50 protein-coding genes and 2 tRNA genes (2 of these 52 only partly in view) are annotated in these 57201 nt (G+C 68.7%); 23 read left to right on the top strand and 29 right to left on the bottom strand.

Annotated features, from left to right (window positions below):
- Window positions 1-24: the final stretch of a DUF5324 family protein gene (locus ACZ8ZB_RS17035; protein ID WP_470738553.1), read on the top strand. It extends 678 nt beyond the left edge of the window; the window shows 24 of its 702 coding nt (coding positions 679-702); the start codon falls outside the window, past its left edge; the stop codon is at window positions 22-24.
- Window positions 25-149: 125 nt separating this feature from the next.
- On the opposite strand, the gene ACZ8ZB_RS17030 is transcribed toward ACZ8ZB_RS17035, so the two are convergent.
- Window positions 150-222: transfer RNA gene (locus tag ACZ8ZB_RS17030), tRNA-Ala, on the bottom strand.
- A 182-nt stretch (window positions 223-404) separates the two neighbouring features.
- Between ACZ8ZB_RS17030 and ACZ8ZB_RS17025 the strand changes: the two genes are divergently transcribed.
- Both ACZ8ZB_RS17025 and ACZ8ZB_RS17020 read left to right on the top strand, forming a co-directional pair.
- The gene (locus tag ACZ8ZB_RS17025; protein ID WP_470738552.1) at window positions 405-953 is read left to right on the top strand and encodes a helix-turn-helix domain-containing protein; all 549 of its coding nucleotides are present in this window, start codon (window positions 405-407) and stop codon (window positions 951-953) included.
- 85 nt (window positions 954-1038) lie between these two features.
- Window positions 1039-2613, top strand: a complete 1575-nt coding sequence (locus tag ACZ8ZB_RS17020; RefSeq protein ID WP_470738551.1) for a serine/threonine-protein kinase — start codon at window positions 1039-1041, stop codon at window positions 2611-2613.
- A 23-nt stretch (window positions 2614-2636) separates the two neighbouring features.
- On the opposite strand, the gene ACZ8ZB_RS17015 is transcribed toward ACZ8ZB_RS17020, so the two are convergent.
- Together ACZ8ZB_RS17015 and ACZ8ZB_RS17010 are read right to left on the bottom strand one after the other, a co-directional pair.
- Window positions 2637-4022: a hypothetical protein gene (locus ACZ8ZB_RS17015; protein ID WP_470738550.1), complete on the bottom strand. Its 1386-nt coding sequence runs from the start codon at window positions 4020-4022 to the stop codon at window positions 2637-2639.
- A 96-nt stretch (window positions 4023-4118) separates the two neighbouring features.
- Window positions 4119-4247 (bottom strand): DLW-39 family protein, encoded by a 129-nt coding sequence (locus tag ACZ8ZB_RS17010; RefSeq protein ID WP_003999697.1) that lies wholly within the window; start codon window positions 4245-4247, stop codon window positions 4119-4121.
- 339 nt (window positions 4248-4586) lie between these two features.
- Between ACZ8ZB_RS17010 and ACZ8ZB_RS17005 the strand changes: the two genes are divergently transcribed.
- Entirely contained in the window at window positions 4587-4955 is a 369-nt protein-coding gene (locus tag ACZ8ZB_RS17005; RefSeq protein WP_470738549.1) for a DUF6344 domain-containing protein, read from the top strand.
- Between the two features lie 960 nt (window positions 4956-5915).
- Here the strand turns inward: ACZ8ZB_RS17005 and ACZ8ZB_RS17000 are convergent.
- From ACZ8ZB_RS17000 to dnaA, 9 genes are all read right to left on the bottom strand, one after another.
- Window positions 5916-5992 (bottom strand) — tRNA-Ile (locus ACZ8ZB_RS17000).
- 121 nt (window positions 5993-6113) lie between these two features.
- On the bottom strand, window positions 6114-6860 hold the full coding sequence (locus ACZ8ZB_RS16995; protein WP_470738548.1) for a DUF3566 domain-containing protein: 747 nt from the start codon (window positions 6858-6860) through the stop codon (window positions 6114-6116).
- An 18-nt stretch (window positions 6861-6878) separates the two neighbouring features.
- A complete protein-coding gene (gyrA, locus tag ACZ8ZB_RS16990) occupies window positions 6879-9473 on the bottom strand; it encodes a DNA gyrase subunit A (RefSeq protein ID WP_470738547.1) in 2595 nt (864 codons plus the stop codon).
- Window positions 9474-9515: 42 nt separating this feature from the next.
- Window positions 9516-11576, bottom strand: coding sequence for a DNA topoisomerase (ATP-hydrolyzing) subunit B (gene gyrB, locus ACZ8ZB_RS16985; RefSeq protein ID WP_470738546.1), 2061 nt, complete (start codon window positions 11574-11576; stop codon window positions 9516-9518).
- A gap of 432 nt (window positions 11577-12008) precedes the next feature.
- Window positions 12009-12551: a DciA family protein gene (locus ACZ8ZB_RS16980; protein WP_470738545.1), complete on the bottom strand. Its 543-nt coding sequence runs from the start codon at window positions 12549-12551 to the stop codon at window positions 12009-12011.
- A complete protein-coding gene (recF, locus tag ACZ8ZB_RS16975) occupies window positions 12548-13669 on the bottom strand; it encodes a DNA replication/repair protein RecF (protein WP_470738544.1) in 1122 nt (373 codons plus the stop codon). Before recF ends, ACZ8ZB_RS16980 begins: the two co-directional genes overlap by 4 nt.
- 72 nt (window positions 13670-13741) lie before the next feature.
- Window positions 13742-14617, bottom strand: coding sequence for a phosphogluconate dehydrogenase (NAD(+)-dependent, decarboxylating) (gene gnd / locus ACZ8ZB_RS16970; protein WP_371238624.1), 876 nt, complete (start codon window positions 14615-14617; stop codon window positions 13742-13744).
- 223 nt (window positions 14618-14840) lie between these two features.
- On the bottom strand, window positions 14841-15971 hold the full coding sequence (gene dnaN, locus ACZ8ZB_RS16965; RefSeq protein ID WP_030820091.1) for a DNA polymerase III subunit beta: 1131 nt from the start codon (window positions 15969-15971) through the stop codon (window positions 14841-14843).
- Window positions 15972-16861: 890 nt separating this feature from the next.
- Complete coding sequence (gene dnaA / locus ACZ8ZB_RS16960) at window positions 16862-18790, bottom strand: chromosomal replication initiator protein DnaA (protein WP_470738543.1); 1929 nt, start codon at window positions 18788-18790, stop codon at window positions 16862-16864.
- Window positions 18791-19181: 391 nt separating this feature from the next.
- Here dnaA and rpmH point away from each other — a divergent pair, with 391 nt between their 5' ends.
- The 9 genes from rpmH to ACZ8ZB_RS16915 all read left to right on the top strand — a co-directional run bounded on the left by rpmH (window position 19182) and on the right by ACZ8ZB_RS16915 (window position 26115).
- On the top strand, window positions 19182-19319 hold the full coding sequence (gene rpmH / locus ACZ8ZB_RS16955; protein WP_003956500.1) for a 50S ribosomal protein L34: 138 nt from the start codon (window positions 19182-19184) through the stop codon (window positions 19317-19319).
- Between the two features lie 21 nt (window positions 19320-19340).
- A complete protein-coding gene (gene rnpA / locus ACZ8ZB_RS16950; RefSeq protein WP_470738542.1) occupies window positions 19341-19712 on the top strand; it encodes a ribonuclease P protein component in 372 nt (123 codons plus the stop codon).
- Complete coding sequence (gene yidD / locus ACZ8ZB_RS16945) at window positions 19709-20083, top strand: membrane protein insertion efficiency factor YidD (protein ID WP_470738541.1); 375 nt, start codon at window positions 19709-19711, stop codon at window positions 20081-20083. The genes rnpA and yidD overlap by 4 nt, the downstream gene beginning before the upstream one ends.
- A gap of 3 nt (window positions 20084-20086) precedes the next feature.
- Entirely contained in the window at window positions 20087-21349 is a 1263-nt protein-coding gene (gene yidC, locus ACZ8ZB_RS16940; protein WP_470738540.1) for a membrane protein insertase YidC, read from the top strand.
- Between the two features lie 15 nt (window positions 21350-21364).
- The gene (locus tag ACZ8ZB_RS16935; RefSeq protein WP_470738539.1) at window positions 21365-21877 is read left to right on the top strand and encodes a Jag family protein; all 513 of its coding nucleotides are present in this window, start codon (window positions 21365-21367) and stop codon (window positions 21875-21877) included.
- Window positions 21878-22000: 123 nt separating this feature from the next.
- Window positions 22001-22717: a 16S rRNA (guanine(527)-N(7))-methyltransferase RsmG gene (gene rsmG, locus ACZ8ZB_RS16930; RefSeq protein ID WP_470738538.1), complete on the top strand. Its 717-nt coding sequence runs from the start codon at window positions 22001-22003 to the stop codon at window positions 22715-22717.
- A gap of 291 nt (window positions 22718-23008) precedes the next feature.
- Window positions 23009-24085 (top strand): ParA family protein, encoded by a 1077-nt coding sequence (locus tag ACZ8ZB_RS16925; protein WP_470741509.1) that lies wholly within the window; start codon window positions 23009-23011, stop codon window positions 24083-24085.
- Window positions 24082-25170 (top strand): ParB/RepB/Spo0J family partition protein, encoded by a 1089-nt coding sequence (locus tag ACZ8ZB_RS16920; protein ID WP_470738537.1) that lies wholly within the window; start codon window positions 24082-24084, stop codon window positions 25168-25170. The genes ACZ8ZB_RS16925 and ACZ8ZB_RS16920 overlap by 4 nt, the downstream gene beginning before the upstream one ends.
- Window positions 25171-25497: 327 nt before the next feature.
- Complete coding sequence (locus tag ACZ8ZB_RS16915) at window positions 25498-26115, top strand: GNAT family N-acetyltransferase (protein WP_470738536.1); 618 nt, start codon at window positions 25498-25500, stop codon at window positions 26113-26115.
- An 87-nt stretch (window positions 26116-26202) separates the two neighbouring features.
- Here the strand turns inward: ACZ8ZB_RS16915 and trxA are convergent, their stop codons facing one another.
- From trxA to ACZ8ZB_RS16880, 7 genes are all read right to left on the bottom strand, one after another.
- Entirely contained in the window at window positions 26203-26535 is a 333-nt protein-coding gene (trxA, locus tag ACZ8ZB_RS16910; RefSeq protein WP_030820114.1) for a thioredoxin, read from the bottom strand.
- A gap of 41 nt (window positions 26536-26576) precedes the next feature.
- Window positions 26577-27545, bottom strand: a complete 969-nt coding sequence (gene trxB, locus ACZ8ZB_RS16905; protein ID WP_470738535.1) for a thioredoxin-disulfide reductase — start codon at window positions 27543-27545, stop codon at window positions 26577-26579.
- A gap of 193 nt (window positions 27546-27738) precedes the next feature.
- The gene (locus ACZ8ZB_RS16900) at window positions 27739-28656 is read right to left on the bottom strand and encodes an anti-sigma factor family protein (RefSeq protein WP_470738534.1); all 918 of its coding nucleotides are present in this window, start codon (window positions 28654-28656) and stop codon (window positions 27739-27741) included.
- Window positions 28653-29378, bottom strand: a complete 726-nt coding sequence (gene sigM, locus ACZ8ZB_RS16895; RefSeq protein ID WP_470738533.1) for an RNA polymerase sigma factor SigM — start codon at window positions 29376-29378, stop codon at window positions 28653-28655. Before sigM ends, ACZ8ZB_RS16900 begins: the two co-directional genes overlap by 4 nt.
- Before the next feature lie 34 nt (window positions 29379-29412).
- A complete protein-coding gene (locus tag ACZ8ZB_RS16890) occupies window positions 29413-31131 on the bottom strand; it encodes a protein kinase family protein (protein ID WP_470738532.1) in 1719 nt (572 codons plus the stop codon).
- A 141-nt stretch (window positions 31132-31272) separates the two neighbouring features.
- The gene (gene murJ, locus ACZ8ZB_RS16885; protein ID WP_470738531.1) at window positions 31273-33585 is read right to left on the bottom strand and encodes a murein biosynthesis integral membrane protein MurJ; all 2313 of its coding nucleotides are present in this window, start codon (window positions 33583-33585) and stop codon (window positions 31273-31275) included.
- Between the two features lie 44 nt (window positions 33586-33629).
- The gene (locus ACZ8ZB_RS16880; RefSeq protein WP_470738530.1) at window positions 33630-36017 is read right to left on the bottom strand and encodes a DUF6049 family protein; all 2388 of its coding nucleotides are present in this window, start codon (window positions 36015-36017) and stop codon (window positions 33630-33632) included.
- Window positions 36018-36214: 197 nt separating this feature from the next.
- Between ACZ8ZB_RS16880 and ACZ8ZB_RS16875 the strand changes: the two genes are divergently transcribed.
- A complete protein-coding gene (locus tag ACZ8ZB_RS16875) occupies window positions 36215-37681 on the top strand; it encodes a CCA tRNA nucleotidyltransferase (RefSeq protein WP_470738529.1) in 1467 nt (488 codons plus the stop codon).
- 106 nt (window positions 37682-37787) lie between these two features.
- On the opposite strand, the gene ACZ8ZB_RS16870 is transcribed toward ACZ8ZB_RS16875, so the two are convergent.
- The 4 genes from ACZ8ZB_RS16870 to ACZ8ZB_RS16855 form a co-directional block, all read right to left on the bottom strand.
- Complete coding sequence (locus tag ACZ8ZB_RS16870) at window positions 37788-38261, bottom strand: LppU/SCO3897 family protein (protein WP_470738528.1); 474 nt, start codon at window positions 38259-38261, stop codon at window positions 37788-37790.
- A 123-nt stretch (window positions 38262-38384) separates the two neighbouring features.
- Window positions 38385-39647 (bottom strand): MFS transporter, encoded by a 1263-nt coding sequence (locus ACZ8ZB_RS16865; RefSeq protein ID WP_470738527.1) that lies wholly within the window; start codon window positions 39645-39647, stop codon window positions 38385-38387.
- 78 nt (window positions 39648-39725) lie between these two features.
- Window positions 39726-40808 (bottom strand): inositol-3-phosphate synthase, encoded by a 1083-nt coding sequence (locus ACZ8ZB_RS16860; protein ID WP_470738526.1) that lies wholly within the window; start codon window positions 40806-40808, stop codon window positions 39726-39728.
- Window positions 40809-40851: 43 nt separating this feature from the next.
- Complete coding sequence (locus ACZ8ZB_RS16855; protein WP_470738525.1) at window positions 40852-41535, bottom strand: PadR family transcriptional regulator; 684 nt, start codon at window positions 41533-41535, stop codon at window positions 40852-40854.
- A 396-nt stretch (window positions 41536-41931) separates the two neighbouring features.
- Between ACZ8ZB_RS16855 and ACZ8ZB_RS16850 the strand changes: the two genes are divergently transcribed.
- Together ACZ8ZB_RS16850 and ACZ8ZB_RS16845 are read left to right on the top strand one after the other, a co-directional pair.
- Window positions 41932-44577 (top strand): transglycosylase domain-containing protein, encoded by a 2646-nt coding sequence (locus ACZ8ZB_RS16850; protein WP_470738524.1) that lies wholly within the window; start codon window positions 41932-41934, stop codon window positions 44575-44577.
- Window positions 44578-44675: 98 nt separating this feature from the next.
- On the top strand, window positions 44676-46184 hold the full coding sequence (locus ACZ8ZB_RS16845; protein WP_470741508.1) for a glycosyltransferase family 87 protein: 1509 nt from the start codon (window positions 44676-44678) through the stop codon (window positions 46182-46184).
- 80 nt (window positions 46185-46264) lie between these two features.
- Here ACZ8ZB_RS16845 and ACZ8ZB_RS16840 read toward each other — a convergent pair whose 3' ends face one another.
- The 3 genes from ACZ8ZB_RS16840 to ACZ8ZB_RS16830 all read right to left on the bottom strand — a co-directional run bounded on the left by ACZ8ZB_RS16840 (window position 46265) and on the right by ACZ8ZB_RS16830 (window position 48983).
- Window positions 46265-47296 carry an alanine racemase gene (locus ACZ8ZB_RS16840; protein WP_381228304.1) on the bottom strand — a complete coding sequence of 344 codons (1032 nt, stop codon included), beginning with the start codon at window positions 47294-47296 and terminating at the stop codon, window positions 46265-46267.
- 83 nt (window positions 47297-47379) lie between these two features.
- Window positions 47380-48501, bottom strand: coding sequence for a peptidoglycan bridge formation glycyltransferase FemX (gene femX / locus ACZ8ZB_RS16835; protein ID WP_470738523.1), 1122 nt, complete (start codon window positions 48499-48501; stop codon window positions 47380-47382).
- A gap of 167 nt (window positions 48502-48668) precedes the next feature.
- Window positions 48669-48983: a hypothetical protein gene (locus ACZ8ZB_RS16830; protein WP_381228308.1), complete on the bottom strand. Its 315-nt coding sequence runs from the start codon at window positions 48981-48983 to the stop codon at window positions 48669-48671.
- Between the two features lie 317 nt (window positions 48984-49300).
- Between ACZ8ZB_RS16830 and rpsF the strand changes: the two genes are divergently transcribed.
- The 4 genes from rpsF to rplI all read left to right on the top strand — a co-directional run bounded on the left by rpsF (window position 49301) and on the right by rplI (window position 50994).
- The gene (gene rpsF / locus ACZ8ZB_RS16825; protein WP_004929252.1) at window positions 49301-49591 is read left to right on the top strand and encodes a 30S ribosomal protein S6; all 291 of its coding nucleotides are present in this window, start codon (window positions 49301-49303) and stop codon (window positions 49589-49591) included.
- A 76-nt stretch (window positions 49592-49667) separates the two neighbouring features.
- Window positions 49668-50249: a single-stranded DNA-binding protein gene (locus ACZ8ZB_RS16820; protein WP_470738522.1), complete on the top strand. Its 582-nt coding sequence runs from the start codon at window positions 49668-49670 to the stop codon at window positions 50247-50249.
- Between the two features lie 43 nt (window positions 50250-50292).
- The gene (rpsR, locus tag ACZ8ZB_RS16815; RefSeq protein WP_003949403.1) at window positions 50293-50529 is read left to right on the top strand and encodes a 30S ribosomal protein S18; all 237 of its coding nucleotides are present in this window, start codon (window positions 50293-50295) and stop codon (window positions 50527-50529) included.
- 18 nt (window positions 50530-50547) lie between these two features.
- Entirely contained in the window at window positions 50548-50994 is a 447-nt protein-coding gene (rplI, locus tag ACZ8ZB_RS16810; RefSeq protein ID WP_030820148.1) for a 50S ribosomal protein L9, read from the top strand.
- A gap of 82 nt (window positions 50995-51076) precedes the next feature.
- Here the strand turns inward: rplI and ACZ8ZB_RS16805 are convergent, their stop codons facing one another.
- Window positions 51077-52414: an MATE family efflux transporter gene (locus ACZ8ZB_RS16805; protein ID WP_470738521.1), complete on the bottom strand. Its 1338-nt coding sequence runs from the start codon at window positions 52412-52414 to the stop codon at window positions 51077-51079.
- Window positions 52415-52875: 461 nt separating this feature from the next.
- Between ACZ8ZB_RS16805 and dnaB the strand changes: the two genes are divergently transcribed.
- Window positions 52876-54354: a replicative DNA helicase gene (dnaB, locus tag ACZ8ZB_RS16800; RefSeq protein ID WP_470738520.1), complete on the top strand. Its 1479-nt coding sequence runs from the start codon at window positions 52876-52878 to the stop codon at window positions 54352-54354.
- 23 nt (window positions 54355-54377) lie between these two features.
- On the top strand, window positions 54378-55766 hold the full coding sequence (locus ACZ8ZB_RS16795) for a serine hydrolase domain-containing protein (protein ID WP_470738519.1): 1389 nt from the start codon (window positions 54378-54380) through the stop codon (window positions 55764-55766).
- A gap of 57 nt (window positions 55767-55823) precedes the next feature.
- Here the strand turns inward: ACZ8ZB_RS16795 and ACZ8ZB_RS16790 are convergent, their stop codons facing one another.
- Window positions 55824-56276: a GNAT family N-acetyltransferase gene (locus tag ACZ8ZB_RS16790; protein ID WP_470738518.1), complete on the bottom strand. Its 453-nt coding sequence runs from the start codon at window positions 56274-56276 to the stop codon at window positions 55824-55826.
- 9 nt (window positions 56277-56285) lie between these two features.
- Complete coding sequence (locus ACZ8ZB_RS16785) at window positions 56286-56750, bottom strand: MarR family winged helix-turn-helix transcriptional regulator (protein ID WP_470738517.1); 465 nt, start codon at window positions 56748-56750, stop codon at window positions 56286-56288.
- 140 nt (window positions 56751-56890) lie between these two features.
- Between ACZ8ZB_RS16785 and ACZ8ZB_RS16780 the strand changes: the two genes are divergently transcribed.
- On the top strand, window positions 56891-57201 hold the 5' portion of the coding sequence (locus ACZ8ZB_RS16780; protein WP_470738516.1) for an MFS transporter. Its footprint extends 868 nt past the window's final position; the window shows 311 of its 1179 coding nt (coding positions 1-311); it begins with the start codon at window positions 56891-56893; the stop codon falls past the right edge of the window.

The following is a 57201-nucleotide window of genomic DNA, read 5'->3' as shown; positions in this document are numbered from 1 at the left end:
GCCCGGCGCGACGACCAGGCCTGACGCGCGAGGACGCCAACGGCGCGGTGGGGCAGGAGACTTGGGTGTCTCCTGCCCCACCGCGCCGTTTCACGTGAAACAAGGGACCCCTCCCGCCGCGTTTCCGCAGGTGGAAAGGGGTCCGTATGTGGAGCCTAGGGGAGTCGAACCCCTGACATCTGCCATGCAAAGACAGCGCTCTACCAACTGAGCTAAGGCCCCGGAGGAAAGCGTCCACCTGCGAGAACCGCATTCCGGTGGGCGCCTGGGACCAGAGTACCGGGTCCCCCCGGGGATTCCGCAAAAGGATTGGGGGTCCCCGTGACCAACCACTCTCCGTAAGATGCTCGGACGTGGTTCGCTACAGCGAACCACGGTTCTTGGGGAAGCGATGGGGAGACGCAATGGACGCCGCACAGCAGGAAGCCACCGCAAGAGCGCGGGAACTGCAGCGGAACTGGTACGGAGAGCCGCTGGGGACGCTCTTCCGTAGGCTCATAGACGATCTGGGCCTCAACCAGGCTCGTCTCGCGGGGGTTCTGGGACTGTCCGCACCGATGCTGTCGCAGCTGATGAGCGGCCAGCGGGCGAAGATCGGGAATCCCGCCGTGGTGCAGCGGGTGCAGCTGCTGCAGGACCTGGCGGGGCAGGTCGCGGACGGCAGTGTGAGCGCGGCCGAGGCCACCGAGCGCATGGACGAGATCAAGAAGTCACAGGGGGGTTCGGTGCTCAGCAACACCACGCAGACCACGAGCAGTTCGGGGGCGCCCACGGTCAAGCGGGTGGTCCGTGAGATCCAGTCCCTGCTGCGCTCGGTCGCCGCCGCCGGCGACATCATCGAGGCCGCCGACACCCTCGCCCCCACCCACCCCGAACTGGCAGAGTTCCTCCGGGTCTACGGTGCGGGCCGCACCTCCGACGCGGTCACGCACTACCAGTCCCACCAGAACTGATTCCCCGCCCGGCGGCCGGAGGGGGCCGGCTGCCGGGGACGCGCGGACAACGGGGGACACCGCAGGGGAGGGGCGACGCACAGCGATGGGTGAGGTCTTCGCCGGCCGGTACGAACTGGTCGATCCGATCGGGCGCGGGGGTGTCGGCGCCGTCTGGCGCACCTGGGACCACCGCCGCCGCCGTTATGTGGCCGCCAAGGTCCTGCTGCAGAGCGACGCCCACTCCCTCCTCCGTTTCGTGCGTGAACAGGCGCTGCGGATCGACCACCCCCACGTCCTGGCGCCCACCAGCTGGGCCGCCGACGACGACAAGGTCCTGTTCACCATGGACCTGGTGGCCGGCGGTTCGCTGGTCCACCTGGTCGGCGATTACGGCCCGCTGCCGCCGGCCTTCGTCTGCACCCTGCTCGACCAGTTGCTGGCGGGGCTCGCCGCGGTGCACGCGGAGGACGTCGTGCACCGCGACATCAAGCCCGCCAACGTGCTCCTGGAGGCCACCGGCACGGGCAGGCCGCGGTTGCGGTTGTCGGACTTCGGCATCGCGATGCGGCTGGGCGAGCCCCGGCTGACCGAGACCAACCTGGTGGTGGGCACGCCGGGTTATCTCGCGCCGGAGCAGTTGATGGGTTCCGAACCGGACTTCCCCGCCGACCTGTTCGCCGTGGGCCTGGTGGCGCTGTATCTGCTGGAGGGCGCCAAACCGGACGCCAAGGCCCTCATCCAGTACTTCGCCGACCACGGGACACCCGGCGCGCCCCAGGGCATTCCCGAGCCGCTGTGGCAGGTGGTGGCCTCGCTGCTCCAGCCGGATCCGCAGGCGCGGTTCCGCACGGCCACGGGGGCGCGGAAGGCTCTCGCGGTTGCCGCGGAGCTCCTTCCGGATCCCGGACCCGACGACGAGCTGATCGAGATCTTCGACCAACTGGGTCCCCTGCCACCGGGGTTCGCTCCGGACGGTCCGCTGAAGCGGGTTTCGGGCGCGGAGCGTACGGCCTTGGAGGAGGAGCGGGACGCTCTGCCCGGTACCGGGCCCGGATCCGGCCGGGACACGGGCGGTACGGACGCTTCCGGCGGTACGGACGCTTCCGGCGGTACGGGCGGTCCCGGATCCGTCCGGGCGGCCCCGGCAGCGGGCTCCGGCACAGGCTCCGGAGCCGGATCGGGAGCGCTCGGTGCGGGCCCGGACGGGGGTGGAGGCGTCGTCCCCGCCGATCCGCGCCTGGGCACCGCGTCCGACGCCTCCCCGCAGTCTCCCGGCATGTCGGACACCGGAAGCTTCCTCCTGCCGCCGCCCCGGGCCACGATCACCTCCTCCCCCCTGCCCCTTCCGCCGCCGCCCGGACGGGCCCCCCGGGCGCCGGTGCAGCACCGGCCTGTCGTCCCCGTCCCCTCGGCCGCCCCCCACGACCCCACTCATCGGCTGCGCTCCCCCCTGTCACCGCCGACCGCGTACCCCGACGTCTCCACCGCGGAGTACACCGCCCAGGACTCGCAGGATCCGCCTCCGGGCGAGGCACTGCCCCGGAGCGGACCAGCCGCCCCCCGGTCCCACCGCCGGCGCAGCCGCCGCCCCGGCCCTCCGGCACAGGTGGCCGTTCCCCTGCTGCTCCTGGCCCTGGCCTGCTACGCCGTGGGGTTCTGGGCCCTCACGCGCATCTGACCGCCGCTGCCCGCGCCCACGGCTTACGGGGCGGTCCGCCGCCGAGCCGCCAGCGTCCACGCCCCGAGCCCCGCCAGCAGTGCGGTACCGGTGCCGATGCCGCCCACCGCGAGCGCCCGGAGGACCGCGTCGTCGTCCGCGTCCTCGCCCTCGGCCGCCGCCTCCCGGTCCTCCCCCGTGACCGTGAAGACGTCCGGCGGCACGGACTCCCCCGTGTACCCGGGTCCGTCCTGTGCCGCGCCGCTCAGCCGCACCCGTAGCGTCAGCGGAACGGGCCGATCGCCGAAGTCGTCCGCCACCGCGGCCGAGAGGTGCGCGACGAGGTAGTAGGAGCCGGCGAACCGCATCGCCCCGGTCTGACGGCCGGGGGCGTGCCGATTCACGTACGCGACCGGCGGGAGGGGTGCGAGGCTCCCCGCCTTCTGGACGCCGTCGTAGCCGACGCCCACGTCCACGACGCGCCCGCGTACGGGGTTGTAGAGGTCCAGGTCCAGCGCGGCGGCGGTGTAGCGGCCGCCGCCCGTGCTCGAACTGCCCAGTTCGGCGGTGGCGTAGAGCTGTTGACCCCAGTCCACGGGGACCTTGTAGAAGAGTGTCTGGCCGGGGCGGATGTCGTCCCGCCAGACTCCCTGGCCGACGGGGACGGCCCGGGTGAAGCCCGCGCCCCCGGAGCGCCGTTCGGGCTTTCCCGTGAGGGGCTGGGGCGGGGCGGAGTTCCACTCCTTCGGCGCGCTCGTCGCACCGGCCTTCGCGAGAGGTGGCTCCGACACCGTGGTGAGCTCCATCTCCCAGGGGCCGGGGGAGGAGGCCGCGCCGTCCGGGTCGACGCGTTCGACGCTCAGGTAGTACGTACCGGCCTCCTGGCAGAGGGACCTTCTGGGGGAGATCTCCCGCATGGCCCACGCGGCGACCGGATGCGGGCTGCCGGCGGCGCCGAAGCTCGCCGTGTCCACGTCGCAGGAGCGGCCCTCGCCGTCCTGCACGGCCACCTTGACCCCGTCGATGACGGAGGCGGTGCGGCCGGCCGGGGGCACGGCGGTGGCGGATGCGTAGGTGCTCGTGACGCCGTCGAGCTCCAGACGGTAGTAGACCGTGCCGCTCGCCGGGAGGGTGCTCCGGTAGGTGCGGCCGGGCTCCAGTCGTTCCACGGCGTCCGCGGTGCTCACGGCGCCGTCGATGCTCCGCGCGTCCTCGGCGAAGGCGTAGGCCGCGGCGTCCCCGGCGGCCTCGTCCGCGACGGCCGTCCGCCCCTGCGGCACACCGGACGGTGCCAGCACCAGCACGGACGCGAGCGTCACCGCGCCCGCGCGTCCGCCGGCCGAGGGACCGCTGCGCCCAGCCCGACCCGTACCCCGCCGTCCTCTCACGCGCCACCCCTCGTCGTCGCCCGGACGCCGCACCGCGCCCATCCTGCCCCGCGGACGAGGTTCGCCGACAAGTCCCCGCCCGCACAAAACCCCGGCCGCGCAGGCGGCCGGGGTCTGTTCAGCGTCGGATGTCGGTACTCACGAACCCGTGGGCACGGAGTCAGTCGCCTCCGTCCACAGATCCTGCTCGGCGCGATCCGCCTGGATCTGGCGGTACACGAGGAGCCCGCCGATGGCGGCCAGTGCGACCAGGAGAAGCTTCTTCACCGCGCGACCTCGTCTTTCCTTGACGTAGGGGACCTCTGCCGCCCGACTATACACACCGGTCGATACCGATCGGTGACCTGCGTCGCCCCCTCCAACTGCCCTGCGGTACGGCTCAGTAGGAGCGAAGCACGGCAATTCGACCGGAGTGTGACCACGCACGCACGGACGGTCACTTTCGCGGCTTCTCCGCTGCATCCTTATCTTTTCGCCGTTTATGCACCCATCCGTGTGGTGTTCATCTGAACATCCACGCGCCACGGGCGTCGGTCCCCCACTTCGCGAGCCTCATACACATGATGAGGAAAGTACGCAAATCGCCCAACCCGAAAGTGAGGGGCCATGGCCCGGAACAAGGTCATGAAGCTGTGGAACGCCATCGTCACCGCCTTCCTCGCGCTGTGCACGGCGCTCGGACTCATCACCACGACCGCCTCCGCGGCCGTACCGCAGACCGAAGAGACGCGCAACAGCGACAGCGCCCCGAACGCGTCGGCTCCGACGACGGCCCTCTGGTCCTGGTCACTGGTCAGGGCCCTGCCGCCCACGATGAAACAGCGCATCCACGCCGAGGCCCACGGCAAGTCTCCCAGCTGCCGGCACCGCCCGCTCCCGGACACGACGGCGGAGCCCGACTCCGCGGACTGCTCCGACGACACGACGTCCCCCCGCGCAAAACCCGCCGTCGGCCGCATCCCCCTCCAGCGCTGATCGCAAGGGCCGCTCCCGTCCTTCCTCGTGCCGTCACCGCTCCCCCGAGTCCTGGCGAACTTGCGTACAGCACCACGGCCCGAGCCGACACCGGAAGACCCCCAGCCGACACCGGCCGGGGGTCTTCTCGCCGATGGGGCCGACAGGAGGTGAACCGGTGGCCTCCTCCTCATCAGGACGATCGAGGGCGGTTCGCCGACACGGCATACGCCCCCGGGACCTCCCACGGCTGCGCCCCGGCGTCCGGCAGCGACCGGGCTCGTACCGGTTGTCGGCGTCGGGCTTCCGCCCTGCCTTCGGCGCAGCACGGCCCGAGGGCGGGCGACTCCCGACGGGGCGCTGAGCGGAGTGGGAACCGGCGGCGGCCGGCCTTGCGGTCGGGATGCCGGTTGCCGTGGTGACCTCGCCGGTCGGAGGGCCCGGGGCGGCGCTTCCCTTCCCTGTGCGGCTCAGGGTTCTCGCCGTGTCCCACCCGGCCGTCACGCCCACGAACCCGCTGCACCACGTGGTGGCGGGCCCCGCGCCCTGTGGGGCCACCGACGCGACGGCGCTTCGAGAAGGCCACTCGTGCGCCGTCCGGCGCCGGACACCCTGCCCGGCGCGCTCATCCGCGTGTCCGTTCTCCCGGCCCCGAGGTCTCCCGTCTCCTGGCCGCCGCTTCGGCACCGTCCCCCGGCGCCCGGCTCGTCACCCGGACCCTCCGCCCCGGCCCGGAGGAACTCCGACGCCCTGAACCGGCACCACGCACGGCCACCGGCCCGGCTCTCATGGCCGGCGCCCCGGGCAACACCCTCGGCGCCCGCCTGCAGCCGCCCGAGCCCGAGACGTCCCTCCGGCTGCCTTCCGGCACACTCGCCGCGCTCGGCATGCCCGCCGAGCTTCTGGAAGATCCGCTCATCGGCTGATGTCGGCCATGAACGCCGAAGACCCCCGACCGATACCGGAGGGGGGTCTTCACGCTGGTGGGGCTAACAGGATTTGAACCTGTGGCCTCATCCTTATCAGGGATGCGCTCTAACCAACTGAGCTATAGCCCCGCCGCGCTCTGCGGTGTGTGTCCCGCGCGCTGACTCCTGAAGATTAGCGCACGACCGGGGCAGTCCCAAAATCGGTTGTCCGGCGACCGCCGGACGAGCCGGGTGAACCGTTGTGAGCAGCTCACTCGTCCTCGGCCAGCGTCAGCTCCACACCGCCCACGAAACCCGCGGAGAGGTTGTAGATGAACGCGCCGAGCGTCGCCAGCGCCGTCGCCAGGACGACGTCGATGACCGCGATGATCGTCGTGAACATCAGGACGTTCGGCAGCGACAGGAACGACTGGAGGTCGAAGCCGTTCGACTCGTTGGAGCCGGTCGCCTCGGCGATCGTGCCGCCGACCGTCGAGAACACGCCCATGGCGTCCATGACCATCCACAGCACCGCGGACGCGACGATGGTGCAGATGCCGAGCGCGATGGAGAGCAGGAAGCTGACCTTCATCACCGACCACGGGTCGGCCTTCGACACCCGCAGGCGTGCCTTGCGCACGCGCGGGGTGGTGCGCGCCCCCGTACGGGGACGTCGTACCGCGCCGGTCTGACCGGCCGCCGTACCGGCCTGCGCCGGGTAGGCCTGCGGCGGGTGGTACGGACCCGCCTCCTGCTGCGGCTGCCGTTCCCCCGGCAGCGGTGAGGCCGTCTGAGCGGCGGCGCCCTGCTCGGGCGCGGCCTGCTGCGGGCCTCGGGTGTCCGTCACGGTTCCCCCCTGGGATCCCTGCCTGCTGGACGAGGAGGCGCCCTTGGCGGGCGCCTTGATCGCTTTGAGATTGGTCGTGTGCGGATCAGCCGCCCGCGCGGCGGAGCCACGGCCGCCGCCGTCCGTTCCCCTGCTGGTACCGGCCGGTCCGGCGCCCGTGGCTCCGCTCACGCTGACTCACTCCTCGTGCTACTCGGGCGAGGGCACCTCACCCTCGTCCGTGCCGACGGTCGCGTCCCCGTCGGTGGTGTCGTCCACGGCCACGTCGCCGTCGACTTCCTCCGCCTCGCGTCCAGCTTCGGCGTTACGGGCGATGCCGACCACGGCATCGCGCTTGCCCAGATTGATCAGTTGGACGCCCATGGTGTCACGTCCGGTTTCCCTGATCTCGTTGACTCGCGTACGAATCACACCGCCCGACAGCGTGATGGCGAGGATCTCGTCGGTTTCCTCGACCACCAGCGCGCCGACGAGGGTGCCGCGGTCCTCGACGATCTTGGCAGCCTTGATGCCGAGGCCGCCGCGACCCTGGACGCGGTACTCGTCGACGGCGGTCCGCTTCGCGTACCCGCCGTCTGTGGCAGTGAACACGAACGTACCGGGTCGAACAACATTCATCGAGAGCAGCTCGTCCCCTTCGCGGAAACTCATGCCCTTGACACCCGAGGTCGCACGCCCCATGGGACGGAGCGTGTCGTCGGTCGCCGTGAACCTGATCGACTGCGCCTTCTTGCTGATCAGCAGCAGGTCGTCCTCGGACGAGACGAGTTCGGCGCCGATCAGTTCGTCGTCGGAACCGTCCTCCTGCTCCCGCAGGTTGATCGCGATCACACCGCCCGAGCGCGGAGAGTCGTAGTCCTTCAGCGGTGTCTTCTTCACCAGGCCCGCCTTGGTGGCCAGGACCAGGTAGGGCACCGCCTCGTAGTCGCGGATCGCACGGATCTGGGCGATCGTCTCGTCCGGCTGGAAGGCCAGCAGGTTCGCCACGTGCTGTCCGCGCGCGTCCCGGCCGGCGTCGGGCAGCTCGTAGGCCTTCACCCGGTAGACCCGGCCCTTGTTGGTGAAGAACAGCAGCCAGTGGTGGGTGGTGGACACGAAGAAGTGGTTGACGATGTCGTCTTCCTTGAGCTTCGCGCCGCGCACCCCCTTGCCGCCGCGCTTCTGGGCCCGGTAGTCGTCGGTCTTGGTGCGCTTGATGTAGCCGCCGCGCGTGACCGTGACGACGATGTCCTCCTCGGCGATCAGGTCCTCGATGGACATGTCGCCCTCGTAGGGGATCAGCTTCGTCTTGCGGTCGTCGCCGTACTTCTCGACGAGCGCGGCCAGCTCCTGGCTGACGATGCCGCGCTGGCGGACCGGGGAGGCGAGGATCTCGTTGTACTCGTTGATCTTCGTCTGGAGTTCGTCGTGCTCCTGGACGATCTTCTGGCGCTCCAGGGCGGCCAGCCGGCGCAGCTGCATCTCGAGGATGGCGTTGGCCTGGATGTCGTCGATCTCCAGGAGGTCCATCAGGCCCCCGCGCGCGATCTCCACGGTGTCACTGCGCCGGATCAGCGCGATGACCTCGTCGATGGCGTCCAGGGCCTTCAGCAGGCCGCGCAGGATGTGCGCCCGCTCCTCGGCCTTGCGCAGCCTGAAGCGCGTACGGCGGACGATGACCTCGATCTGGTGGTTCACCCAGTGCCGGATGAACGCGTCCAGGGAGAGCGTGCGCGGCACGCCGTCGACCAGCGCCAGCATGTTGGCGCCGAAGTTGGTCTGCAGGTCGGTGTGCTTGTAGAGGTTGTTCAGGACGACCTTGGCGACCGCGTCCCGCTTCAGCACGATGACCAGGCGCTGACCGGTCCGGGACGACGTCTCGTCGCGGACGTCCGCGATGCCGCCGATCTTGCCGTCCTTCACCAGGTCGGCGATCTTCTGCGCGAGGTTGTCGGGGTTGGTCTGGTAGGGCAGCTCCGTGACCACCAGGCACTGGCGGTTCTGGATCTCCTCCACCTCGACCACCGCGCGCATGGTGATCGAGCCGCGGCCCGTGCGGTACGCCTCCTCGATGCCCTTGCGTCCGACCACGAGGGCGCCGGTCGGGAAGTCGGGGCCCTTGATGCGCTCGATGAGCGCGTCCAGCAGCTCCTCGTGCGAGGACTCGAAGTTCTCCAGGTACCACTGGGCGCCGGCCGCGACCTCGCGCAGGTTGTGCGGCGGGATGTTGGTCGCCATGCCGACCGCGATACCGGCCGAGCCGTTGATCAGCAGGTTCGGGAAGCGGGCCGGCAGGACGGTCGGCTCCTGGGAGCGGCCGTCGTAGTTGTCCGTGAAGTCGACGGTCTCCTCGTCGATGTCGCGGACCATCTCCATGGCCAGCGGCGCCATCTTCGACTCGGTGTACCGCATGGCCGCCGCCGGGTCGTTGCCCGGCGAGCCGAAGTTGCCGTTGGAGTCGACGAGCGGCATCCGCATCGACCAGGGCTGGGCGAGGCGCACCAGGGCGTCGTAGATGGAGGTGTCGCCGTGCGGGTGGTAGTTGCCCATGACGTCGCCGACGACGCGGGCGCACTTGTAGAAGCCGCGCTCGGGACGGTAACCGCCGTCGTACATGGCGTACAGCACGCGGCGGTGCACGGGCTTGAGGCCGTCACGGACGTCCGGCAGCGCACGCGAGACGATGACGGACATCGCGTAGTCGAGGTAGGAACGCTGCATCTCCGTCTCGAGCCCGACGGGCTCGACACGCATCGCCAGGGCGTCGTCCTCGGGCGTCGTCACAGGAGTGTTCTCGTCGGTCATTGCTGGTGAAGGTCCTTCCTGGTGCGGTCAGCTGAGACCGACTCAGATGTCGAGGAAGCGGACGTCCTTGGCGTTGCGCTGGATGAACGCGCGGCGGGCTTCGACGTCCTCGCCCATGAGGACCGAGAACAGGTCGTCGGCCTGGGCGGCGTCGTCCAGGGTGACCTGGCCGAGGACCCGGTGCTCCTGGTCCATCGTGGTGACGCGCAGCTCCTCGGCGTTCATCTCACCGAGACCCTTGAAGCGCTGGACGGAGTCCTCGCGGATGCGCTTGCCGGCGTTGCGGCCCATCTCGATCAGCGCGTCACGCTCGCGGTCGGAGTACGCGTACTCGAAGTCGTCCCGGCCCCACTTGATCTTGTAGAGCGGCGGACGGGACAGGTACACGTGCCCGGCCTCGACCAGCGGCCGCATGAAGCGGAACAGGAACGTCAGCAGCAGGGTGTTGATGTGCTGGCCGTCGACGTCGGCGTCCGCCATCAGAATGATCTTGTGGTAGCGGAGCTTCTCGATGTCGAAGTCCTCGTGCACACCGGTGCCGAACGCGGAGATCATCGCCTGGATCTCCTGGTTCTGCAGGATCCGGTCGATGCGCGCCTTCTCGACGTTGAGGATCTTGCCGCGGATCGGGAGGATCGCCTGGTACTGCGGGTTGCGGCCGGACTTGGCCGAACCGCCGGCGGAGTCACCCTCGACGATGAAGATCTCGCACTTGGTGGGGTCGTTCGACTGGCAGTCGGACAGCTTGCCCGGCAGCGACGCCGACTCCAGCAGGCCCTTGCGACGGGTCAGGTCGCGCGCCTTGCGGGCCGCCACGCGCGCGGTGGCCGCCGCGATGCCCTTGCGGATGATGTCCGCGGCCTCGTTGGGGTTGCGGTCCAGCCAGTCGTTGAGGTGCTCGTAGACGACCTTCTGGACGAAGGTCTTCACCTCGGTGTTGCCCAGTTTGGTCTTGGTCTGGCCCTCGAACTGCGGCTCGCTCAGCTTGACCGAGATGATCGCGGTCAGACCCTCGCGGATGTCGTCGCCCGTGAGGTTGTCGTCCTTGTCGCGCAGCAGCTTCTTGTCCCGCGCGTACTTGTTGATGAGCGAGGTGAGCGCCGCGCGGAAGCCCTCTTCGTGCGTACCGCCCTCGTGGGTGTGGATGATGTTGGCGAAGGAGTACACGCCCTCGGTGTAGCCGCCGTTCCACTGCATCGCGACCTCGAGGGACAGGTGCCTGTCCTTGTCCTCGGCCTCCAGGTCGATCACGGTGGGGTGCACCACGTCCCCCTTGCGGGAGTTGAGGTACTTCACGAAGTCGATGATGCCGCCCTCGTAGTGGTACGAGACGGTCTTGACCTCGTGCTTCTCGTCCTCGCCCGCCTCGTCCGCGCCGGCGGTGGCCTTCGCCGACTCGCGCTCGTCGGTGAGGTTGATCCTCAGTCCCTTGTTGAGGAACGCCATCTCCTGGAAGCGCCGGGAGAGCGTCTCGAAGGAGTACTCGGTGGTCTCGAAGACGTCCGGGTCGGCCCAGAAGGTGACCGTCGTGCCGGAGTCCTCCACCGCCTCGTGCTTGGCGAGCGGCGCGGTCGGGACGCCCAGCTTGTAGTCCTGTGTCCAGCGGTAGCCGTCGCGCTTGATGTCGACGGACACCCTGGACGACAGGGCGTTCACGACGGAGACACCGACACCGTGCAGACCACCGGAGACCGCGTAGCCGCCGCCGCCGAACTTGCCGCCCGCGTGCAGCACCGTCAGTACGACCTCGACGGCGGGCTTCTTCTCGACCGGGTGGATGTCCACCGGGATGCCGCGGCCGTTGTCGACGACCCGGACGCCGCCGTCGGCGAGGATCGTCACGTCGATCGTGTCGGCGTGACCGGCCAGCGCCTCGTCGACGGAGTTGTCGACGACCTCCTGCACCAGGTGGTGCAGTCCTCGCTCACCGGTGGAACCGATGTACATACCGGGTCGCTTGCGGACCGCGTCCAGACCCTCGAGGACGGTGATGGCACTGGCGTCGTACGAGGCGGTGACCTCGTTGCCCGAGGTGCTCGCCGCGCTGTTCACGCCGGTGTCGGTGGACGGGATGTTCTCGTTGGGGTTGCCGGAATCGGCCACGAAGCGCCCTTTCTGGCACAGCACGAGCCGGGCTCGTCGGCAGGTTGCCGGAGCGGCTGCGGCATGTTGCGTTGGTAAGCCTTGATCAGCGTTGCTCAGCTTTTCCCGGGCGGTCCCCACAGTCGGGGCGGGATTGTCTTCCATTCTACCGGTAGCACTGACATCGATGGGGGTTTGCGGGCACCTGAGTCCGCATGTGCCGCCCTCAACCGGTCTCGTCCGACTCCCGATATGCGGATGGGGCCCCCAAGAGCCCCACGACGGCACTCAGCGCTTCGGGCCGTCAACCCTTGGCTACTTAGGAGTCAGGTGGCGATTCGCAACCGCGTGCGATGACCCGACGGAACGGAGAACGGCGGCGGTACAGCACCGCCGGCGACCTTGCTGTGATGTCCATCACGTGAGGTCGAAGGGCCCGAAACGGGCGCCGGATCACCCGTACGTGTCCCCGGGACCCGTGCTCCCCGGCGCACGCAGAGGCCCGAAACGACGGGCGGGACCGCCGGGGCCGACGACCTTGATCAACCGCACGGTGCCGTGTCCGAGGTCCTCGTTCAGACGCGCCACCAGAGTCGGCGCGAGCAACCGCAGATTCGTCGCCCACGCCGTGGAGTCACAGCGCACGACCAGCACCCGCTCGTCCTCGTCGTACCGCTCCGGCTCACAGTGCTTGGCCACGTCCTCGCCGACGATCTCCGGCCAGCGCCCCATCACCCCGCCCACCGCGGCAGGAGCCTCCCAGCCGCGCTCCGTGAGCAGCCGGTTGATCGCCGGACCGAGCGCCATCGGATCACGCCGGTCGGCGCGCGCCCCGGAGCGCAGACCGCCGCGCCGCGCCTGCTTCCGCTGCTGCACCGCGTCCCCACGCGCGCGTGCCGCCTCCTTGGCCGCACGCAACGCCACCCGCGCGAGATCGACACCGGACGGCTCGGGGGCCTTCCCGCCACCGCCCGAGGGCGTGCCCGGCCCGCTCATACGCGCTCCACCGTCCCCTCCGCCACGGCGAACCGCACACCCGCCAGCACATGGGGGACGTCGTCGTCGACCGCCGCGGTCACCAGGACCTGCTCGCCGGGCGCCACCAGCTCGGCCAGACGCTCACGCCGCCGCGCGTCCAACTCGGCGAAGACGTCGTCGAGCACCAGCACCGGCTCGTTGCCCTCCGCCCGCAGCAGGTCGTAGGAGGCCAGACGCAACGCCAGCGCGTACGACCAGGACTCACCGTGGGAGGCATAGCCCTTGGCCGGCAGCTGGCCCAGCTTGAGCAGCAGGTCGTCGCGGTGCGGACCGACCAGGGTGACACCCCGCTCGATCTCCGGCTTGCGCGCCTGCGCGAGGGCCGCCATCAACTGCTCGAACAGATCCTCGCGCGTATGCGCCTCGCCGGGCGCGGACGGCTTGTACTCCAGCGCGACCGGCCCACCGCCGGGCGCGAGCTGCTCGTACGCCTTGTCGGCCAGCGGCTGGAGCGCACCGATCAGATCCAGCCGCTGCGCCAGGAGCTCGGCACCCGCACGCGCGAGGTGCTGGTCCCACACGTCGAGCGTGGACAGGTCCAGGGTGCGGCCACCGTGCCGGCGTGCCAGCGCGGCCGACTTCAACAGGGTGTTGCGCTGCTTGAGCACCCGGTCGTAGTCGGAGCGGACACCGGCCATGCGCGGGGAGCGCGCGGTGATCAGCTCGTCCAGGAACCGGCGCCGCTCACCGGGATCACCCTTGACCAGGGCCAGGTCCTCGGGCGCGAACAGCACCGTACGGACGATCCCCAGCACGTCCCGGGGCCTGACCTGCGAGGACCTGTTGATACGGGCACGGTTGGCACGGCCCGGATTCAGCTCCAGCTCGACCAGCTGCTGCCGCTCGCCCTGACGCACCTGGGCCCGGACGATCGCGCGATCGGCGCCCATCCGGACCAGCGGGGCGTCGGAGGAGACCCGGTGGCTGCCTAGGGTGGCGAGGTAGCCGACCGCCTCGACCAGGTTCGTCTTGCCCTGCCCGTTGGGCCCGACGAAGGCCGTCACCCCCGGATCGAGCGGGACCTCGACCCGGGGGTAGGACCGGAAGTCGGCCAGCGACAGATGCGTGACGTGCATGGTCGTTCCGCCGACCTCCCCGGCGTCGTGGACCGCCGCGCGGTCCTGTGGATACGGGACGTGCCCTGTGGACTACTTCTTCTCGACCGCGTGGCCGCCGAACTGGTTCCGCAGCGCGGCGATCATCTTCATCTGCGGCGAGTCCTCCTGGCGCGAGGCGAACCGCGCGAACAGCGAGGCGGTGATCGCCGGCAGCGGGACCGCGTTGTCGATGGCGGCCTCCACGGTCCAGCGTCCCTCGCCGGAGTCCTGCGCGAAACCCCGGAGCCCGTCCAGGTGCTCGTCCTCGTCCAGGGCGTTCACCGCGAGGTCGAGCAGCCAGGAGCGGATGACGGTGCCCTCCTGCCAGGAGCGGAACACCTCACGGACGTCGGTCACCGAGTCGACCTTCTCCAGCAGCTCCCAGCCCTCGGCGTAGGCCTGCATCATGGCGTACTCGATGCCGTTGTGGACCATCTTCGCGAAGTGCCCGGCGCCGACCTTGCCCGCGTGCACCGACCCGAAGTCGCCCTCCGGCTTGAGCGCGTCGAACACCGGCTGCACCTTGGCGACGTCCTCCTTGTCGCCGCCGTACATCAGCGCGTAGCCGTTCTCCAGGCCCCAGACGCCGCCCGAGACACCGCAGTCGACGAAGCCTATGCCCTTGGCCGCCAGCTCCCCGGCGTGCTTCTCGTCGTCCGTCCAGCGGGAATTGCCGCCGTCCACGACCACGTCGCCCGGCTCGAGCAGCTCGGCGAGCTCGTCGATCGTGGACTGGGTCGGCTCGCCCGCCGGAACCATCACCCACACCACACGGGGGCCGCTGAGCTTGCCCACAAGCTCCCGCAGGCTGTGGACGTCGGCGAGGTCCGGGTTGCGGTCGTATCCGAAGACGGTGTGGCCCGCGCGACGAATCCGCTCGCGCATGTTGCCACCCATCTTGCCGAGGCCGACGAGACCGAGCTCCATCAGTTGTGATCCTTAGGTATGCGACGTGGCGTGACGGCACGTACGTGCCGGCGTCCGAGCCTAAACCCGGACGCGCGCGCACATCTGTGGGCATACGCGCTCATGCGCAGCCCACACCTGCGGCTTCCCTCGAAAAGGCGGTCAGCCGCCGAGCCGCACCGGCATGCTGCGGTCCTGTGGGGACGACCTCCACACCCCCAGCGCCCGCCGCGGCGGGCGCACCTCAGCCGCTGAGCCGCACCGGCATGATCAGGTACTTGTAGGCCTCGTCCGCCTCCGCGTCCACCGCCGGACGGCCGCTGAGCAGCGCCGGCTTGGTGGACGTGGTGAAGGACAGCTGGGCCACCGGGGAGTCGATGGCGCTCAGGCCGTCCAGCAGGAACGTCGGGTTGAAGGCGATCGAGATGTCGTCCCCCTCCAGCTGGGCGTCGACCCTCTCCACAGCCTGTGCGTCGTCGCTGGAACCGGCCTCCAGGATGAGCACGCCCTGCTCGAAGCTCAGCCGCACCGGGGTGTTGCGCTCGGCGACCAGGGCCACGCGCTTGACGGCCTCCACGAAGGGGGCGGTCTCGATCACGGCGACGCTGTTGAACTCGGTCGGGAACAGCGTGCGGTACTTCGGGAGGTCGCCCTCCAGCAGGCGCGTGGTGGTACGGCGGCCGGCGCCCTCGAAGCCGATCAGGCCCTCACCCGCACCCGAACCGGACAGCGCCAGGATCACCTGGTCACCGCTGGTCAGCGCCTTGGCGGTGTCCTGGAGCGTCTTGGCGGGGACCAAGGCGACCGCGGAGACCTCCGGGTTCTCCGGCTTCCACAGGAACTCGCGGACCGCGAAGCGGTAGCGGTCGGTGGAGGCCAGCGTGACGGTGTCGCCCTCGATCTCGATACGCACACCGGTGAGGACGGGCAGCGTGTCGTCACGGCCGGCCGCGATGGCCACCTGCTGCACGGCGGAGGCGAAGACCTCGCCGGGGACCGTACCCGTCGCGTTCGGCATCTGCGGCAGGGCCGGATACTCCTCCACAGGCAGTGTGTGGAGCGTGAACCGCGAGGAGCCGCACACCACCGTCGCTCGTACACCGTCTGTGGAAATCTCCACCGGCCGGTTGGGGAGGGCGCGGGAGATGTCGGCCAGCAGACGGCCCGAGACGAGGACCGTGCCCTCCTCCTCGACCTCCGCCTCCACCGACACCCGCGCGGAGACCTCGTAGTCGAAGCTGGACAGGCTCAGCTGGCCGTCCTCGGCCTTCAGGAGCAGGCCGGCGAGGACAGGGGCCGGCGGACGGGCCGGGAGGCTGCGCGCCGCCCAGGCCACTGCCTCCGCGAGTACGTCGCGTTCCACCCGGATCTTCACTGTTGCCGCCTCCTGCTGTTGCCGGCGCTTCTCGCCCTGCCTGGCTTCGTCGTCTGACTCGGTGTCGTCGGCCCCTGGGACGGGAAGGACACCGGGGACCAGTCTGACGCACCGCACTGACAGTAGGTGCCCCTCGGGGTCAAGTCGTGACGAGTGGCAGTCGGGGCCGAGACAGCGAGTTGTGCACAGGGCCCTCTTCGAAACGGATTCCTTGCTCTCTCTAGTTGGGAGTAGTAGTAGGGCCTGTGGATACCGTGGATAACCCTGTTTCCGCAGGTCAGGGTAGGAATTTTGTCCACGGGGCCTGTGGGCCGAGGCAGTGGACAACCGGGCGTCTCTGTGGAGAACAGAAAGTTCTGCACACACCGTGCACAGGGAGGGGCGAGTTCTCCCCAGCTCCGTCCCCAGGTTTGCGGGTCTTTCCCACAGGCCCCTGCGGCAGCCTGATGTGACGCCTTTCACTCGCGTCGGTGAAGAGGCGCGTCACGTTGCCGAACAGTGGACAGTCATGTGGAGAACCGGGTGATCACTGGGGACAACCGCCTCCAGCCTGTGGGTCGTCCGTGGACAACTCGATGCACAGGCTGCGGACCTTCGAGTTGTCCACAGCCTGTGGAGATTGCTCATCCACGTATCCACACCCCGTTGACCTGGCCTGATAGCCCTTCGACAGGTTGCCCTGTGGACAAGATCGGGACAACTTCCCGGTCCCCAGGATGTGGACGGGAAAAAGTCACTGAATCTGTGGACGAAGGCCGTAACCCGGCATCGGAATCGAACACCGCCGGGCCGTCCGACGCGGAGGCGAGGCATCCGAGGTACGGGAAAGGGCGCCTCCGGATCGCTCCGGGGGCGCCCTCGACGACGAAGCCGTCCGGTCCGCGGGCCGTTCAGCCGGCCTTGATGCGGTTGGTGAGCTCGGTGACCTGGTTGTAGATGGAGCGCCGCTCGGCCATCAGGTTGCGGATCTTCCGGTCGGCGTGCATCACCGTGGTGTGGTCGCGGCCGCCGAACAGCGCGCCGATCTTCGGCAGCGACAGGTCCGTCAGCTCACGGCACAGGTACATGGCGATCTGGCGGGCCGTCACCAGCTGCCGGCCGCGGGAGCTGCCGCACAGGTCCTCGACCGTGAGACCGAAGTAGTCGGCCGTGGCACTCATGATGGCCGTCGAGGTGATCTCCGGCGTCGAGTCGTCGCCGCCGGGCATCAGGTCCTTGAGGACGATCTCCGTCAGGCCCAGGTCCACCGGCTGCCGGTTGAGCGAGGCGAACGCCGTCACCCGGATCAGCGCGCCCTCCAGCTCACGGATGTTCCGTGAGATCCGGGAGGCGATGAACTCCAGCACCTCCGGCGGGGCGTTGAGCTGCTCCTGGACCGCCTTCTTGCGCAGGATCGCGATGCGCGTCTCCAGCTCCGGCGGCTGGACGTCGGTGATCAGGCCCCACTCGAAACGGTTCCGCAGCCGGTCCTCCAGGGTGACCAGCTGCTTGGGCGGCCGGTCGCTGGAGAGGACGATCTGCTTGTTCGCGTTGTGGAGCGTGTTGAAGGTGTGGAAGAACTCCTCCTGCGTCGACTCCTTGTCCGCCAGGAACTGGATGTCGTCGACGAGCAGGATGTCCATCTCGCGGTAGCGCTTGCGGAAGCTGTCGCCCTTGCCGTCGCGGATGGAGTTGATGAACTCGTTGGTGAACTCCTCCGAACTCACGTACCGCACGCGCGTGCCGGGGTACAGGCTCCGCGCGTAGTGTCCGATCGCGTGCAGCAGGTGGGTCTTGCCGAGCCCGGACTCCCCGTAGATGAACAACGGGTTGTAGGCCTTCGCCGGCGCCTCGGCGACGGCGACCGCGGCCGCGTGCGCGAAGCGGTTTGACGCGCCGATGACGAACGTGTCGAAGAGGTACTTCGGGTTCAGCCGCGCGGTCGGCTCGCCGGGGCCGGTCGCCGGTGCGGGCTGTGCCGCCAGCGGGCCGGGTGCGCCGGTGGTGGGCAGGTTGGGGCCCACGGGGCCGCCGCGGTGGACGTGCCCGGAGCCGGAGGGGGGGTCGGGCAGTTCGCGGCGCCTGGCGTCGCGCTGGTCGTAGTCGCCGTGTGGCGTCTCGTAGTCGGGACGCTGCTGCTCGTAGGACGGCCGGTCCACGGGCTGGGGGCGGTAGTCCGGTACGGGCGAGCCTGCGCCGTAGCCGTCCTGCGGGCCGTACGCGTCCTGCGGGGGTGTGGCGTACGGGTCCCGCTCCGGGAAGCCGAGGCGCTGCTGCTGCCAGCCGTATTCCTCCTGCGCCGGCCGCGGCCAGGCGCCGGGCTCCGGGCGCTGGTACTCCGACGGGTAGGCGGGGCGGGCGGTGGGCAGCTGGTCCCCGGACGGGCTCTGCTGGTCGGTGCGGCGGCGGCCGTACCCCTCGTAGCCGTCGTATCCCTCGTACGCTTCCCGCTCCTGCCGGTCGGGCCGGTCGAGGTGGTCGGGTCGGTCCTGGCGGACGGGCGGGAGCTCGGGTTCCTCGTAGCGCGGCTGGGACCGGGGCGCCGGTGGGGGCGAGGGCTCGCCGACGGTGTCGTCGACGGTGATCGCGATGCGGATCGGGCGTCCGCACTCGCGGCTCAGGCTCTCGCTGACGACAGGGGCGAGGCGGCCCTCGAGCACGCCCTTCGCGAACTCGTTGGGTACGGCGAGCAGCGCGGTGTCGGCGACGAGGGCCAGCGGCTGGCAGCGTCGGATCCAGTGCTCGTCCTTGACCTCGACTCCTTGTCCGCGGCCTTCTCCGAGGAGTTGCTCCAGTACGCGTGGCCACACTGCGGCAAGATCGGCAGGTACGTCAGCCACAGGACACGCTCTCTCACAGGTCCTCCGATCGTGTGAAGCGAAGGACGGGTCGGGATGTAAATCGGGTGGTGGGGGGTCGAGGAAAGGAATCGTCAAGGGAACGAATGGGAGTCCAGCCACGGTAGTCAGCGCAGCCGGTACGGTTCAAGTTGTTGTCCCCAGGCTGTGGACAAGTGTCTCTCAGTCATCGCCGGTTTGACCGAATGGCGCAGCCGCGCGTACCGTGACCAGGTCGAGTTGTCGATGGCTGCTGCCGCCTGCCTCCGATGGGCACAGATCACGCAAGGTGATCGGTCAGCGGTGCACTCGGGCGTAACGCGAGCTACTCGTGGGCGCACGGTGACAGCCAGGACGGCACCCCGCAAACACCGAGTCTTTCTGGAGCCCCCGAGTGAGCAAGCGCACCTTCCAGCCGAACAACCGTCGTCGCGCCAAGACCCACGGCTTCCGGCTGCGTATGCGCACCCGTGCCGGCCGCGCGATTCTCGCGTCCCGCCGTAGCAAGGGTCGCGCCCGTCTGTCCGCCTGATCCCGGTCAGGTCATGCCGTCGTGCTGCCCACCGAGAACCGGCTGAGGCGGCGCGAGGACTTCGCGACCGCGGTACGACGAGGGCGCCGGGCAGGAAGCCGGCTTCTCGTCGTCCATCTTCGTAGCGGTGCCACGGACCCGCATGCGCCTGGGGAGAGCGCTCCCCCGTCGCGTGCGGGTTTCGTCGTGAGCAAGGCCGTGGGTGGTGCGGTGGTGCGCAACAAAGTGAAGCGCAGGCTTCGCCATCTGATGCGCGAGCGAGTCGGCCTGCTGCCCCCCGGTAGCCTGGTAGTCGTACGAGCGCTGCCCGGTGCGGGCGACGCCGACCATGTACAACTGGCCCGAGACCTGGATGTCGCCCTGCGGCGGTTGCTGGGAGGGGGCGCGCGATGAAGTACCCGCTGCTGGCTCTGATCAAGATCTACCAGTGGACGATCAGTCCGCTGCTGGGGCCGGTGTGCAAGTACTACCCGTCGTGTTCCCACTACGGCTACACGGCCATCGACCGGCACGGTGCCATCAAGGGCACAGCGCTCACGGCCTGGCGCATCCTCCGGTGCAATCCGTGGTCGCTGGGTGGTGTGGACCATGTCCCTCCGCGCAAGCGTCCGCGGTGGCACGAAATGTTGCGTGACGCCTGGCGTGCACGCAGGGGCGGGACCTCCGCCGCCGAACCGGCCACCGAGGGGCGGACCTCTCCCACAGGTCCGACGAGTCCTTCGAGCCCGGCCGCAGAGACCCCGTCCCATGCCCAAGGAGCATGATTAGTGGACACGATTGCCAGCCTCTTCAGCTTCATCACGACACCTGTCTCCTGGGTCATCGTCCAGTTCCACAAGGTGTACGGGGCCATTTTCGGCCCCGACACCGGGTGGGCCTGGGGCCTGTCGATCGTGTCCCTGGTGATTCTGATCCGTATCTGCCTGATCCCGCTCTTCGTGAAGCAGATCAAGGCGACGCGCGCGATGCAGACGCTCCAGCCGGAGATGAAGAAGATCCAGGAGCGCTACAAGAACGACCGGCAGCGCCAGTCCGAAGAGATGATGAAGCTGTACAAGGAGACGGGTACCAACCCGCTCTCCTCGTGCCTTCCCATCCTCGCGCAGTCGCCGTTCTTCTTCGCCCTTTACCACGTGCTCAACAGCATCGCGTCGAACGACACCATCGGTGTGATCAATGAGCGTCTGTTGGAGAGCGCGCAGAAGGCCCACATCTTCGGCGCCCCGCTCGCGGCGAAGTTCACGGACAGCTCGGAGAAGGTCGAGGCGCTCAATTCCTCGCTGACCGATGTCCGCATCGTCACGGCCATCATGATCATTATGATGTCGCTGTCGCAGTTCTACACGCAGCGCCAGCTGATGACGAAGAACGTCGACACCACGGTGAAGACGCCGTTCATGCAGCAGCAGAAGATGCTGATGTACGTCTTCCCCATCATCTTCGCCGTCTTCGGCATCAACTTCCCGGTCGGTGTCCTCGTCTACTGGCTGACCACCAACGTGTGGACCATGGGCCAGCAGATGTACGTCATCCACAACAACCCCACGCCGGGTTCCAAGGCCCAGGCCGCGTACCTGGAGCGCCTCTTCAAGAACGTCTCCAAGCACGGCAGGACCCGCGGCCGTGGTGAGCGCGCCATCGTCAAGGCCATCGTCGCCAAGGGCCGGGACCGCAACGAGTACGAGCGCAAGTTCATCAACGGTCTGAACAAGGCGGGCCTCGCGGCCCAGGCCGACGGCACGGTGGTCAAGAGCGAGAGCACGGCCGCCGCCCAGGCCGAGGACGCGGCCACCGGGGCCGCCGCCAAGAGGCAGCAGCCCAAGCGGCAGACCAAGTCCCAGCGTCAGTCCGGTACGGCCAAGGCGGCCGGCGAGCCCACCTCGCTGATCAAGTCCGAGGAACCCGAGGACGCCAAGCCCGCCGGTCCTGCCAAGAAGGACAATGCCAAGCCCGCCGGCAGTACCCGCAGCAGGGCCCAGTCCGGGCAGCGCAAGGGTCCGCAGCGGCCCAAGTCCCCGTCCAAGAAGTAAGAAGGAGTCCATCCCGTGACGGAAGGCACCACCTCCGCCGCTGCCGAGGGCGCAGACACCCTGACTCGCCTGGAGCAGGAGGGTGAGATCGCGGCGGACTATCTGGAGGGTCTGCTCGACATCGCCGACCTCGACGGCGACATCGACATGGACGTCGAGGCCGACCGCGCCTCCGTTTCGATCATCAGCGACACGGGCAGCCGCGACCTGCAGAAGCTGGTGGGTCGTGACGGTGAGGTGCTGGAGGCGCTCCAGGAGCTCACGCGTCTGGCCGTGCACCGGGAGACCGGGGACCGCAGCCGTCTCATGCTCGACATCGCCGGCTACCGGGCCCAGAAGCGGACCGAGCTGTCCGAGCTGGGTGCCAAGGCCGCGACCGAGGCCAGGAACAGCGGCGAGGCCGTGAGGCTGGATCCGATGACGCCGTTCGAGCGCAAGGTCGTGCACGACGCGGTCAAGGCGGCCGGCCTGCGCAGCGAGTCCGAGGGCGAGGAGCCGCAGCGCTTCGTCGTCGTGCTTCCCGCCTGATCGGTTCTACGTTCCACCGGCCCCGTCTGTTGCGCAGACGGGGCCGAACTTTGTCAGCCTGATAGTTCTGTGGTTCTGGTGTCGGCGCCCGGTGCCGGCACGGTACGGAAGGACGGTCCCCCAGTGACTGAGGCAGCGGAGCTTCCCCCCGCGCCCGAGCAGGCACGCGAGGTGTTCGGCGATCGCTTCGAGGACGCGGTCCGGTACGCGGAGCTGCTCGCCGAGGCGGGCGTGCAGCGCGGCTTGATCGGGCCACGCGAGGTTCCCCGGCTGTGGGAGCGGCACCTGCTGAACTGCGCGGTGCTCTCGGAGGTTGTGCCCGATGGTGTGATGGTGTGCGATGTGGGCTCGGGTGCCGGTCTGCCGGGCATTCCCCTGGCGCTGGTCCGGGAGGACCTCAAGATCACCCTGCTGGAGCCGCTGCTCCGGCGCACCAACTTTCTGACCGAAGTCGTCGAGCTGCTCGGACTGGACCACGTGACGGTCGTGCGCGGCCGGGCCGAGGAGGTCATGGGGAAGCTGCCTCCAGTGCATGTGGTGACCGCGCGTGCCGTGGCTCCGCTCGACCGCCTGGCCACATGGGGCATTCCTCTGCTGCGACCCTATGGCGAGATGCTGGCGCTCAAGGGCGACACCGCCGAGGAGGAGTTGAAGAGCGCGGCGACGGCGCTGAGCAAGCTCGGTGCCGTGGAGACGTCCATCGTGCAGGTGGGTGAGGGCGTCGTGGACCCGATGTCCACGGTGGTGCGGGTCGAGGTCGGGGAGAGCCCGGGCGGTGTGCGGTTCGCGGCGAAGCGCGCGAAGGCTGCTCGTACGGGGCGGGCCCGACGCCGGCGCTGAGGGTCGGACGTACTCCACACAAGCTGTCGACTCCCTCCATGTCGGAGTGTCGCGGCAGTACCGCCCCGGCCGCTATGCATCGTGTTTCACGTGAAACGTCGCTCACTGCTGCACGACATCATCAGTCGGGGGCGCGCTGCGGCCGAACCCCGTGGCCGGAGGCCCCTCGGTTCGCTCGGAGAGGATCCGGCCCCCGAGGAGACACCCGCCTCCTCAAGGGGTGTGGAGTTGTCCACAGAGGTGGTTTTCTCCACAGAACGTCAGGGCTCACTGGTTCATGCCCCCCAAGGCATGGGAGTCTCTGTTCATAGCGAGCCTGAAGTCGAGGAGAGTGAATCCTTGCGGTCCGACGCCCACATCGCGGGACCGATGACCGATCCGGTCCCCGGTCCCCGTACCGAGTCGACGGGAGCGGATGTTTCACGTGAAACACCGTCTCCGATGGACGACACTCCCATCGGTCGTGCTGCCCAAATGGCGGTGGAGGCTCTGGGGCGAGCCGGTGAGGGCCTGCCACGGCCCGAGCAGACGCGCGTCATCGTGGTCGCCAACCAGAAGGGCGGTGTCGGCAAGACGACGACCACCGTCAACCTTGCCGCGTCGCTCGCTCTGCACGGCAGCCGTGTTCTGGTGATCGATCTCGACCCCCAGGGCAATGCGTCCACGGCCCTGGGCATCGACCACCACGCGGAGGTCCCCTCTATCTATGACGTCCTGGTGGAGAGCAAGCCGCTTGCGGAAGTCGTCCAACCGGTCCCCGATGTCGAGGGGCTCTTCTGCGCGCCTGCCACGATCGATCTCGCCGGTGCGGAGATCGAACTGGTGTCACTGGTGGCACGGGAGAGCCGGCTGCAGCGGGCGATCCAGGCATATGAGCAGCCGCTGGACTACATCCTCATCGACTGCCCTCCCTCACTCGGCCTGCTGACGGTCAATGCGATGGTGGCCGGGCAGGAGGTCCTGATCCCGATCCAGTGCGAGTACTACGCGCTGGAAGGGCTGGGACAGCTGTTGCGCAATGTCGACCTGGTGCGGGGACACCTCAATCCCACCCTGCACGTGTCGACGATCCTGCTCACCATGTACGACGGCCGGACGCGGCTCGCGTCGCAGGTCGCGGACGAGGTGCGCACCCACTTCGGCGACGAGGTGCTGCGGACGAGCATTCCCCGCTCCGTCCGTATCTCGGAGGCGCCGAGCTATGGGCAGACGGTGCTGACTTACGATCCTGGATCAAGTGGTGCCCTCTCCTACTTCGAGGCGGCACGAGAGATTGCGCTGAGGGGTGTCGGCGTCAGCTATGACGCGTCGCACGCCCACCTCGGCGTACAGAAGAACGATCCGAGCATGGTGGAGGGCGTCCAGTGAGCGAGCGACGGAGAGGGCTGGGTCGTGGTCTCGGCGCACTGATCCCCACTGCACCGATGGAGAAGACGGTGACGTCGGCCGCGGTGGGCGGGGCGGCTTCCCCGTCCCCTTCGGTGATGCCGATATTGCCGAACGAGCGAGGGGTGGCTGCCGCGAAGGTGGCCACGCTGTCGAATGTTTCACGTGAAACGGAAGAGGGCGCTGCGGCCCTGCCCGCGCCGCCCATGGGTGCGCACTTCGCAGAGATCCCTCTCGATGCCATTACTCCGAACCCCCGACAGCCGCGTGAGGTCTTCGACGAAGACGCGCTGTCGGAGCTGGTGACCTCCATCAAAGAGGTCGGTCTCCTCCAGCCGGTCGTCGTACGGCAGGTGGATTCCGCGCGCTATGAGCTCATCATGGGGGAGCGGCGGTGGCGGGCCTGCCATGAGGCGGGCCTCGAGGCGATCCCGGCAATCGTGCGGGCCACGGAGGACGAGAAGCTCCTCCTGGACGCGCTGTTGGAGAACCTGCACCGTGCTCAACTGAACCCGCTGGAAGAGGCCGCCGCCTATGACCAGCTGCTGAAGGACTTCAACTGCACGCACGACCAGCTGGCGGACCGCATTGGCCGGTCCCGGCCGCAGGTGTCCAATACGCTGCGTCTGCTGAAGCTCTCCCCGAGCGTCCAGCGCAAGGTCGCTGCCGGTGTGCTGTCCGCCGGTCATGCACGCGCGCTGCTGTCCGTCGAGGACGCCGAGGAGCAGGACCGGCTGGCCCACCGGATCGTGGCCGAAGGTCTCTCGGTGCGGGCGGTCGAGGAGATCGTGACGCTGATGGCTTCACATCCCCAGAAGGCCAAGCGCTCCAAGGGGCCGCGTGCCGGAGCTCTTGTCTCCCCCGCACTGACGGACCTGGCGACGCGTCTCTCGGATCGCTTCGAGACGCGGGTGAAAGTCGACCTGGGGCAGAAGAAGGGCAAGATCACCGTCGAGTTCGCCTCCATGGAGGATCTCGAGCGCATCCTCGGCACCCTTGCTCCGGGGGAGGGCCCCGTTCTGCAGAAGAATCTGGTGGACGACGACTCCGTGGAGACCGAGTTCTGAACCCCTGGCGGAGTCAGCCGTGCGGCCGACTGGGCGACTAAGGGCGGACCGTGTCCGGTGTGTGCCGGGACACGGTCCGTCCTTTGCTTTTTGGCGGTATCGACGGAATCGCTTCACGGATACGATGCGTTTGGACAGGGCGCATCCACCCGGCAGTACCTCTGAGAGCAAGGCAGGGGCCATGCGAATGACGAGCCGCACCGGACTGGTGAGCGCAGGGCTGGGGGTGGGTGCCGTCAGTGGCTTCATCGGCAGCCTGCTCAGGGAACGGAGCGCTCTGACAGCCGCCCGCCAGGCAGCGGGCGGAGGAAGCGAGGAACAGCCTTCATGGGCCGTCGGCTCGTACCGCTCACGCTGGACAACCTTCCGGATCTCCCCCAGCGCTGTCGCTCGTGCGTCTTCTGGGAACTCGACCCCGTCAGCGGTGAGGCAGCGGTAAAGGCGGGAACCCCTGCGGTCGAGAAGGAGGCGTGGATCTCGGCCGTCCTCCTGGACTGGGGATCCTGCGGAAGGGTCGTCTACGTCGATGACGTCCCCGTGGGTTTCGTCCTCTACGCCCCACCCGCCTATGTGCCACGCTCCGCGGCGTTCCCCACCAGCCCCGTGTCGCCCGATGCGGTGCAGTTGATGACCGCGTTCATCATGCCGGGGTACCAGGGACAAGGGCTGGGCCGGGTGATGGTGCAGACGGTGGCCAAGGACCTGCTGCGCCGGGGCTTCAAAGCGATCGAGGCGTTCGGCGACGCCCGCTGGAAGGAGCCGGCCTGTGTCCTGCCCGCCGACCATCTGCTGGCCGTGGGTTTCAAGACGGTTCGCCAGCACCCCACCCATCCCCGGCTGAGGCTGGAGCTGAGGACGACGCTCTCCTGGAAGGAAGATGTCGAGATGGCGCTGGACCGGCTGCTCGGGGCGGTGCAGAAGGAGCCCGCGCTGCGGCCTCTCTGATGCACCTCACACGAATGGGCCGACCCGGATGGGTCGGCCCATTCGTGTTTCACGTGAAACATGCGCCGCCGGTGAGGCGGTCGGTTCCTACTCGGCGATGAAGTCCTCGAGGTCGCGGACGATCGCGGCCTTCGGCTTGGCACCGACGATGGTCTTGGCGACCTCGCCACCCTGGTAGACGTTCAGAGTCGGGATGGACATGACGCCGTACTTGGCGGCCGTGGCGGGGTTCTCGTCGATGTTCAGCTTGACGATCTCGATCTTGTCCCCGTACTCGGCGGCGATCGCCTCGAGGGAGGGGGCGATCTGACGGCACGGACCGCACCAGGCGGCCCAGAAGTCCACCAGGACGGGCTTGTCGCTCTTGAGGACGTCCTGCTCGAAGGAGTCGTCGGTCACATGCTTCAGGGTGCCGGCCACAGCGGGCTCCTTAACTGGTTGGTGCGTGGGACGGATGGGGGTCAGACAGCGGTCTTCTCGGGCTCGGCCTTGTCCTCGTCCGAGAGAGCGGCGAGGAAGCGCTCGGCGTCGAGGGCGGCGGAACAGCCCGTACCGGCCGCGGTGATCGCCTGGCGGTAGGTGTGGTCGACCACGTCGCCGGCGCCGAAGACACCGGCGATGTTCGTGCGGGTCGAGGGTGCTTCGACCTTCAGGTAGCCCTCCTCGTCCAGCTCCAGCTGGCCCTTGAAGAGCTCGGTGCGCGGGTCGTGGCCGATCGCGATGAACAGACCGGTCACTGCCAGGTCGGAGAGCTCACCGGTCTTGACGTTGCGCAGCTTCAGACCCGAGAGTTTCTGGTCACCCTGGACCTCGGCGACCTCGCTGTCCCAGACGAACGAGATCTTCGGGTCGGCGAAGGCGCGCTCCTGCATCGCCTTGGAGGCGCGCAGGGTGTCGCGGCGGTGGACGATCGTCACGGACTTGGCGAAGCGGGAGAGGAAGGTGGCCTCCTCCATCGCGGTGTCGCCACCACCGATCACGGCGATGTCGTGGTCCTTGAAGAAGAACCCGTCACACGTGGCGCACCACGAGACGCCGCGGCCGGACAGGGCGTCCTCGTTGGGCAGGCCGAGCTTGCGGTGCTGCGATCCGGTGGTGACGATGACGGCCTTGGCCTTGTGGACCGTACCGGCGGTGTCCGTGACGGTCTTGATCTCACCGGTCAGATCGACGGCGACCACGTCGTCAGGGACGAGTTCGGCGCCGAAGCGCTCCGCCTGGGCCCGCATGTTGTCCATGAGCTCAGGGCCCATGATGCCGTCCTGGAAGCCGGGGAAGTTCTCGACCTCGGTGGTGTTCATCAGCGCGCCGCCGGCGGTGACAGCGCCCTCGAACACCAGGGGCTTCAGCGACGCGCGGGCGGTGTAGAGCGCCGCCGTGTAGCCGGCGGGCCCCGAGCCGATGATGATCACGTTACGGACGTCGCTCACGGCTTGATTCCTCGTCTCTGGTCTGCGTCGGTCGACCGGGGGAAGCTTCTTTCGGAACTCTCACCCCACCCAACGGATCCTAAGGGGCGCGCATTCCCGTGGTGTCCGGGCACACGGGCGCACCCCACTGCCGACACGGAGAAGCCGCGCATCGTACGGGATACCACGCAGGAGGGAGACGAAGCGTCGGGCGTCAGGGGCGCGTGTAGGAGTGCTTCAGCAGAACCTTCGCCGTGGCAGCCGCGGACGGGTTGTCCACACAGGTCGCCTCGACGAGGTAGGCGGTCACACGCGTGTCGTCCGAGGGATCGGGAAGCACGACGAGCATCGCCTCCTTCCCCCTGTACGTGCCCTTCTCGGTGGCGAGTGCGGCATCGTTGCGACCGATGCCGTCGCTGACGCATTGGGGTACCGCAGGACCCTTGAGAACCCTGGGACGGGCGGCGTCGGGTTCCGACTGCGACCCGAAGGTGTGCGCGGTGCTGGAGCCCTTCACCTCTCCTTGGTTCCGTGCAAGGAGGTCGGTGACCTGCTTCTCCAGCTTTCCCTCGGAGAAGGTGTCCGAGACGACCGTCCGGGGGCCCCCGTCCTGTCCGGTGCCGTCGTCCATGGAGGACAGCACCACCGATCCCAGTCCCAGTGCGGCGACCGTGAACACGGTCCCCAGCACGGCGACCCGGTGACGCCCGCCGCGCGGGCGGGCCTTGCGTCCCGGCCCGGTCGTGGTGGAACGGGGGTGCCCGGCGGGCCGGTCCTGAGGCGCCGATGTTTCACGTGAAACACGTACGGGTTCGTCGTCGGAGGAAACGGGAGAAGCGCCGGTGGGTTCCCCGGCAGACTCAGGGCCCGGTGCCGTGGCATGCAGCAGGGCTTCCGCGGCCAGCGCGGCGTCGATGCGGCCCGTCACTTCGGCGGGCATGCGGGGTGGGCCCGGCGCCGTGCCGAGCAGGTCGCGGATCTCCTCGAGCGAGGCATGGACGTCCGCGCAGAGCGTGCACGCGTCCAGATGCCGGCGTACATCGGCGCTCCGGGCGGACGGGAGGAGCCCTTCGGCCAGGTCGGAGATCTCCGCGACATCCGGGTGCTCCGCCATGTCTGCCGTCGACGTCACGCTCGCCCACCTCCGCCCTTCACTGCAGCCGGGTCGCTCGATCCTGGATCCGGTGGATCCGCTTGCCGCGGGTCCGCTGCGGGTGGGACGGGCGCTCCCTGCATACGGTTCCGTCCCTCGCCCTGTTTCCTTCCCTCACCGGGACCGTCCGGCCGTAGATGGGAGAGCAGGGGCAGAAGTCTGGCTCTGCCCCGCGCGCAGCGGCTCTTCACCGTGCCGGTGGGCACATCGAGGATGCGGGCGGCTTCGGCGACTGGATAGCCCTGCATGTCCACGAGGACGAGTGCTGCCCGCTGATCGGGCGGGAGGGTGCCCATGGCCTCGATGAGCTGACGGTGCAGGTCGTTGCGCTCGACGGGAGCGGAGGCGGATTCGTGGGGTTCGAGCAACTGCTCCATGCGTTCCGTGTCGTCGACCGGAGCGGTCTTGCGGGAGGCCGCTCTGCGGGCACGGTCCAGGCAGGCGTTCACCGTGATCCGGTGCAACCACGTCGTGACGGCCGACTGGCCGCGGAAGGTGTGGGCGGCCCGGTAGGCGGAGACGAGAGCGTCCTGAACGGCGTCAGCGGCATCCTCGCGGTCGCCGAGCGTCCGGAGTGCCACGGCCCACAGCCGGTCACGGTGCCGGCGCACGAGCTCACCGAAGGCGTCGGGGTCGCCCTCCACATGACGGGTGAGGAGGTCCTGGTCGCTGATGTCGCCGTAGGCGCTGTCGTCTGCCACCGGACCTCCCCTCCGCCTTCGGCTTCGTGGTTCCTCAGCCCTTGAACGTCACTTCGGTGATGGCCTGTTTGTAGCCTGCGCCGCTGTAACCGTCGGAGGGGGCGTTCGGTACAGCGGTGATCCACACCAGGACGTACCGGGTCTTGGGCGACTTGGCTGCCTTGACCGTGAGCGACGTCCCACTGGTGGTCTCGGTCCCGATCTCCTTCATTCCCTCGATCCCCGTCGAGGGCGACAGAGAGTCGGTGGCGTAGAGGTGCACGGTCGTGTGATCACCGGCGTACCGGAGGTTCAACGACGCGGTCGACAGTTCCTGGGGTGAACCGAGGTCGTAGACGATGCCGACGCCGGGCTTGTACGGCGCGAGAGTCGGGCCGGCGTTGTACTTCTTCGTGCGCCAGTAGGTGGAGTCGTCGCCGTCGTAGGTGTTGGCCACATCCTCCGGTGCCTGCGCCTCACCCGCGGCGACGTACTCCTGGGAACCCTGGACGCTGAGGGGCCGGGCAGGCTTGGGCTTGTCGTCGCCGCTGTCGTCGCCGTCCGTCGTCTGGGTCTTGTTCGTGTCGTCCGCCTTGCCGCCCTGTTCCATGAGGGCGTCCGCGAGCTGCCAGCTGCCCAGGCCCAGTGCGGCGATCAGCAGGGCCGAGACGGCCCACTTCAGTGTCTTGCCCGTGCGGCTCTGCAGCGGGGGAGGCGGAGGAGGCACGGGCTGGGTGACGCCCGGGTGCGGCGCCGGACGTCCGTAGGTGCCTTGCTGGTACGTCGTGCGCTGGTAGTCGGGCGGGGTGGTGAACGCGGGCTCCGGCGGACGGATGCGGGGCATCTCGCCGATCGCCTTCACCAGTTCCTCGGGCGTGGTGCACGCCGACTCATGGCGCGAGGCGGTGGCGCCGTCATTGGCCAGCGCGCGCATGGCCAGTTCGGACAGCCCGCGGTGGACGCCGGCGCGCACCTGGTCGGGCGGGATCAGCCCGATGTCCTTCGGCAGTCCTGACATGCCGTAGGCGTCGTTCTCGTACGGCCAGCGCTGGGTGAGCGCCGCGTAGAGCAGGGCGCCGATGGACTCGGTGTCGGTGCGCTGCGGGGTGTCGGAGCCGACGCCGCGCAGCGCCGCGTTCACCGCGAGGCCGCGGATGCGCCACTGGCCGGTCGAGGTGCGCAGGACGGCATTGGGGTTCAGACGCAGATGGGCGAGGCCCTCGCGATGGGCCGCGGCCATGGCGGCGGAGACCTGGCTGACCATCTGGTAGGCGTCGTACACCTCCAGCGGGCCGGCCGCCAGAAGCGTCGTCAGTTCGGTGGCGTCGGGAAGCCACTCGTGCACGACGTAGACGACGTCGTTCTCCTCCACGGCGTCCAGGACCTGGACGAAGCGCGGGTCGCCCAGCAGGGCGGAGGAACGGGCCGCGGCCAGGACCGATCGGGCGCGTGTGTGATCCGCGGGCAGGATGTGCACGCCGACGGCGCGGCGGAGCTTCTCGTCCACGGCACGCCAACTGCTGAACCCGTCCAGACGGGTGACGCACTCCTCGAGGCGGTAACGCCTGGCGAGCTTGTGACCGCTGTGCAGTTCGGGTGGCGAGGACATCGTGGAACCTCCGGGCCCGGTGCTCTCCTGTGCCTCGTCGTTGTCCGTGTCCCGCTCCCGGTTCTGGGCCACCCCGTCGGCCGTGGACTGGTCCGCCTGCGCGGTCAGCGGCTGCTCGCCACTGTCGTCTGCCACGTCGACGGCAGCTGTGCTCCGTTCGGCCACCGTCGTTCCCTGCCTCCCCATCCCATGCGCGTCGGCCGGCGTCCGTCGCGCGCCGTTCGACGCCGAGACCAATTGTGCCCACAGTCCGCCGCTATGCACGACACACAGTGGCCGACGATGGTTGTGCGCCTACCCCCTGGCTCAGCGTCCAAGGCGTCCGCGCACCATACCGACCAGCGAGTTGACTTCCTCGATCCGCATCCGGCGGGCGGCCACGAAAAAGACTCCGAACAGCACGGCCCCACCGGCCAGCAGCGCCGCGAACGAGCCCAGGACGTCCTGACCGAGCGTCTGCACGATCCCGTAGCAGGCCACGCCGCTGAGCAGCGCGGCGGGAACGGAGGCGATGCACAGCCGCGCGTAGGTCCGCAGCACCCTGGAGCCGTCCAGGTCCCCGCCCAGCCGCTTGCGCAGCCGGCTCCAGGCGACGCCGACACCGATCGCGTAGGCCAGGCCGTACGAGGCGGCCATGCCGACCACGGCCCAGCGGGCCGGGAGCATGAGGTAGCAGATGCCCGAGGCGATCGCGTTGCCCGCGGCCACGATGACCGTGTTGTAGAAGGGGGTCCGGGTGTCCTCATAGGCGTAGAAGGCGCGCAGGACGACGTACTGCACGGAGTAGGGGATCAGGCCGAGGCCGAAAGCCATCAGCATGTAGCCCATGTTGGTGGCCGCGCCGGTACCCGAGGAGCCGAACATCAGCGTGCACATCGGGATGCCGAGCGAGACGAAGCCGAAGGAGACCGGCACGATGGCGACGGCCGTGGTGCGCAGGCCCTGGGAGATGTCGTCGCGGACGGCGCCGCCGTCGTTCTCGGCGGCCGAGCGGGAGATGCGCGGCAGCAGGGCCGCCATCAGGGAGACGGTGATGATGGCCTGGGGCAGACCCCAGATCAACTGGGCGTTGGCGTATGCGGCGAAGCCGGTGCCCTTCACATCGGAATCCAGCCCCGCGGCGGTGGACAGCTGAGTCACCACCAGAGCGCCTGCCTGGTTGGCAAGGACGAACAGGATGGTCCACTTGGCCAGCATCGCCGCCTTGCCCAGTCCATGCCCCTTCCAGTCGAAGCGCGGGCGGATGCGGAACCCGGTCTCGCGGAGATACGGGATCATCGCCAGGGCCTGGACGACGAGACCGAGCAGGACGCCGATGCCAAGAAGCCGCTGGCCCTCCGGAGGGATGTTCGAGACCTCCATCTGCGAGTTCGCGGCGGTGCCGTAGACCCAGATGAAGACGCCGAGCGTGACGATGATGACGATGTTGTTCAGGACCGGGGTCCACATCATCGCGCCGAAACGGCCGCGGGCGTTCAGGATCTGGCCCATCACCACGTGGACGCCCATGAAGAAGATCGAGGGCAGGAAGTAGCGGGTGAAGGTGACGGCGACGTCGTTGGCCTCGGGGTTGCCGGCGACCGGGTTCGACAGGGCGCGTACCAGGAGCGGGGCGGCGAGCCACGCGAGGGCGGTGAGTGCCGCCAGGGCCACCATGACGAGCGTCAGCAGACGGTTCGCGTACGCCTCGCCCCCGTCCTCGTCATCCTTCATCGCCCGCACGAGTTGCGGTACGAAGACGGAGTTGAGGCCACCGCCGACGGTCAGGATGTAGATCATGGTCGGCAGCTGGTAGGCGACCTGGAACGAGTCGCCGAGCAGTCCGAGGCCCAGGGCCGAGACGATCAGCGCGGACCGGACGAACCCCGTGAGGCGGGACACCATCGTGCCCGCCGCCATCACGGCGCTCGACTTCAGCAGTCCCCCGGCCCGGCCGCCCTTCTTCGGGGCGGGGGCCGGCTCAGGTGCGGGAGCTTCTGCGACGGGCGGCGGAGTGGCTCCCGCGTAGTGGCCGGGCGTCGAAGCGGCCGGTCCCGGCACCGGTGCGTAGGGCTGCCGGCCGCTCACCGGCGGATGGCCCGGGTGCCCGCCACCGTGCTGCCGGGGGTACCCGCCACTCTGCTGCTGGTCGGGAAAGGCGCCGCTCTGCTGCTGATCACGGAACAGATGGGCGAAGGCGTCCGGCTCGTGGCGGTGGTCACCGGTCTGGCCGACCAGGTCGTCCACGCCCACGAACTGTGTGGTGCGCGGGTCGTCGCCGTAGGGCAGGTACTGCGTCGGTCCGTCCGGCTCGGGTGCGGGGGGCTGGGCCCATACCCGTGGGTCGGGGGCGTACGGGGACTGGGGCGGCTGCCCGTACAGCGGCTGCTGAGGGGGGAAGGCCCCGGGAGGGGGTGGCGGGTGCGCGGCGCGGTCGTAGAGCGCCTCGGCGACCGGGTCCTGGGCGGCGAGGTCCTGCGCCCGGTAGGGATCCTGGTCGTAGGCGTCCTGGAGGTACGGGTCGGTGGGCGGCTGCGGCACCTGGTCGTGCCCGGGCGGCGGACCCTGCGGGGGGCCCGACTCGGGATGGCCCGAGTTGCCCGCGGCATGGCCGCGGTCACCGTCGTACGGCGCGTTCATGGTTACCCCACCTCATCGTCCCTGGCCCACCGGCCACGACATCCTCAACGGTCCACTCTCTCACCCGTGCCGGACGGGCCGGCGTTCTCCGGTGCGGTGTCCGGTGTCGGGTCACTCGGCTGCTCCGGGTCGTCCGCCCCTGTGTCCGTCCCGGATTCCCGGGTGGGACGCTCACCGGTGGCTTCCGGGTTCTGCGGGGCGTCGGCGTCCTCGTCCGTCCCGTGATCCTGCTCGTCCGCCTCGCGGGCCGCGGTCCGCTTGCGCTGGGTGTACATCCGGAAACCGGCGAGGACGAGCAGCAGCACGCCACCGCCGATGACCAGCATCACCGTGGCGGTGATCTCGGTGACCTTCACGTCGAACGTGACGGGTTCGCCGTACTTCTGGCCGTCCTGCGTGTACAGCTGGGCGACCACCGTCGCCCGTCCGTTGGCGTTGGCGGACGTGGTGAACTTCACCGACTGGCTGTGGCCGCCGGAGACCGCGATGGGCTGCTCCTCGTAGGAGTCCCCACCGATCTCGAGACGGGTCGGGTTGGTCGAGGTGAGGCGCAGCACCAAGTGCTCGACGCCCTGCACCAGGTTGTTCTGGACCGTCACGGGGATGGTGGCACTGCGACCGGAGAGTTTGGTCTCCGACTTGTCGATCAGTCTGACCCGGCCGATGAGCGTGTCGAGGTACGACTCGATGCCGCTCCGGTAGATCGCCGCCTCGGAGTGCCGGCCCCTCCACGACACGGACATCGCCCGGTTCAGGGCACGTCCGAACGGGGTCACCACCCGGGACTGGTCGGAGAGGATCACCTTGAACTTGTCGAGCTTGGCCTGTGTCCTCCCGATCTGCTCGAACGTGGCACGCGGCAGCTCGTGCTTGCGCACCGAGGAGGGGTATGCGGAGGCCGAGGGGACCCTGGTGGTGGCAGCGGGGTCCGGTTCGGCCTTGGCAGCCGCCGTGAGGTTCTGCGACTCGGACCAGGTTCCGTCCTGGAGGATCGTGAGCGCCTCGGCCATCGTCTGGGCTTGGCTGGCGGACGGCATGCGCTGCGGTGCGACGACGACGCTGCGCTGCTTTCCCGTCTGCAGTCCGAGGGTCAGACTCTGGGCCAGGAACCGCTGCACGGCGAGCGTGGAGGCGGAGGCCTTGATCATGTCGCCCTGGAACGCCGTGGACAGCCGTGCGTCCGAGACGACGGCCGTGGTGCCGCCGCCGATGGGCCGGGGCGCTGAGGGCGTGTACGACAGGCCGCGGGTCTCCTCGAAGGTGTCGCTGCGGGCGATCACCTTGTCGGCCCCGGCGGATGTGGCGACCTTGACGATGGAGGGGTCGACGGCACCGTTGACGGGCCAGGCGAAGTCCGTGGTGGGTTTGACGTGGAGGATCGACTCCACGGTGCTGGAGGCGACGTCGCTGGCTTCCTTGAGGTGGCTCAGCGAGCCGGTGACGGACGTGCCGTTGTGCGCCAGGGAAGCCAGGTCGGGGTCGCCGAACGGGAGCACGACGACCTCCTTGTCCGCCACGGCCTTCTGTACCTCGGTGAGCCATCGCTTGGCGACCGACTGGTGGCCGCCGACGACGGTGGTGTCACCCTCGCCGGGGACCTCGTAACGGTCGGTCATCGCCTCGACGGAAGCCAGCAGGTCCGGATCGATCACCCAGGTGACGTCGAGGTCCTTGCCCAGCGCCACCATCCGGTCCAGCCGTCCGCCCGGGGAGATCTCCTCGGCCAGGTCGTCGTCCTGGAGGACCGGGGTCTGCTGCTCGTCCGAACCCGTCTCCGCCGTCATGTGGGAGGTGGAGATCAGCGGCCACATGAACGTCGTCTTCGTCTTCGTGCCGGCTTCGTCGGGTTGCCACGGCAGGAACGTCCGTTGGACGCCGAGGGTCTGCGGCCAGGGCTGTGCGGAGGTCTCTCCGGAGAGCGCCACGGACAGCTGGTAGACGCCGTCCTGCCCGAGATCCAGCTTGTTCACCGGTACGGAGAGGGTGAAAGGCTGCGAGACGCCGGGAGTGAGCTTGTCGAACTCCTCGGCGTACTTGTCGTCGACCTCCGCGCCGATGACGCTCTGTACGTCGGTGCTGTTCTTCGCGATGCTGTCGATACCCGAGCGGGTGTTCAGCAGCGGCCCCACACGAAGTCCCACATGAGCGTCGGTGACGGTCTGCCTGCCCTTGTTGGTCACTGTCCCGGACACGGTGACGGTGTCGCCCTCGGTGGGGGCGCCGGGGGTGAGGGTGTCAATCGAGACGGAGACCGAGCCCTTGTTGGAGGCGGCCTGCGACGCGTCCGCACCGGAGGCGTCCGCGGGGGGCGCGGTGGGCAACTGGACGAGCCCCGTCAGCAGGGGCACTCCGGCGAGCAGGGCTCCGGTGCGCCGCAGCCAGCGGCGGGCAGGTGAGGGACTCGTCCCCTGGAAGTCTGCCGCCTCGGCCACGCGCTCGCCCGTCCCTCGTCTTCGTCAGTGGTCGTCGGAATGTGCGTCCACGCATGGTAACGATGTGCGCTGGAAGGAAGTGCCGCGGACCGGTCCTGCAAGATCGGGAGCGCGGGCCTTGTCCGTGTATCGGCGGGGGTGTCCGCGCGCGTTATGAGGGCGCTCCCGGACGTTCGGGCCACGTACCCTCTTCTGTTGTGCCGAACGCCAACGAAGAAACCAGTGCCCTGAGCCAGGCGCAGGACCGCGCCGTGAGTGAACTGCTGCGGGTCGCCCCTGTCGCCGACGACCTCGCCCGCCGCTTCCAGGAGGCCGGGTTCTCACTCGCCCTGGTGGGTGGCTCGGTGCGGGACGCGCTGCTCGGCCGTCTCGGCAACGATCTGGACTTCACGACCGACGCCCGCCCGCAGGACGTACTGAAGATCATGCGCCCCTGGGCGGACGCCGTCTGGGACGTCGGGATCGCCTTCGGTACGGTCGGTGCGCAGAAGGACGCCCGCGTCGGAGACGCCGACCGAAGCTTCCAGATCGAGGTGACCACCTATCGCTCGGAAGCGTACGACCGCACCTCGCGCAAACCGGAGGTGTCGTACGGCGACTCGATCGAGGAGGATCTGGTCCGTCGTGACTTCACGGTGAACGCGATGGCCGTCGCGTTGCCGGAGAAGCGGTTCATCGATCCGCATGATGGTCGTGCTGATCTGGCCGCGCGGGTGCTGCGCACCCCGGGCACGCCCGAGGAGTCCTTCTCGGACGATCCGCTGCGGATGATGAGGGCCGCCCGTTTCGCCGCACAGCTCGACTTCGAGGTGGCACCCGAGGTCGTCACCGCGATGAAGGAGATGGCCGGGCGCATCGGGATCGTCTCCGCCGAGCGCGTGCGGGACGAGTTGAACAAGCTGATCCTCTCCATGCACCCGCGTAAGGGACTGTCCCTGCTCGTGGACACCGGGATCGCCGAGTGCGTGCTGCCCGAGCTGCCGGCCCTGCGCCTGGAGCGGGACGAGCACCACCGGCACAAGGACGTCTACGACCACACGTTGATCGTCTTGGAGCAGGCGATGGCCCTTGAGGAGGAGGGGCCCGATCTGACTCTTCGCCTGGCAGCTTTGCTGCACGACATCGGCAAGCCGCGCACGCGGCGCTTCGAGAAAGACGGACGTGTCTCGTTCCACCACCACGAAGTGGTCGGAGCGAAGATGACCAAGAAGCGCATGACGGCGCTCAAGTACTCCAACGAGCTGGTGAAGGACGTCTCGCGCCTCGTCGAGCTCCATCTGCGCTTTCACGGCTACGGCACGGGAGAGTGGACGGATTCTGCGGTGCGCCGCTATGTCCGCGATGCCGGACCGCTTCTCGGACGGCTCCACAAACTGACCCGTTCGGACTGCACGACCCGCAACAAGCGCAAGGCCTCGGCGCTCTCGCGTGCGTACGACGGCCTGGAGGCACGCATCGCCCAGCTCCAGGAGCAGGAGGAGCTGGACGCCATCCGCCCGGACCTCGACGGCAATCAGATCATGGAGATCCTCGGCGTCAAGCCGGGCCCGGCCGTCGGTCAGGCGTACAAGCACCTGCTGGAGCTCCGACTGGAGAACGGTCCGATGGAGCACGACGCAGCGGTGGCGGCACTCAAGGAGTGGTGGGCCGAACAGCAGGGCTGAGCGCGCGGAACGGGGTCATGTTTCACGTGAAACATGACCCCGCTGGCGTGACGAGGGCGGTGTTTCACGTGAAACACCGCCCTCGTCATCTGGTGAACGGGCCGGCTCAGAGGTTGGTGAGGCAGAGGAGGAACTCTTCCCCGTCGCCCGTCTCCGCGTAGAAGCCGGTGGCGCCCTCGACCTTGCCGCACGCGGCCTCGGCGGTGAACTGCGTGTGGTGACCCTTGATCTTCTTGATGACCTTCGCCTCGGCGTCCGCGGAGGAGCAGTCCACTACCTCCATGCGGTCCGAAGACGACGACGCGGACTTCAGGCAGTCGCCGACCGCGGCGGTGTTGGCATCGTCCCGGCTGACGATCCAGCTGCCGATGGCCACAGCGGCGATGATCACCACGATGACGATGTTCTTGATCGTCTTGAAGCTGAGCTTGCGGCCCTGCTGCGGGGGGACCGGAGCGCCCGGTGGGGGGAAACCGGGCTGGCCCGCCTGCTGCGGGAAGGGAGCCTGGCCCTGGGGCTGGCCGTAGGGCTGCTGCTGGCCCTGTGCGAACGGGTTGCCCTGGGGCGGCGGAGTGGTCACGTGAGAGTCCCCCTGGAACATAGGTGCGTGGCGCAAAAGATGCGCTGATAAGACGCACGTAAGCTATCGGTCCGCACTGACAGCTCCGTAGCCCAATAAGGCTCTGTGGCATTGATGTGACACTTACTGGCGCTCAAAACGGGCCATAGTCGCAGCTACTGCTCCGTAGATAACGGCGATCGTTACCACCATCGGGACCGATCGACCGTCCGGCGGGAGCATCAGGGCGGCCACTCCCGCGGCACCGACGAAGGACACGTTGAACAGGACGTCGTACACGGAGAAGATCCGGCCGCGGAAGGCGTCGTCGACACAGGTCTGGACGAGGGTGTCCGTGGCGATCTTCGCACCCTGGGTGGTCAGACCGAGGACGAACGCCCCGGCCAGCAGAGGGCCGGAGGCGAAGGGCAGACCGAGCAACGGCTCCAGCACGGCTGCCGTAGCGGCGCACACCACGATCCAGCGGCCGGGACCGAGCCGCCCCGCGGCCCAGGGCGTGAGGACGGCCGCGGTGAAGAAGCCGGCTCCGGACACGCCCAACGCCAGCCCCAGCAGGGCGAGTCCCTCGTCGGTGGTCGACGTCAGGGCGTACCGGCAGAGCATCAGCAGCATGACGAGCACCGCGCCGTAGCAGAACCGCATGAGCGACATCGCGGTGAGCGCCCAGGCGGCCCCCCTGCGCCGGGGACCGGCGAGGTGCCGTACGCCTGCCAGCAGATCGCGCGCCGTCCCGGTGAGTGCCGTGGCCAGCCGGGGGTGCACCAACGCGCGTTCGGGACCGAGCAGTTCCTTCGCCATGCGCAGTGAGGCCATGGCCGCGCACAGGTACAGCGCGGCGCCCACGAGCACCACGGCCGCGTCGGAGTCGGCGATGACCAGACGGACGAGGAAGGCGAGACCCCCGCCCGCGGTCGCGGCGAGCGTCCCGGCGGTCGGGGACAGGGAGTTGGCGACGACCAGCCGCTCGCTGTCCACCACACGAGGCAGCGCGGCGGACAGCCCGGCGAGGACGAAGCGGTTGACGCCCGTGACGCACAGGGCGGCGACGAGGAGGAGCCAGTCGGGCGCCCGGCCGAGGATCAGAAGGGCGGTCACCGAGGCCATCAGGGCGCGCAGCAGGTTGCCGTACAGGAAGACCTGGCGGCGGCGCCAGCGGTCCAGGAGGACTCCCGCGAAGGGGCCGACCACGGAGTACGGGAGGAGCAGGACCGCCATGGCGGAGGCGATCGCCGTGGCCGACGTCTGCTTCTCGGGGGAGAAGACCACGTAGGCGGCGAGCGCGACCTGGAAGACGCCGTCGGCGCCCTGGGAGAGCAACCGGACGGCGAGCAGGCGTCTGAAGCCCTGGAGGCGCAGCAGAACGCGCAGGTCACGGACGATGGCCATGAGGCACAGCCTCACATACGGAGAGGGTCTCCGGGACATGTGCCCCGGAGACCCTCACCTGCCCACAAGGGGGAGGTCTCAGCGTTCGACCTCGCCCTGGATGAACTTCTCGACGTTCTCGCGGGCCTCGTCGTCGAAGTACTGCACCGGCGGGGACTTCATGAAGTACGAGGACGCCGAGAGGATCGGGCCGCCGATGCCCCGGTCCTTGGCGATCTTCGCGGCGCGCAGGGCGTCGATGATGACACCGGCGGAGTTCGGGGAGTCCCAGACCTCGAGCTTGTACTCCAGGTTCAGCGGGACGTCACCGAACGCGCGGCCCTCCAGGCGGACGTAGGCCCACTTGCGGTCGTCCAGCCAGGCCACGTAGTCGGACGGGCCGATGTGGACGTTCTTCTCGCCGAGATCCCGGTCGGGGATCTGCGAGGTGACGGCCTGCGTCTTGGAGATCTTCTTGGACTCGAGGCGGTCGCGCTCGAGCATGTTCTTGAAGTCCATGTTGCCGCCGACGTTCAGCTGCATCGTGCGGTCCAGGACGACACCGCGGTCCTCGAACAGCTTCGCCATGACGCGGTGCGTGATGGTGGCGCCGACCTGGGACTTGATGTCGTCACCGACGATCGGGACGCCCGCCTCGGTGAACTTGTCCGCCCACTCCTTGGTGCCGGCGATGAAGACCGGGAGGGCGTTGACGAAGGCGACCTTGGCGTCGATGGCGCACTGGGCGTAGAACTTCGCCGCGTCCTCGGAGCCGACGGGCAGGTAGCAGACGAGGACGTCGACCTGCTTGTCCTTGAGGATCTGGACGACGTCGACCGGCTCCTCGGCGGACTCCTCGATGGTCTCCCGGTAGTACTTGCCGAGACCGTCGAGGGTGTGGCCGCGCTGGACCTGGACGCCGCTGTTCGGCACGTCGCAGATCTTGATGGTGTTGTTCTCGGAGGCGCCGATGGCGTCCGCGAGGTCCAGGCCGACCTTCTTGGCGTCCACGTCGAAGGCGGCGACGAACTCGATGTCACGGACGTGGTAGTCGCCGAACTGGACGTGCATCAGGCCCGGGACCTTGGACGCCGGGTCGGCGTCCTTGTAGTACTCGACGCCCTGCACCAGCGATGCGGCGCAGTTGCCCACGCCGACGATGGCTACGCGAACCGAACCCATTCCGGTTGCTCCCTGTGTGTACGAGTGAGGCCCTGAACGGGTCTCACGTGGCGGTGTCGTCGGGCGTATCCGGCCGGGGCTCGTCCCCGGTCCGGGGCAGGCCGCCCGTCGCTCCAGATGTGGTGTCCTGCTGAGCGGGTCCCCCGGTGGCGGATCCCTTCAGGTCCCGCCCGGCCCGCTCGCTCTCGATGAGCTCGTTCAGCCAGCGCACTTCGCGCTCCACGGACTCCATCCCGTGGCGCTGGAGCTCGAGCGTGTAGTCGTCGAGGCGCTCCCGGGTCCGCGCCAGGGAGGCTCGCATCTTCTCGAGGCGCTCCTCCAGCCGGCTGCGGCGGCCCTCGAGCACGCGCATGCGTACGTCGCGGGACGTCTGTCCGAAGAAGGCGAACCGCGCGGCGAAGGTCTCGTCCTCGTACGCGTCCGGTCCCGTCTGGGAAAGCAGCTGCTCGAAGTGCTCCTTGCCCTCCGCCGTCAGCCGGTAGACGATCTTGGCGCGTCGCCCCGTGAGCGGAGCGGCGAGGGCGTCCTCGCTGGTGTTCCCCGGTTCCTCGATCAACCAGCCGTTTGCGAGCAGCGTCTTGAGGCAGGGGTAGAGCGTCCCGTAGCTGAACGCACGGAACACACCCAGTGACGTATTGAGTCGTTTACGCAGCTCATAGCCGTGCATCGGGGACTCGCGGAGCAGGCCGAGTACGGCGAACTCGAGGATCCCGGAACGCCGGCTCATCGTCGCCTCCCCTCTGCCGCGGTCGTGCCGTGACGGACTCATGTGCGGCCCGTCGCCGCCCTTATGCCGATCTGATGTATCGACTCGATACATCAAGACGATAGAACGGCCTTCCGGATGCGACAAGGGGGAGAAAAGTGAACGGGATCACATCGTCGATTGATCGGGAGCAAGTTGCCTGATTTGAGGTGAACTTCTGTGCCCGGCGGGTTTTGGCGGTGCGTAGTCTGTGCGCCATGCAGACCACCGGGAACCGAGTGACGCCCGGGGACGTCTTGGTCCCCGGTGCGGTACGGGTGAATGCGCGAAGCGCCGCATCCGTACTTCGGGGGGACCGGAAACCAGCCGCCGTTTCCAGGCGCGCAAGGGTGCGCCTGCCCGAGGAGTAGTCGTTCGATGAGCGAGCACCGTCGCAAACCGCCGCAGCCGCAGGGAGGCGGACGTGCCGCGGCCCGACGCGGCCAGTCCGGCTCGTCCTCCGGCCGCCGCGCGGCACCGCGAGGCGCCACCGGGTCTCCGTCCGATTCCTATGGGTCGGGCTCCCGCGGCTCGGGGGGTGAGGAGCACACCTACGGCAGCCGCGCCGAGGCGCGACGCGCGGCACAGAGAGGCGGTGGCCGCCGTGCCGGGGCCGCGGGCCCCGGCCGGGGCGGCGGGCGCGCGGCCTCGCCCGGAAAGAAGCGGATCATCGACTATCCGCGCCACGACAAGGACGGCTGGCGTCGCTGGACGCCGTCGTGGAAGCTCGTGTCCGGGTTGTGCCTCGCGTTCCTCGGCGGCCTGGTCGCCGTGGCGGGGATCGGGTACGCCATGGTGAGCGTGCCCAGCGAGGAGAACGCCGCGGCACGCTCCGAGAACAACGTCTACTACTGGGCGGACGGAACCCAGATGGTCGCCACCGGCAGCGGCCAGAACCGGCAGAACGTCACGATCGACCGGATCCCCGCGGCCATGCAGTGGGCGGTGATCTCGGCCGAGAACAAGAGCTTCTACGACGACTCGGGCATCGACCCCATGGGTATCGCCCGGGCGCTCGGCAACATGGCCACGGGTGGGGACACCCAGGGCGGTTCGACGATCACCCAGCAGTTCGTGAAGAACACCTACCTGAGCCAGGACCAGACGATCTCCCGGAAGTTCAAGGAGATGTTCATCTCGATCAAGGTGGGCACCAAGCTCACCAAGAAGGAGATCCTCCAGGGGTACCTGAACACCTCGTACTACGGCCGTGGCGCCTACGGCATCCAGGCCGCCGCCCAGACCTACTACGGCAAGGACGCGGTCGATCTCACGCCCAGTGAGTGCGCCTTCCTCGCCGCCCTGCTCAAGGGCCCGACGTACTACGACCCCGCGGGCAACGTGAACCTCGACTCCTCCGCCACCGCCGAGGCCAACCGTGAGCGCTCCGAGGAGCGCTGGAGCTGGATCCTCGAGCAGATGCACGCGGACGAGCACCTTTCGGACGCCGAGTACCAGAAGGCGGTCAAGGAGTACCCCGAGCCGCAGGGCCGCAAGGCGGTCAAGGGCATGACCGGTCAGGTCAGCTATCTCGTCGACACGGCGAAGCGCTACGTCCTGAAGAGCTCCGACATCACGGAGGCGCAGTTCGACCAGGGCGGCTTCCAGATCTACACGACCTTCGAGAAGGACAAGGTCGATGCGCTGGCCAAGGCCGTGAAGAAGGTCGAGAAGGAGAAGCTCGACCCGAAGAAGCGAGAGAAGGACCAGCACGTCCAGTTCGGCGCGGCGTCGGTGAAGCCCAACGACGGCGCGATCGTCGCGCTCTACGGTGGTGCCGGTTTCGAGAACGGTCACTTCAACAACAACGCGGACACCTCGGGTGTCCCCGTCGGTTCGACGTGGAAGCCGTTCGTGCTGGCCGCCGCGATGCAGCACGGAACGTACAAGACGAACGGTGAAGGCGTCTCGCCGCTCAGCAAGTACAACGGCAACGACCACCTGCAGATCAGGGAGAACGACGGCTCCCTCGTCCTCAAGAAGGACAACACGCCCTTCTACCAGGAGAACGAGACCGACTACAAGTGGGGTTACATCACCCTGCACAAGGCGATGGAGCAGTCCGTCAACACCCCGTTCGTGCAGCTCGGCATGGACGTGGGGATGAAGAACGTGGCGGACGTCGCCCAGAAGTCCGGCATTCTGAAGGAAAGCTTCGCCGACCTCAACGCGTCGTTCGCCCTGGGTACGTCGACCCCCAGCGCGATCCGCATGGCCGACGCCTACGCGACCTTCGCGGCGTCCGGCAAGCAGGCCGACCCGTACTCGGTGACCGCCGTCAAGCACAAGGGGTCGGAACTGCCCGGCTTCGAGAAGCCACGGGTCAAGCTGGCGATGCCCGAGAACGTGGCGCACAACGTCACCGAGGTCCTCGAGAACGTGATCGAGAACGGTACCGGTTACCAGGCGCAAGGGCTGGGGCGTGCGGCAGCCGGCAAGACGGGTACGACCGACGAGAACAAGTCCGCGTGGTGGGTCGGCTACACCCAGCAGCTCGCGACCTCGGTCGCCATGTTCCGTGAGGACCCCAAGGACCACAAACTGCTCTCCATGAACGGTACGGCGGGTGAGGACTCCATCCACGGCGGTGACGTCCCCACGCAGATCTGGACCGAGTACATGAAGGCCGCGCTGAAGGGCGAGGACGACCCCGGATTCCCCAAGGCCGAGAAGATCGGCGAGATCGCGCACGGGATCGGGGCGCCGTCTCCCACTCCGACCGCCACGGAGACCGAGGAAGAAAAGGAAGAGGCGGAGACGCCGTCGGCGCCTCCGCCGTCCACACAGACCGAGGTCACGCCGCCGCCACCGACCAGCACCACCACGTGCGGGCCGTTCGACTTCAACTGCGGGGACGACGGTGAGGAGGAGACGGGCGGCACGGACAACGGCGGCACGGACAACGGCGGCACGGACGGAGGAGCGACCAGCTCGCCGGATCCGACGTCCAGCAGTGACACCGGAGACAGCAGAGGCAACGCCAACGGGGGCGACAACGGTTTCTTCGGAGGCCCGGCCGGTTAGCCGGCCTGCCGCCCGGCTTGGGCGTTTCACGTGAAACATGGGCCGCCGTACCTCCGGGTACGGCGGCCCTCGGTGTGTCCCCTGCTCCGTACGGCAGGATGTGCGGCATGCCCAGTGGAGAATCGACGCAAGCGAGCGTCCACGAGCCGGAACCGGTGCGGCCGACCGAGGAGGACCGGGTCGCCGCGGCCGGCAGCGAGCTGATCGGCGGTCCGCTCGGGCGGCGTGCGCTGACCGGGACCTCCTGGTGGTCCCCGGTGCGGGTGATCGCGCTCGTGGCGATCGGCATGTTCGCCCTCGGCCTGGTGCAGAAGGCACCCTGCTACAACGGCGCCTGGTTCTTCGGTGCCGGCTCCCAGTACACGCACGCGTGCTACTCGGACATCCCGCACCTCTACCAGGGGCGCGGCTTCGCCGACGGGCTGGTGCCGTATTTCGACAGGCTCCCCGGGGACATGGAGTACCTCGAGTACCCGGTGCTGACCGGCCTGTTCATGGAGGTCGCCGCCTGGCTCACCCCCGGAAGCGGCAGTATCCAGGACCAGGAGCAGTGGTACTGGATGGTCAACGCCGGGATGCTCATGGCGTGCGCGGCCGTCATCGTCGTCTGCGTGACCCGTACGCACGCGCGGCGGCCCTGGGACGGTCTGCTGGTCGCGCTGGCGCCGGCCTTCGCGCTGACCGCGACCATCAACTGGGACCTGCTGGCGGTCGCTCTGACGGCCGCCGCGATGCTGATGTGGTCGCGGGGGCGTTCTCTCGCCTTCGGCGTCCTCCTCGGGCTCGCCACGGCCGCCAAGCTCTATCCCGTGCTGCTGCTCGGGCCACTGCTGGTGCTGTGCTGGCGCGCGGGACGGTGGCGGGAGTACGGCACGGCCCTCGGCGGTGCGGCCGTCGCCTGGCTCGTGGTGAACGGGCCTGTGATGCTCTTCGCGTTCGACGGCTGGTCGAAGTTCTACACGTTCAGCCAGGAGAGGGGCGTCGACTTCGGATCCTTCTGGCTGATCCTGGCGCAGAACTCGGACGACCCGTTGAGCACCGACACGGTCAACACGCTCGCCACGGTGCTGATGCTGCTGTGCTGCGTGGGCGTCGCGGCGCTCACGCTCACGGCTCCCCGCCGGCCGCGTTTCGCCCAGCTCGCCTTCCTGATCGTCGCGGCGTTCATCCTCACCAACAAGGTCTACTCGCCGCAGTACGTCCTGTGGCTGGTGCCGCTGGCGGCCCTCGCCCGGCCGAAGTGGCGGGACTTCCTCGTCTGGCAGGCCTTCGAGGTGGCGTACTTCCTGGGCATCTGGATGTACCTCGCCTACACGACCAGCGGGGACGCCCACAAGGGACTGCCCGTCGACGGCTATCACTGGGCGATCGGGGCGCACCTGCTGGGAACGCTCTATCTGTGTGCCATGGTTCTGCGCGACATCCTGATGCCGGAGCGGGACCCGGTGCGCCGGTCCGGTGACGACGACCCCTCGGGCGGGGTGCTGGACGGAGCGGAGGACGTGTTCGTGCTCGGTCCCGCGGCCCGCCCCGCGCAGCACGCGGTTCACTTCGAGGGGACCTCGGTCGAATGGGGCAGGACGGAAGCCACCGGGGGTTCGCTCTGAGCGAACACCCCCGGGGATGGCGTCCGCTCAGGGCACAGAAACGGCCGTACACGGGAGAACCGTGTACGGCCTTCTCGCTGTCAGCGGTCGAGGAGCCGGTCGAACTGCGTGGTGGTGTGCCGGAGATGAGCCACCAGTTCCTCGCCCACCTTCGGTTCCGGCGCGTCCGCGGGCACGAACAGGATCGACACCTGCATGTGCGGCGGCTCGGCGAACCAGCGCTGCTTGCCGCCCCAGACGAACGGTGAAAGATTCCGGTTGACCGTGGCGAGGCCGGCGCGGGCCACGCCCTTGGCGCGCGGCATGACGCCGTGCAGGGCCTTGGGAGCCTCCAGACCCACCCCGTGCGACGTACCGCCCGCCACGACCACCAGATAGCCGTCGGAGGCGGCCTTCTGCTGCCGGTAGCCGAACCTGTCCCCCTTGGCGACGCGCGTGACGTCCAGGACCGCGCCCCGGTACTCGGTGGCCTCGTGGTCCCCCAGCCAGAGCCGGGTGCCGATCCGGGCGCGGAAACGGGTCTGCGGGAACTGCTGCTGCAGCCGGGCGAGCTCGTCGGCCTTGAGGTGGCTCACGAACATCGTGTGCAGCGGGAGGCGGGCCGCCCGCAGACGGTCCATCCAGCCGATGACCTCCTCGACGGCGTCCGAGCCGTCGGTGCGGTCCAGCGGCAGGTGGATGGCGAAGCCCTCCAGGCGGACGTTCTCTATCGCCGAGTGCAGCTGAGGCAGGTCCTGCTCGCTGATGCCGTGCCGCTTCATCGAGGACATCACCTCGATGACCACCCGGGCGCCCACCAGTCCGTACACGCCGTCGACGGACGACACCGAGCGGATGACCCGGTCGGGCAGCGGCACCGGCTCCTCGCCGCGCCGGTACGGCGTCAGCACCAGCAGGTCACCGCCGAACCAGTCCTTGATCCGGGCGGCCTCGTACGTAGTGCCGACCGCGAGGACGTCCGAGCCCAGCCGGGTGGCCTCCTCGGCCAGTCGCTCGTGACCGAAGCCGTAGCCGTTGCCCTTGCAGACGGGCACCAGTCCCGGGAACTGCTCCTGCACGTGCTTGTGATGCGCCCGCCAGCGCGCGGTGTCGACGTAGAGCGTGAGCGCCATGGCCGGACCTGGAACCTTTCTCGTGGCTGCGGTGTATCAGAGGTATGGGAACGACGGGAGCCGCCGGAGCGGCGAAGTGGGGTTCAGCGGCGCGACATGTAGATGTCGAGCGCCTTGTGGAGCAGCTTGTTCAGCGGGAAGTCCCACTCACCGAGGTACTCGGCGGCCTGGCCACCGGTGCCCACCTTGAACTGGATCAGACCGAAGAGGTGGTCGCTCTCGTCCAGGGAGTCGGAGATGCCGCGCAGGTCGTAGACGGTCGCGCCGAGCGCGTAGGCGTCGCGCAGCATCCGCCACTGCATCGCGTTCGAGGGCCGGACCTCGCGGCCGATGTTGTCGGAGGCGCCGTAGGAGTACCAGACGTGTCCGCCGACGATCAGCATCGTCGCCGCGGACAGGTTCACGCCGTTGTGCCGGGCGAAGTACAGCCGCATGCGGTTGGGGTCCTCGGTGTTGAGGGCCGTCCACATGCGCTGGAAGTACGACAGCGGGCGGGGCCGGAAACGGTCGCGCACGGCCGTGATCTCGTACAGCCGCTGCCATTCGGGCAGATCGTTGTAGCCGCCCTGGACGACTTCGACGCCGGCCTTCTCCGCCTTTTTGATGTTGCGGCGCCACAGCTGGTTGAAGTTCTTGTGGACGTCTTCCAGAGCGCGGTTGGCCAGCGGCACCTGGTAGACGTAGCGGGGCTGGACGTCGCCGAAGCCGGCGCCGCCGTCCTCGCCCTGCTGCCAGCCCATGCGGCGCAGCTTGTCGGCGACCTCGAAGGCGCGGGGCTCGATGAAGTCGGCCTCCAGGTCGCGCAGGCGCTTCACGTCCTGGTCCTGGATTCCCCTCTTGATGGTCGGGGCCTCCCAACGCCGGATGATCACCGGCGGGCCCATCTTCACCGAGAACGCGCCCTGCTGCTTCAGGTGGGCGAGCATCGGCTCGATCCACTCCTGGAGGTTCGGCGCGAACCAGTTGATGACCGGTCCCTCGGGCAGGTAGGCGAGGTAGCGCTTGATCTTGGGCAGCTGCCGGTAGAGGACGAGCCCGGCGCCGACCATCTCGCCGGTCCGGTCGTCGAACCAGCCGAGGTTCTCCGAGCGCCATTCCGCCTTGACATCAGCCCAGGCCGGGACCTGCATGTGGCTCGCCGACGGCAGGCTCTGGATGTAGGCCAGATGCTGCTCTCGACTGATGGTCCTCAGGGTCAGGCTCATTCGGGGCGCTCCTCGGGCTGGTGTGTCCCCATGGGTTCAGGGGCTCCGGCTCTCGCGCGAAGCCTACTGCGCCTCGGGGGCGCCCCGGTTGGGCGCACCGGACCTTCGCCCCGGCCTGGCGCCGGCCGGGGCGTTCGACGATGTTCGAGAGAGGGGGGAGCTCGACGTCAGTCGAAGAGCCCGCCGAAGAGACCTCCGTGCGCCATGCCCAGGAAGAACCCGACCGCCGAGGCACCGAGGCCCAGGACGAGGCCGAAGCGCTCGCGGGTCGTCACCGAGATCCACTGGCCGTACGCGCCGGTGAGGATTCCCACCAGACCGGTCCAGGAACTGAGCAGGTGCAGATGGTGGAACATCGCCGTGACGAAGGACGTGATGCCCAGCACCAGGGTCACCGCCAGCAGGGCGTCCTGGAGCGGGTGGGGTTTGCCGTCCGTGGCGAAAAGGCCTCCGGCGGTGTTGGGTCGCAATGCCTGTGCCATGGGGCACCTCCTGCGAAAGGCGGCGGATCGTAGCGCCGTACACACCCGATGTGTACAGATTGACCGTCCCCGCGGCCGGATTTCAACCGGAAGCCGCTGTGCGGGTACTCTGTACCGTCTGCACCGGTGTCTGTCCGGACAGAGCCAGGCGAGTCGAGGAAGGGCTGCGGTCCGTCCCGGTCGGCCTGGGAGATCGCCGCCCGGCCTTGATTGTCAGTGGCGGCTGTTTTACTGACAGGCATCGTTGCAGCAACGCATCACGACCCTCCTGCCACGGAACGACCGTGGCCGCTGAGTCCAAAGGAGGTGGGTTCCACATGCGTCACTACGAGGTGATGGTCATCCTCGACCCCGACACCGAGGAGCGCGCTGTCTCCCCGCTGATCGAGAACTTCCTTTCCGTCGTCCGTGACGGCGGCGGAAAGGTCGAGAAGGTCGACACCTGGGGCCGTCGTCGTCTCTCGTACGAGATCAAGAAGAAGCCCGAGGGCATCTACTCGGTCATCGACCTGCAGGCCGAGCCTGCGGTCGTCAAGGAGCTCGACCGCCAGATGAACCTGAACGAGTCGGTCCTCCGGACCAAGGTCCTCCGCCCCGAGACCCACTGAGCTCTTCCGCTCAGCTGTTCCCGGGACTCGAGTAGCAGCACAAGCAGCCAGCAGCAAACCCGCCGAGAGGTTCCCCATGGCAGGCGAGACCGTCATCACGGTCGTCGGCAATCTTGTCGACGACCCCGAGCTGCGCTTCACCCCGTCCGGTGCGGCCGTCGCGAAGTTCCGCGTCGCGTCGACCCCCCGCACCTTCGACCGTCAGACGAACGAGTGGAAGGACGGCGAAAGCCTGTTCCTGACCTGCTCGGTCTGGCGCCAGGCGGCGGAGAACGTCGCCGAGTCGCTCCAGCGAGGCATGCGCGTCATCGTGCAGGGCCGACTGAAGCAGCGGTCCTACGAGGACCGTGAGGGCGTCAAGCGCACGGTCTACGAGCTGGACGTCGAGGAAGTCGGCGCCAGCCTGCGCAACGCCACGGCCAAGGTCACCAAGACCACCGGTCGCGGTGGCCAGGGCGGCTACGGCGGCGGTGGCCAGGGCGGCCAGGGTGGCGGCGGCTGGGGCGGCGGCCCCGGCGGTGGCCAGCAGGGCGGCGGCGCTCCCGCCGACGACCCGTGGGCGACCGGCGCTCCCGCTGGTGGCCAGCAGAGTGGCGGCGGCTGGGGCGGTGGCTCCGGCGGCAGCGGCGGTGGCTACTCGGACGAGCCCCCCTTCTAGACGGGGCCGTACCCACACTTCTTGATCACACAGGAGAAACATCATGGCGAAGCCGCCTGTGCGCAAGCCTAAGAAGAAGGTCTGCGCATTCTGCAAGGACAAGGTCACGTACGTGGACTACAAGGACACGAACATGCTGCGGAAGTTCATTTCCGACCGCGGCAAGATCCGTGCCCGCCGCGTGACCGGCAACTGCACGCAGCACCAGCGTGACGTCGCCACGGCTGTCAAGAACAGCCGTGAGATGGCGCTGCTGCCCTACACCTCCACCGCGCGATAAGGGAAGGGTGACCGACTCATGAAGATCATCCTCACCCACGAGGTCTCCGGCCTCGGTGCCGCGGGCGACGTCGTCGACGTCAAGGACGGCTACGCTCGCAACTACCTGGTTCCGCGGAAGCTCGCGATCCGCTGGACCAAGGGCGGCGAGAAGGACGTCGAGCAGATCCGTCGTGCTCGCAAGATCCACGAGATCCAGACCATCGAGCAGGCCAACCAGGTGAAGGCCCAGCTCGAGGGTGTCAAGGTCCGTCTGGCCGTCCGCTCCGGCGACGCCGGTCGTCTCTTCGGTTCCGTCACCCCGGCCGACATCGCTTCGGCGATCAAGGCCGCCGGTGGCCCCGAGGTCGACAAGCGCCGCATTGAGCTGGGCTCGCCGATCAAGACGCTGGGCGCTCACGAGACGTCCGTGCGTCTGCACCCCGAGGTGGCCGCCAAGGTCGACATCGAGGTCGTCGCCGGCTGAGTGCCGCGCTCGCTGAAGCAGTGAGCATGGGGGCCGCACCCTTCGGGGGGCGGCCCCCATCGCCGTGTCTCACATGAAACGGTCAGCGCGCGGCGCCCGTGACGATCCAGCGACCGGAGCGGGCGCGGACCCACAGAGTCAGCATCCGCACGGTCATCATGAGGGTCATCGTGGCCCACAGCGCGGTGAGCCCGCCCCCGAGTGCGGGAACCAGCAGGGCGGCGGGAGTGAACACCGCGAGAGTCAGCAGCATTGCCCAGGCCAGGTACGCTCCGTCGCCCGCGCCCATCAGGACCCCGTCCAGGACGAAGACGATGCCGCAGATCGGCTGGGACAGCGCCACGAGCACCAGGGCGGGAAGGGCGGCGTCCGTGACCGTGGAGTCACTGGTGAACAGGGGAAGGAACACCGGCCGGGCGAGGACCACCAGGACGCCGAGGACGGCACCGACCGCGATGCCCCACTCGACCATGCGGCGGCATGCCTCACGGGCACCCCGCTCGTCGCCGGCACCCAGATAACGTCCGATGATGGCTTGACCGGCGATGGCGATGGCGTCCAGCGCGAAGGCGAGCAGGCTCCACAGGGAGAGGATGATCTGGTGGGCCGCGATGTCGGAGTCGCCGAGACGGGCGGCGACGGCTGTCGTGATCATCAGGATCGCCCGAAGCGAGAGGGTCCGGACCAGCAGGGGAACGCCCGCCTGAGCGGAGGCCCTGATGCCGGCGGCGTTTGGGCGCAGTGACGCCCCGTGCCTGCGCGCCCCGCGCAGTACCACGACGAGATAGACCGCGGCCATGCCGCATTGTGCGATGACGGTGCCCCAGGCGGAGCCCGCGATGCCGAGACCGGCGCCGTAGACCAGCACGACATTGAGCACACCGTTGGCGATGAAGCCGGCGATGGCGACGTAGAGCGGTGTCCTGGTGTCCTGCAGTCCGCGGAGGACACCGGTCGCGGCGAGCACGACCAGCATGGCCGGTATGCCGAGGGTGGAGATCCGCAGATAGGTGGTCGCGTAGGGGGCCGCTGTGTCGGAGGCACCGAAGAGGTCCACGAGGGCGGGCGCCGTGGGCAGGACGACGGCCATGACGGTGGCGCCGAGGAGCAGTGCCAGCCAGATTCCGTCCATGCCCTGGCGGATGGCCGACGGGAGGTCTCCGGCTCCGACGCGCCGGGCGACGGCGGCTGTGGTGGCGTAGGCGAGGAAGACGAAGACGCTCACGGCGGTCATCAGGAGGGCCGAGGCGACGCCGAGACCGGCGAGTTGTGCCGTGCCCAGATGGCCGACGATGGCGCTGTCCGCCATGACGAAGAGCGGCTCGGCTACGAGGGCACCGAAGGCGGGGACTGCCAGCATGACGATCTCGCGGTCATGCCGCCGTCGAGCGGCTCCGGGCCGCGCGGGGGCCTGTGTCATGTGCACCAATCTAATCGTCCACAGGTAAGAGATGCAAAGCTTTGTAGACCCTTACTCTGTGGCTCTGGGTGTGGGCTTGCGTACACCTCATGAACCGATCTTGATCCGACTGGGCAACTTTTTCTTCTGCACAGCCGGTGGACGATGAAGCTGCAGGTCAGAGACTTGCTGATGTCAAGGGTGCGGGCTTGTTCACAGGGCTGTCCACTGGCTCGTGCACAGGTTTCGCGGAGTTCTCCACAGCATTGGGCCAGTCGTCCACATGCCCTGTGGATAACCAGATTGGCTGACGCTGCCGACGGGCCTACGGTGGTCCGGCGCTCGCTCCGTCCACCGGTTTCAGAAACGCCACAAATCCGGCGTGTGACAACTGGAGTTGGGCCTCTTAATTTGTCAGTGCCGTGCCGTAGAACAAAGAGGCACGGCGAGGTCCGTTCCGGCGGACGGGAGGAGGTGGCTCGGTGAGCATTTCCGAGCCCTTGGACGACCCGTGGGCCGAGAGCGGACCCAGTGATCGTCTGCCCGCCTCCCGTCGCCGTGGGGACGGGGGCAGGGGGCGCGGCGAGCAACACGACCGTGGCCGGGACGACGACGCGTGGGACGGCGGAGGTTCCGCGTTCGAGAGGGTGCCGCCACAGGACCTCGAGGCCGAGCAGTCCGTGCTGGGCGGCATGCTGCTGTCCAAGGACGCCATCGCCGACGTCGTCGAGATCCTCAAGGGACACGACTTCTACAAGCCGGCCCACGAGACCATCTACACGGCCATCCTCGACGTCTACGCCAAGGGCGAGCCGGCCGACCCCATCACCATCGCCGCGGAGCTGACCAAGCGCGGCGAGATCAACAAGGTCGGCGGGGCCTCGTATCTGCACACCCTCGTCCAGACGGTCCCCACGGCGGCCAACGCGGCCTACTACGCCGAGATCGTGCACGAGCGCGCCGTGCTGCGCCGCCTGGTCGAGGCGGGCACGCGCATCACGCAGATGGGGTACGCGGCCGACGACGACGTCGACGAGATCGTCAACCGCGCGCAGGCGGAGATCTACGCGGTCACCGAGCAGCGCACCAGCGAGGACTACCTGCCGCTCGGCGACATCATGGAGGGCGCGCTCGACGAGATCGAGGCGATCGGGTCGCGCAGCGGTGAGATGACCGGGGTGCCCACCGGGTTCACCGACTTCGACTCGCTCACCAACGGCCTGCACCCGGGGCAGATGATCGTCATCGCCGCGCGCCCCGCGATGGGCAAGTCGACGCTCGCTCTGGACTTCGCGCGGGCGGCGTCCATCAAGAACAACCTGCCGAGCGTCATCTTCTCGCTCGAGATGGGGCGCAACGAGATCGCGATGCGCCTGCTGTCCGCCGAGGCCCGGGTCGCCCTGCACCACATGCGCTCCGGCACGATGACCGACGAGGACTGGACCCGCCTGGCCCGCCGGATGCCGGACGTCTCGGCGGCACCGCTCTACATCGACGACTCCCCGAACCTGTCGATGATGGAGATCCGAGCCAAGTGCCGCCGCCTGAAGCAGCGCAACGACCTGAAGCTGGTCGTCATCGACTACCTCCAGCTGATGCAGTCCGGCGGTTCCAAACGCGCCGAGAGCCGGCAGCAGGAGGTCTCGGACATGTCCCGTAACCTCAAGCTGCTCGCCAAGGAGCTGGAGATCCCGGTCATCGCGCTCTCCCAGCTCAACCGCGGTCCCGAGCAGCGCACCGACAAGAAGCCGATGGTCTCCGACCTGCGTGAGTCCGGCTCCATCGAGCAGGACGCCGACATGGTCATCCTGCTGCACCGCGAGGACGCCTACGAGAAGGAGTCCCCGCGTGCGGGCGAGGCGGACCTGATCGTGGCGAAGCACCGAAACGGTCCGACGGCCACGATCACGGTCGCCTTCCAGGGTCACTACTCCCGCTTCGTGGACATGGCACAGACCTGATCCGATCCTGCTGAACTGAGGGCATGACGACACCTCATCAGGAAGAACTGCTGCCCGGTACGCGACGGGCGTTGCTGCACAGGATCGCCGTCGCCCAGAGCGAAGGACGCGCGCCGTCGCTCGTCGCGGCCGTCGTACGGGGCGGAAAGGCCGTGTGGACGGGGGCGCGTACATCGGTGGAAGGACACGCTCCGGACGAGCGGGTGCAGTACCGGATCGGTTCGATCACCAAGACCTTCACGGCCGTTCTGGTGCTCCGGTTGCGCGACGAGGGAGCGCTCGATCTCGCCGACCCGCTGGAGAAGCACCTGCCGGGGACGGGCGTGGGCGGGGCGACCGTCGCCGAACTGCTCGCACACAGCGGCGGGCTGGCCGCCGAGACCCCCGGGCCATGGTGGGAGCGGACCCCCGGATCCCTGCGCCCCGGTCTCGCCGACGTGCTGGGCGAGCGGCCCCTGGTGCACCCCGTCGGCCGGCGCTTCCACTACTCGAACCCCGGATACGCGTTGCTCGGCGCCTTGGTCGAGAAGCTGCGCGGCGCCCCGTGGGAGGAGGTGCTCCGGAGGGAAGTGCTCGTCCCCCTGGGCCTGCGTCGCACGACTGTGCGCGCGGAAGCGCCGTACGCGGGTGGCTGGGCGGTGCATCCGTGGGCCGATGTGATGCTGCCCGAGCCCGTGGAGGACCTCGGGGTGATGGCGCCCGCCGGCCAACTGTGGTCCACCGCGGATGATCTGGCCCGCTTCGCCGCCTTCCTGGCCGAGGGCGACGAACGTGTGCTGGGCGCCGAGTCGTTGCGGGAGATGAGGACGCCGGCCGCGCCGCCCGAGGCGGCGGACGTGGCGAGCGGCTACGCGTACTGCCTGGGCATGGAGATCCGTCACCAGCACGGACGTGCCCTCGTCGGGCACACGGGTTCGCTGCCGGGCTTCCTCGCCTGTCTCACGATCAGCCTGGCGGACGACGTGAGCGCGGTGGTCCTGGCCAACTGCACGTCCGGGCCGGCTCCTTTCACGGTTGCCGCCGACCTCGTCCGGATCGTCGCCGATGCGGAACCGCGCATCCCCGCTCCCTGGCAGCCGTTGCGAGAGGCGGATCCGGCGGCGCTGGATCTGGTGGGTCAGTGGTACTGGGGGACGTCCGCGTTCGCTCTGCGGCTCTCGGCCGACGGTCTCGTTTCGCTGGAGCCGTTGTCCGGAAACGGCCGGCGCTCGCGGTTCCGCCCGGCGGGGGACGGTGTCTGGGTGGGCCTGGAGGGTTACTACGCCGGAGAGCTCCTGAAGCCCGTACGGCGGTCGGACGGGTCGCTGAGCCATCTCGACCTGGGCTCGTTCGTGTTCACGCGTCGGCCGTACGACGAGAGGGCTCCCGTACCGGGCGGAGTGGATCCGGAGGGGTGGCGGGGTATCGGTTAGCGTCCAGGGGCATGTGCGGGGCCCTGTTCCACGTGGGACAGGGCCCCGGGACTTTGGTCACAGCGGCAGCTTGAAGCCCACGTGGGAGGCCGTGAAGCCGAGGCGCTGGTAGAAGCGGTGGGCATCCGTCCGGGTGTTGTCGGAGGTCAGCTGGACCAGTTGGCAGCCTTCGCGGCGGGAGGCGTCGATCGCCCACTCGACGAGCCGGCTTCCCAGGCCGCTGCCGCGCTCGTCAGCGTGGACGCGGACCGCTTCGATGATCGACCGGGTGGCGCCGCGGCGGGAGAGGCCGGGAACGACCGTGAGCTGGAGCGTGCCGACGACGCGGTCCTCGCGGACCGCGACGACCAGGTGCTGGTTCGGGTCGGCGTCGAGCCGCTCCAGGGCGGCCAGGTACGGACTGAGGTCGTCCGGCGATTCACGCCGCGCGCCCAGGGGGTCGTCCGCGAGCATGCCGACGATCGCGGGGACGTCGTCGGCGACCGCGGCCCGTATCTCCAGATCTTCCATGCCGGCACCCTATGCAGGCACCGGCGCCTTCAGCGTTTCCACGGCCCTGACCAGGGGGGCGAGGTCGGGGTTCTCCGCCGCCGTGTCGAGGGCCTCGCGCAGGGCGGTGTCGTTGGTCGGCCGTGCCTCGTCCAGCAGCTTGAGGCCGGCCTCGGTGACGTTGGTGTAGATGCCCCGACGGTCGGTGGGGCACAGGTAGCGCTCCAGCAGTCCGCGGTCCTCGAGCCGGGTGACCAGGCGCGTGGTGGCGCTCTGGCTGAGCACGACCGCGTCGGCGACCTGCTTCATCTGCAGGTGGCCCCCGTCGCCGTCGTGCTGTCGGCTCAGTACGTCGAGCAGGGAGTACTCCCGCACGCTCAGGTCGTGCCGGGCCTGAAGGGCGCGCTCGACGTGGGCCTCGATTCTCCCGTGCAGCAGGGAGAGGGCGCACCAACCCTGAGCGAGGGCGGTGAGCGCGGGATCCGTGGCTGTCATGGGCGTTTCCTCCGTCCAGGAGCTGCTGACTCCAGGGTAGGGCAAGCCTGCAATATACGGCGTTTGCAAATATCGGGCGTCTGCAATTATTGTCTCGACGCATAAAGCGCTCATGCAATCGTCCGGGAAGGTCTGTCCCCATGCCTCTCGCGCTTCTGGCCCTCGCGATCGGGGCCTTCGGAATCGGAACCACGGAGTTCGTGATCATGGGCTTGCTGCCCGAGGTCGCGGACGACTTCGGTGTCTCCATTCCCACCGCCGGCTATCTGGTGACCGGCTACGCGCTGGGCGTCATGTTCGGCGCCCCGCTGATGACCGTGCTCGGCACCAGGATCACCCGCAAGCGGATGCTGATGCTGCTGATGGGACTGTTCATCGCGGGGAACCTGCTGTCCGCCCTGGCGCCCTCCTTCGGCCTCATGCTGACCGGGCGGGTGATCGCCTCGCTGGC

This window comes from Streptomyces sp. 12E (assembly GCF_055633275.1).
The sequence above is the reverse complement of the archived record's forward strand: the minus strand, read 5'-3'. Positions and strand labels throughout refer to the sequence as shown.

Excerpts from the sequence above, each read along its gene's own strand:
- ACZ8ZB_RS16785 (WP_470738517.1), bottom strand. The coding sequence starts at position 56,750 with ATGACAGCCACGGATCCCGCGCTCACCGCCCTCGCTCAGGGTTGGTGC.
- ACZ8ZB_RS16850 (WP_470738524.1), top strand. The coding sequence starts at position 41,932 with ATGAGCGAGCACCGTCGCAAACCGCCGCAGCCGCAGGGAGGCGGACGT.
- ACZ8ZB_RS16840 (WP_381228304.1), bottom strand. The coding sequence starts at position 47,296 with ATGGCGCTCACGCTCTACGTCGACACCGCGCGCTGGCGGGCGCATCAC.
- ACZ8ZB_RS17025 (WP_470738552.1), top strand. The coding sequence starts at position 405 with ATGGACGCCGCACAGCAGGAAGCCACCGCAAGAGCGCGGGAACTGCAG.
- ACZ8ZB_RS17020 (WP_470738551.1), top strand. The coding sequence starts at position 1,039 with ATGGGTGAGGTCTTCGCCGGCCGGTACGAACTGGTCGATCCGATCGGG.
- yidD (WP_470738541.1), top strand. The coding sequence starts at position 19,709 with ATGAAGTACCCGCTGCTGGCTCTGATCAAGATCTACCAGTGGACGATC.
- ACZ8ZB_RS16915 (WP_470738536.1), top strand. The coding sequence starts at position 25,498 with ATGGGCCGTCGGCTCGTACCGCTCACGCTGGACAACCTTCCGGATCTC.
- ACZ8ZB_RS17015 (WP_470738550.1), bottom strand. The coding sequence starts at position 4,022 with ATGGGCGCGGTGCGGCGTCCGGGCGACGACGAGGGGTGGCGCGTGAGA.
- ACZ8ZB_RS16845 (WP_470741508.1), top strand. The coding sequence starts at position 44,676 with ATGTGCGGCATGCCCAGTGGAGAATCGACGCAAGCGAGCGTCCACGAG.
- rpsR (WP_003949403.1), top strand. The coding sequence starts at position 50,293 with ATGGCGAAGCCGCCTGTGCGCAAGCCTAAGAAGAAGGTCTGCGCATTC.
- ACZ8ZB_RS16790 (WP_470738518.1), bottom strand. The coding sequence starts at position 56,276 with ATGGAAGATCTGGAGATACGGGCCGCGGTCGCCGACGACGTCCCCGCG.
- murJ (WP_470738531.1), bottom strand. The coding sequence starts at position 33,585 with ATGAACGCGCCGTACGACGGTGACCGCGGCCATGCCGCGGGCAACTCG.
- rpsF (WP_004929252.1), top strand. The coding sequence starts at position 49,301 with ATGCGTCACTACGAGGTGATGGTCATCCTCGACCCCGACACCGAGGAG.
- ACZ8ZB_RS16820 (WP_470738522.1), top strand. The coding sequence starts at position 49,668 with ATGGCAGGCGAGACCGTCATCACGGTCGTCGGCAATCTTGTCGACGAC.
- ACZ8ZB_RS16855 (WP_470738525.1), bottom strand. The coding sequence starts at position 41,535 with ATGAGCCGGCGTTCCGGGATCCTCGAGTTCGCCGTACTCGGCCTGCTC.
- femX (WP_470738523.1), bottom strand. The coding sequence starts at position 48,501 with ATGAGCCTGACCCTGAGGACCATCAGTCGAGAGCAGCATCTGGCCTAC.
- ACZ8ZB_RS16865 (WP_470738527.1), bottom strand. The coding sequence starts at position 39,647 with ATGGCCATCGTCCGTGACCTGCGCGTTCTGCTGCGCCTCCAGGGCTTC.
- ACZ8ZB_RS16980 (WP_470738545.1), bottom strand. The coding sequence starts at position 12,551 with ATGAGCGGGCCGGGCACGCCCTCGGGCGGTGGCGGGAAGGCCCCCGAG.
- ACZ8ZB_RS16795 (WP_470738519.1), top strand. The coding sequence starts at position 54,378 with ATGACGACACCTCATCAGGAAGAACTGCTGCCCGGTACGCGACGGGCG.
- ACZ8ZB_RS16860 (WP_470738526.1), bottom strand. The coding sequence starts at position 40,808 with ATGGGTTCGGTTCGCGTAGCCATCGTCGGCGTGGGCAACTGCGCCGCA.
- gyrA (WP_470738547.1), bottom strand. The coding sequence starts at position 9,473 with ATGACCGACGAGAACACTCCTGTGACGACGCCCGAGGACGACGCCCTG.
- ACZ8ZB_RS17005 (WP_470738549.1), top strand. The coding sequence starts at position 4,587 with ATGGCCCGGAACAAGGTCATGAAGCTGTGGAACGCCATCGTCACCGCC.
- ACZ8ZB_RS16830 (WP_381228308.1), bottom strand. The coding sequence starts at position 48,983 with ATGGCACAGGCATTGCGACCCAACACCGCCGGAGGCCTTTTCGCCACG.
- rplI (WP_030820148.1), top strand. The coding sequence starts at position 50,548 with ATGAAGATCATCCTCACCCACGAGGTCTCCGGCCTCGGTGCCGCGGGC.
- ACZ8ZB_RS16925 (WP_470741509.1), top strand. The coding sequence starts at position 23,009 with ATGGGAGTCTCTGTTCATAGCGAGCCTGAAGTCGAGGAGAGTGAATCC.
- recF (WP_470738544.1), bottom strand. The coding sequence starts at position 13,669 with ATGCACGTCACGCATCTGTCGCTGGCCGACTTCCGGTCCTACCCCCGG.
- gnd (WP_371238624.1), bottom strand. The coding sequence starts at position 14,617 with ATGGAGCTCGGTCTCGTCGGCCTCGGCAAGATGGGTGGCAACATGCGC.
- ACZ8ZB_RS16805 (WP_470738521.1), bottom strand. The coding sequence starts at position 52,414 with ATGACACAGGCCCCCGCGCGGCCCGGAGCCGCTCGACGGCGGCATGAC.